The sequence below is a fragment of the Bacillus sp. ISL-7 genome, from assembly GCF_018613065.1.
Genome location: NZ_JAGGQW010000035.1, coordinates 57,672 through 115,342 on the forward strand (window position 1 = coordinate 57,672; position 57,671 = coordinate 115,342).

A 57,671-nucleotide genomic window follows, 5' to 3' on the forward strand; every position below is an offset into this window, starting at 1 on the left:
GCTTGGTCGTCCTCAGGCAATGTAACCATCAGTGTCGTTTTGTAATGGGATGAACCACTCATGGCCTGGAAATCAAAATTCTCTTTTGTTAGAACCACAAACCGCGTGTGATTATAGTCAAAATCATGGATGTTCCTTTGGACAATCGCCAACCCATATTCTTTTGCTGCTAATTCATTCGCAATCGCGGCCGCTTTTAAGGCAGGCTGCTCCATTACCATTTGCGCCGCTGCTGCAGTGGAAGACACACTCTCAAACGGCACTCCTTTTAATTGATTATGTAAAAATTTATGGCACTGAGCAATCGCATGAGAGTGGCTGTATACCTTACTCACATCACGCCAATTGTCCATATTATCAGGATGAACCATCAAATGCTGCTTAATAGGTAACGTAATTTCACCAATAATCGGAATCTGAACAACATGTGTTAAATAATCAAGTGTAATATTGACTGAGCCTTCCAAAGCGTTCTCAATTGGAACGACTGCAAGATCCACTTCTTTATCTACGATGGCATCGACACTTGCAGGAATCGTCTGATAGGGCACAAGTTCAAATCCTTGAAAAACCTTTTTCACTGCTAACTCTGTGAATGTAGCCTTTGGTCCTAAATATCCAACCTTCACTATTTCCCCACTCCTTATTTTTTTAAAAAGAAAGCTGAGAGCCGGTAGTAGTTTTTCACCTACACACCTGTTCCCAGCACTTCTACCTTCTCTACAAATTCGAGTTTCCTTAGTTCTTTAAGTAACTCATCTATTTCCATCGTAATGTTTGAAGTGTTTAATGAGAGAGTCACATTCGCCCTGCTTTGCAACGGAATCGTTTGGTGAAGGGTAACAATATTGCAGCCTGAATTGGCCACAACACTGAGCAATTTTGATAGCGTGCCTGAACGATCTTCTAGGTGAAAGAAAAGCGAGATAATCTTTTCCTTTTTAATGGACGAGAAAGGAAAAACAGTATCTCTATATTTATAAAAGGCACTTCTGCTTAAATCCGCTTTATGAACTGCATCTGCAATTGATTCTGCTTTACCTCTCTCAAGCATTTCCTTGACATCAAGCGTTTTTTTCATCGCTTCTGGCAACACATCTTCACGTACTAAGTAAAATTTTTTATCAACGTTTTCCATTTTTATCACCCTACCTTGATCTCTTCAGGGCCTTTCCTTCTACTCAATAAACTCGAATTCAAACTCCATTAATTTCACAATATCCCCGTCTTTTGCTCCTCTTTCCCTTAACGCTTCATCAACACCAAGACCACGAAGTTGACGTGCAAAACGGCGGACGGATTCTTCTCTTGAGAAGTCTGTCATCTTAAAGAGCTTATCTGTTTTTTCACCAGAGACAACAAATGACCCATCAGGTTCTCTCGTAATTTTAAATGCTTCCGGCTCTGCTTCGTGCTTATAAAGAACACGATGGACACCCGTTATTTCCTCTTCTTCATGTTCAAGTGGAAATTCTGGTGTTTCCTCGATCTTATCAGCTACAGCAAACAATAGCTCACGCAGTCCTTTTCTTGTTACGGCTGAAATAGGGAAGATTGGATAATCCTCTTCTAGCTGCTCCTTAAACTTTTTCAAGTTTTCCTCAGCTTCAGGCATATCCATCTTATTTGCAACGATAACTTGTGGCCGTTCTGTCAAGCGCAGGTTGTACTCTTTTAATTCCTTGTTGATTGTAAGGTAGTCCTCATATGGGTCTCTGCCTTCCATCGCTGCCATATCAATGACATGGACAATAACCCTTGTCCGTTCTATATGACGTAAGAATTGATGGCCGAGGCCAACCCCTTCACTTGCCCCTTCAATCAAACCTGGAAGGTCTGCCATAACAAAGCTTCTGCCGTCTTCCGTTTCTACCATACCAAGATTCGGAACAATTGTGGTAAAATGGTACTCGGCGATTTTCGGTCTTGCCGATGATACAACCGATAATAATGTCGACTTACCAACACTTGGAAAACCAACTAATCCGACATCAGCAAGAAGCTTCAATTCAAGAATGACTTCACGTTCTTGGCCAGGTTCTCCATTTTCAGATAACTCTGGTGCTGGATTGGCCGGAGTTGCAAATCGAGAATTTCCACGTCCGCCACGGCCGCCTCTTGCAATAATTGCCTGCTGTCCATTCTCGACTAAATCAGCAATAACTTCCTTCGTTTTTTCATCAATGACCACTGTTCCAGGCGGTACCTTAACAATCATATCCTTTGCACCTGCACCGTGCTGGTTTTTGGACATGCCATGCTCGCCGCGCGGTGCTTTAAAGTGACGCTGATAACGGAAATCCATCAAGGTGCGCAAGCCTTCATTTACTTCAAAAACAACATTGGCACCTTTACCGCCATCTCCACCGGCTGGACCGCCTTTTGGTATATATTTTTCCTTACGAAACGCAACCATACCATTTCCGCCATCTCCGGCTTTCACATAAATCTTCGTTTGATCAACAAACATCTTATTCCTCCAGTCTGCATATCGAATTAACTTTTGTCACGAAAAATATCTCAGCTTTAGCCTATTTTTTTTGAATAGGGATAAAAACTTCTACTGTAAGTTCGCTTTCTGAGAATTCCTTGACCACTACATCCAGTAGAATTTTGGAGTCTGCAAGGAATGCTTCAATTAATTCACTTTTTATTATTATCCCGCTAAAATCAAAAAAGAAACGAACTCCCTCTGATTGGGGATCAATTGATATTGATAAATGATTTTCTTGGAATGCTTCAATTGCCTCATTTAAACACTCAAAAAAAAGGTAAGTCCACTTTGTGATCTGTTCTTCATTAATTTGAAAGGATTCCGAATCTTGAAGAACTTCATATTCAAGCTTAAAAGAGGAATTCTCCCAATTAGACTTAAACAGCAGTGAGGCAAATAAAGGCATTTTTAAATTTGTTAGTTTTGACTCATGCTGTGCTTCAATAATAATTTCGTCAATAACCGCTTTTGCCCGGTCGATTCGATTTAAATCCAAGTTCCCCTTAATTAACTGAAGCCTATTTAACCAATCATGTCGAGAGTGCCGGAGCACCTCAACAATATCCCATTCTTTCTCCATACGTACACTCCCACATTAAGTGTCACAACACTATTTTGCTGATAGTATATCAAAAAAATAACCCTGAGTAAGCAATTTTATGTGATGAAAGATCATTAGAGGCAAAAAGAAGCATCTACGAAGTAGTTTTCCTGAAGAATATATGGAAGGAAAAATTCGTTAGCAAAAAGAAAACTCTAACCAAACAGGTTAGAGTTTTCGCTAGTTACCTTAAGCTTCTTGAGCTACTGGATAAACGCTCACTTTTTTGCGATCACGACCGAAACGTTCAAATTTCACAACGCCGTCAACTTTTGCAAAAAGAGTATCGTCTCCTCCACGGCCAACGTTTTCACCTGGGTAAATCTTTGTACCGCGTTGACGGTATAGGATTGAACCACCAGATACAAATTGTCCGTCTGCACGCTTAGCACCAAGACGCTTAGCGTGTGAGTCACGACCGTTCCTTGTAGAACCTACACCTTTTTTAGATGCAAACAACTGAAGATCTAATTTTAATAACATTCATTCCACCTCCTACTTTTTGAAGGTAATCTTTATGTGCTTTCCGTATTCTTCTTCAATTGTACGTAATGAAACAGTCATACCTTCTAGAAGAAGTTGTACTTTCTCATAAATGTCTTCCGAAAGATGTTCCGGTACAACACAGCGGAGAAAGCCGCCCTCATGCTCAATCTCGGGCGTGACACCTGTTAGGGCGTGCACAGCGTTGATTGCTCCAATGGATACTGCAGATACGCCAGCACAGACGATATCCTTGCCTCGATTGGCGAAAAATGCATGACCACTTATTTCGAATGATTGAATAAATCCGGACTCTGTACGATTAATCGTAATTTGAATCATCTATGATTCAACACCTTACGCGTTGATTTTTTCGATGACTACTTTAGTGTAAGGTTGACGATGACCTTGCTTCTTGTGGTAGTTTTTCTTCGCTTTGTACTTGAAAACAGTAATTTTCTTTTGACGACCTTGCTTTTCAATTTTAGCTGTAACCGTAGCGCCTGCAACAACAGGGCTTCCTACTTTTACGTTTTCACCGCCAACGAAAAGAACTTTATCAAAAGTAACTGTTTCACCAGCTTCTGCATTAAGTTTTTCAATGTAGATAGCTTGGCCTTCTTCGACTTTCACTTGTTTACCACCAGTTTCAATAATTGCGTACATGAACTGCACCTCCTTATAAACTCAGACTCGCCATATACAGGCGCTTATGCTTTCACACAAATCTTACTACCTGTTCTGTGCGGTTGTAGCACGGGTGCTACAAACATAACATTAAAATCCTAACATAAAATAGGCAAAAGTGTCAATAGAAATTTAGGAACATGATTAGGAATCAAATGCTTTTTGTGAGATCTCACTCACATTGCCGAACTGCTTTAATATATAATAATGGCGGGCTGAAGGCTGAACTGAAAAATATAGTTTGATATGCATTAGCTCCTCTAATGCTTCTCGGTGGGCTTCATTCGGTCCTAACAATTCCTCTTTCACCGCTTGAGTTGTTTCGACCAAGACTGCCTCAAATTCCGAATAGCGGTGCTCTAACAGCTCCCGTTCAAGCCTAAAGCCAACCGTTTCAGGACTAAGGACTCTTCCCGTTCCATCACAAACAGAGCACTTCACCTCAAGTGCCTCAGAAAGAGTAACCTTTGTCTTCTTCCTAGTCAGTTGGAGAATGCCTAGCGGTGTAAAACCAATCATTTTTGTTCTTTTCTGATCCTTGGTTAATTCCGTTTCAATCAGCGAGAGAATCGATTGCTTGTCCTCAGCGCGTGTCATGTCAATGAAATCAATGAGAACAATTCCGCCAATATCGCGCAGACGCAGTTGCCTTACCACTTCTTTCGCAGCCAACTGGTTTGTTTTTAATATCGTGTCTTGATAATTTGTCTTTCCGGAAAATTTCCCGGTATTCACATCAATAATCGTTAACGCTTCAGTTTCGTCAAAGATAAGGTAAGCACCATTATCAAGCCAGACAATACGCTTAAGGGCTTTATCAATTTCATGTTCCACTTTATGTACAGAAAAAATATTCTCTTTTCCATTGTAGTAAATGGATTTGAGTTGATCATTTTTTTCCTCAGCTAGCTTTTTTAGCACTAAATCATCGACGATTACTTCCCCGCTAGTCATTCTAGCTACTTGGTCCATAATCATTTCGATAAAGGTATCTTTTTGAAAAATGATTCCTGGTTTTTTCATCGTGGCCACTTTTTGTAACAGTTCTTGATGGTTCTCGCGCAGGTTCATTAGTTCTGAAAGGATTTCATCTTCTGTACTCGTTATCGCTGAAGTACGGAAAATGATCCCCTCTTCCTCTGTTTTCAAACGACTGCCGCTCCGGCGAAGTTTTGCTTTTTGACCTTCGTCAGCGATTTTTTTAGACACCGCCACATAGCGCCCTTTTGGCATGTAGATGAGATTGGGCCCCTGTATTTCAATAATTCCCGTTACCCGAGCACCTTTCGTCCCCGTTGCATCCTTATCGACCTGAACCAGTATTTTTTCACCTTGGTGGGCGAACGAGGTGACAGACTTTTGTTTTTCGGCAGATAAGAGATAGGAAGGAAGTAGATCACGGTGTAAATACGCATTTTTCTCTTCGCCAATATCAATGAATACGGCATTCATCCCTGGCAATACTTTTGTCACAGTCCCAAAATAAATATTACCGACCAGTGATCGATGTTCTGGTCGGTCAAAAACGATATTTTCAACGCGGTTGTCTTTTAGATAAGCAAATCGCTTTTCGCGTGAATTGTAATTAATAATAAGTGTTTCCAATCAAGCGACCTCACTTTTTTCTTTTCATTATACCTTTTTAGTTAGGCTATGTGAAACATGCATGTTGATTTCTGCTCCAATCAACAATAGGGTTTAATAAGAAAAAAGAAGGTCGCTTATTTTATCGGTTAGACGTTTTTCGGTAAAATAGGCGTGCAATAGTTCATTTTCATCTAATATCCCTTTTTCTTTGCCGTCTGCTTCGACGATGATTGGATGTTTACAGCCACGTTGGAATTTCTCTAGGACGTGTATAAGTAGCTCCTGTTCATTGGCCTCAATCGGTTTCAAGGTCCGAAGACTGGATTTTTTCCCATAGTAACGCTCCAGCAAGAATCTCATAAAAATATAGCGCCTCTGCTTCCATTCGTGGTAAAGCGAGAAATAAAGGAAGGCAATGATGATCCAGACATTGATATGTGTCGGGGCTGCGATCACGATCACCAGTGAAAAGATGGATAGGCTGACCAACGAAAGGATGAGCGTTAGGCGATGGGCGATCGGGAAGGAACTTTTTAATGAGAGCAGTAAGAATACCAGTTTCCCGCCATCCAGCGGCCAAACCGGAAAAAAGTTAAAAACAAAAATCATGAGATTATAGCTTAAGAAGAGCTGAAAAAGGTCTTCAGGCATTAAGTTGACGGTAACCAACCCATAGGCTAGGGCTACCATCCACACATGCTGCAGCGGCCCTGCAAGGACGACTATCGTCTCTTCCCTTAGCGGCCGATTGCCATGCTCATCCATTTCAGCAACCCCGCCAAACGGCAGGAGGGTAATTTTCTTGATTCTCCATGAAAAAAAAGAAGCTGCAGCAGCATGCCCCATTTCATGAATAAAAATGATCCCAAGCAACAAGCAAACCTCGAGGAAATGAGCGGTCACAATTGAAAGTCCAATCACAATCCACAATAAGGGATGGATAGAGATAAGTTGGAATAAATTCATGGCTCTATTCAAAGCGTATCACCTGAATTGGGTCGATGAAATCATCGCCTTTTTTTATGGCAAAGTAATATTTTCCTTTGGTTTTATCTTCTCCTGCCGACACTGAGACCGTGCCAACTACTTTTCTTTTATCGATATATTCATATAAGTTAACCTTGATTTGGTCCAAATTCCCGTACCAGGTTTCGGTCGCATCGGAATGCTGAATAATGACAGTTTTCCCCAATCCTTCCTTCACCCCTGCGAAGGTAACGATGCCATCATTAATGGTTTGGACGGACGCCCCTTTTCCTGTTTCAATCATGATACCTTGGCCATTTTTTTCAAAGTTTTCAAGGATTTTTCCCATTGCTGGCACGGAAAATTCCTTTTCAGCCACCTCCTTTTTCCCAGTTTGATCTTTATCAGAAAATGGCAGTAGGGCCAATGGTTTCCCAAACTTGCTTTCATACCAGTTTGAAACGGTCGCAAATTTAAAATCCTTGTCCATTGTTTTCATGACCGCGTCTCTAGCTGGCTCAAAAGTAGCGGAATGGTTCCTAAATAGTATCGCTATCACTAAAAACAGGAGGACAGAGGACAATATTTTGAAAAAAAATACTTCCTTCTTAAACAATGGATGCCCATCATCGCCATTACTGCTTCCTGATGAAGTAAACTGATTGAATCCATATTTTTCATCGTCACTAGGCCAAGCAATTTGGCGGTCGGGACTTTTTTCAGATGTTGCCCCAGTATCATTTTTTCGCTTTGCGATTCGCCGCCTAATTTCTTCCGGTGTAGACCGCGCCATCCCCATCACCCCTTTTCCCACTAATTTGTACAAGTCTATGAGGGAAAAGGGAAGATTATGTCTGAAAAATAAAAACAGCCTGTCCACAAGTTAGTGGGCAGGCTGTTTGAAAAAAGTAGGCGCTTCCGCATTTCTAATTAACGAACGCCGAAGAATTTTTTAATTTTTTTGAAGACACCTTTATCTTCATCTTCGAGTGACTGGAGCGGGATGGATTCACCGAGAATCCGTCGGGCAATATTTCGATAAGCAATCGATGCTTTGTTATTCGGATTCAGGGCAATCGGTTCACCATGGTTAGAAGCTTTAATTACCTCGTCATCATCCGCTACAATTCCAATGAGCTCGATGGAAAGATGCTGGGTAACTTCATCAATCTCAAGCATATCACCAGTCTTCACCATATGATTTCGAATCCGGTTTATCACTAATTTGGGCGACTCCATATCGGGTTGTTTTTCGAGCAAGCCAATAATTCGGTCTGCATCGCGTACAGCAGATGCCTCTGGCGTTGTAACAACAATCGCTTTATCTGCTCCAGCAATGGCATTATGAAAACCCTGCTCAATTCCAGCAGGACAATCAATAATGATATAATCGTAGTCTTGCTTTAATTCTAAAATCAAATCTTTCATCTGTTCTGGCTTCACAGCGGATTTATCCACCGTTTGCGCAGCTGGCAGTAAGTATAATAACCCGTCAAATCGTTTGTCCTTCACAAGGGCTTGATGGATTTTGCATCTTTTTTCAACGACATCGACCAGATCATAAATGATTCTGTTTTCAAGTCCCATTACGACGTCCAAATTCCGAAGACCGATGTCTGTATCTACTAAACATACTTTTTTTCCTTGAAGGGCTAATGATGTGCCGATATTAGCAGAAGTTGTTGTTTTTCCTACTCCACCCTTACCGGATGTAATTACTATTGCTTCTCCCACTTTAATGTCCCCCTTCTAATCTTGTTAAATTAGGTCTTAATTGGATTAAAACTTGCAATCTATCAACAATGATTTGACGCTCATCATCTATATATGCACATTCCATTTCCCGTTTTTCATTGCTTTGGACACTGTCTGGTGCTCTATTTAAACAATCACTAATTCTAAGCTGGGATGGTTTCATATTTGACGCAGCAATGACTGCTTGCTCATTGCCATAGCAGCCGGCGTGGGCCATACCTTTTAATGTCCCCATGATAAAAATGTTACCGCCGGCCATCACCGTTCCACCTGGATTGACATCGCCAATTAATAGCAGGTCCCCAGGCACTTCGAGGACTTGTCCAGAACGAATGATTCTAGAAACCGTCATGACCTCTGTTTCGGCTATTAGACGCTCAGCTTCTTCCTTCGTGATTACGTTTGATACAATCTCATCAACCACAAAATTCTTCTTTTTGAGAATTAAGTTTTTTAGCTCTTCCCGTTGCGATTCCGTAATATAGCGGTTGCCGATTGCCACTTTGACAGAGGTTAACTGACGCTCATCCTGAGTCCTGGAGTTCGCTGAAAGCTTATGATCGAGTTCCCTTTTTAGTTCTTCATAGGAACAGGTATCATCAAGATGAAGGACGAGACCTTCCTTCGTTCCTTTTATTGTAACATTTTGCCGTTTTTTCATGGAGAAATTTTCACCTCATAATAAGAAAGCAATTTCGAAACAAGCAAAATTCGTTGTTTCAATGGGATTTGCAAGCCCTTATGCTTATTCCGAATCAAAAGTACATACTATCTTAATAAAAATTCGACACGATGCGTCCATTCTCCTCTTTTTATAAAAAAATCATTCATCCCTTAATGCTTCCGAATGTTTTTCAAATAGCCACTTTAATGGATAGGCGATAATTAGAGTAATAGCTGCATTTAATAAAAGGGTAGGGTAAAAACGCAAGTTAATAAAGCTAATAAAATCAAGGTCTGTTACATGGATTAAATAATTCATTTCATAAACACCCATCTCTAATAACGAGATACCGAGAAGGGCAGCAAGAAAAGCAGTGATAATATTTGATTGCAAAACCTGCAATAATTTATAAATAAGGTAGGAGATAAATGGATATAGAAAAAAATAAATACCGATAATTTCGACATAAACAATGTCAAATAAAAGCCCAAAAATGGCCGCATAAATAATTCCGTGTTTTTTTCCGACAAAAATCGTTAAAAACAAAATGGCTGTAAACAGAAAGTGAGGGACAAATATTCGCTCAAAACCAAAAATCTTTGCCGGTAAAAACTCGACAAAAAGGCTTTCTAGGATAAAAAGAAACAGAAATAAAAGAGGTAGAAGGAATTTTCTCAAAACTCCTTCACCTTCCCATCTGATAAATCACTTTTAACTGGCTGAGTCATTAATCTTTTTATGACAATCACATTTTCAATATCGTAAAAGTTCGCCCCTGGTTTCACTAAGGCCGTTTGATTTAAGCCATACTGATCGGGTTTAACATCAACCACTTTTCCAATCATCAGCCCTTTTGGAAAAACACCACCTAAACCGGAAGTAATCACGGTTTGGCCTTTTTCAATTTTTGAGCCAGATGGAATCGCCTTAATTAATAGTAATTTTTGTTTGTCATCAAAACCCTGTGCAAATCCATAAACATCTGTTTTGCCTTGAACGACAGCAGAAATTCGATTCTTAGGATCCATTGCACTTAAAAGTTGTACAGTAGCACTGAATTGTGTCACATTTTTTACTTTTCCAATGAGACCGGTTGCCGTAACGACAGCCATATTTTTTTCGATGCCGTTTAGTTTGCCTTTGTCGATAATAATCATTTCATGCCAACGATCAGGGTTTCTGCCAATGACGGTAGCTGGTAATGGTTTAAAGTCTCTCAGGGTCTTTTTTTCACCGAGAATGTCACGCAATTCTTCATTGTCATTTTTCAACTCTTGGACTTGTGCTTCAAGATTGACAAGATTTTCGATCCGCGATTTTAATTCTTTATTCTCATCGTATGTATTTTGCAAATCCTGGAGATTTTCAAAAAAGCCTGCAACAAAATGGGTAGGCTTTGAAACCAGGGATTGAACCCAGCCGGTTGTATCTTTGACAAATTGCTCCGGCCAGGATAGTTTACTTCTCTCCCTTAAAGAAAACCCAATCAATGCCACGAGAACAATGATGCTGACAAGCAAAATAATCAGACGTTTATTCAGAAAGAACTGTGGCATGATTATACACCTCTATTTTCCTAGATAAAAAGTATAGTTTTAAGCTTTGATAGTTATCTTGCTCCAGCCGCTAACGGGCGCTGCCGCTATTCTTAGCGTGAATCTCTCGTTTTGTTTTTAAATAAATGAATATGATCGAGAGCTTTTCCTGTTCCAATCGCTACGCAATCGAGTGGATTCTCGGCAATCAGAACAGGCATTTTCGTTTCTTCACTAATCACTTTGTCTAAATTGCGGAGCAGTGCCCCTCCACCTGTTAGGACAATCCCGCGATCCATAATATCGGCAGCGAGCTCCGGCGGTGTTTTTTCTAACGTATTCTTGACCGCTTCTACAATCGCAGAAACCGTATCGCGTAATGCTCCAGCAATTTCTTTTGCAGAGATTTCGATTGTCTTTGGCAGACCCGTTAATAAATCCCGGCCGCGAATCTCCATATTGTCGACACCTTCAGGATCCCCTGCTGAGCCAATTTCCATTTTAATCGCTTCAGAAGTCCGGTCCCCGATCATCAAGTTATAATTTTTTCGAATATAAGAAACAATTGACTCGTCCATTTCATCGCCAGCAACACGGATCGAGATGCTTGTAACAATTCCACCTAACGAAATAATCGCAACTTCGGTCGTTCCCCCGCCAATATCGACGACCATGCTGCCAGTTGGTTCCCAAACAGGCAAATTGGCGCCTATTGCCGCAGCAAATGGCTCTTCAATGGTATAGGCATCCTTTGCCCCTGCTTGTCTAGTGGCATCGATCACCGCTCTTTCCTCGACCGCTGTAATCCCAGAAGGCACACAAACCATCACGTATGGATTTCCCGTAAATACGTTCTTCCCTTTCTGTGCTTGACGAATATGGTACTTCATCATTGCCGCTGTGGTTTCAAAATCAGCGATGACTCCATCCTTCATCGGTCTTAAAGCGACGATATTCCCCGGTGTCCGTCCAATCATATTTTTCGCGTCGTTACCAACTGCGACAATATTCTTCGTATCTGTCTGCATCGCAACAACGGATGGCTCGCGTAAGACAATTCCTTTTCCTTTTACATATACAAGGGTATTTGCTGTCCCCAAGTCAATCCCAAGATCTCTAGCTCTTATTCCAAACATAATTTTGTAGCTCCCTTTCTGATACGTAATACAAAAACTCCAATAGGTTGGTAATTACTTTTATATCATGTCTTTTTTCTCAATATTTATCTAGTTAAGTCTTAAGCAGTCCTAAAAAACCATAAGCAATATTATAACTTAACGTCAAATAAAATCATAGTTATAAATACCCTTTTTCCTTGAGACTCACAAACTTGTTCTCCCCGATGATTAAATGATCGAGTAAATCGATGCCAATTATTTTTCCGCATTCGACCAGTCGCTTGGTTACCTCAATATCCTCGCGGCTTGGTGCCGGGTCACCGCTCGGGTGATTGTGTGCCGCAATAACGGAAGCAGCTGACCGCTTTAACGCCTCGCGGAACACCTCCCTTGGATGAACAATCGAGGCGTTTAAGCTGCCAATAAAAATCGTTTGTTTATGGATTACTTGATTCTTAGTGTTTAAATACATACAAACAAAATGCTCTTGTGATAAAAAGCGCATATCATTCATCAAATACTTCGCACCGTCTTCCGGCGAGCGGATGACATATCGGTCCTTGTAATCCAGGTTGGTAATCCTTCTGCCAATTTCGACAGCAGCAAGAATTTGAATGGCCTTAGCCGAACCAATCCCTTTTATCTCAGTCATTTCTTCTAACGTAGCCGCTTTTAATAGTCGTAACCCTTCAAAATGGGTCAGCAGTCGATTCGACAGTTGCAGAACCGATTCGTCCTTTGTTCCGGTTCGAAGTAAGATGGCAATCAATTCATGATTGGATAAGCTTTGTGGTCCATGCTGAATAAATCGTTCTCTAGGCCTTTCATCTTGAGGGAAATCACGGATCATTAATGTATTGGTGGACACTTTTTTTCCTCCCTTTTTTAAGGGAGTTAATGAACTAAAAAAGTTTAATACGGCAACTGGTAGCCAGCCTTTTTCAATTCTCTTATTGTTCTTGAAACAGGCAGACCAACAACCGCAAAATAGTCTCCATTTATTTTTTTGACAAGCATACTTCCGAGCTGCTGAATGCCATATGCACCTGCTTTATCAAGCGGTTCACCACTTTTTACATACGCCCGTATTGAGTCGTCAGTTAACTCCCAAAACCAAACTTCTGTTCTTTCATAAAACGTTGTTGTACCTGTTGGAGACACAATCGAAACTCCAGTAAAGACATCATGCTGCTTTCCTGACAAGCTTTTTAACATCGTAAATGCTTCTGCTTCATCTGCAGGCTTTCCTAAAATTTGATTATCCGCCACAACTATTGTGTCCGAGCCAATCACAAAGGCGTTCTGGTTTTCTTTAAAAACCGCCTGGGCCTTTCGGTCGGCTAACTCCATCACTACTTCTTTAGGAGAGAGAGCTGGGTCAAAACTTTCATCAACTTCACTACTTGAAATCGCGAATGTTAAACGGAGAGTTTCTAGAAGTTCTTTTCGCCGTGGAGAAGAAGAGGCTAAAATGAGGTTCTGCATTCGATCACCTTACCTTTTGGCACGTATTAGGGAGATACAATTCAATCGTATCAGAAATTGTAGTAGCAAACAATTTTTATACGAAAAAAATTTTGATGGAATTTGTAAAATTATGCGGAATAATTCTTTTTATGACATATAAAAAGGCCTATCCAGATTCGATAGGCCTTATTTCCCGGAAAATATCGAGCTTTGTCAGATATTGATTACTTTGAAAAGTACAACGACATGAAGTTTAGCAAGTGCTGTTGGGCGTCACTAAGATTCCTTTCGGATTTTGATTCTTGAAATGCCTTTAGCTTCTCGTTCGCACTAACTAATTCTGCTTTTAGATCTTTTAACTTTTTGTTTTTAACACTACTCTTTAATTGTTCTTCAATCTCTATGAGGGCCTTGCTGGAATCCTCAGAAAGCGACTTGGTCAGTAGAGCACTCGAAGAAGTAAGAGATAGCGTTTGATACATGGTCGGTACAGCTTTTAAAAAGTTTTTTTCTTTTTCAGTAACACCGGTAAACTTCTTTTCATCTAATAACAGCGGCTTGGCAAACACATCTTCAATTCCATTTTCTTTATATTGAGCCCCAATTGCTTTAGCGGCTTCGATGGAATCCGCAACACCAAGGAATAAAAAGTACTTGCCATCCATTTCAACGGTTTGGGATGGTATGCCTTTCGAGTCTAAACTGGAAGATGTCTCCTTGGCACCAGCTTCCGATGAAAAAACTCCGCCCTGAATGACGTAAGCAGTTACTTGGGATATAGCAGCTGACGAGGTCTTGCCCACCGTAGTTTTGGTTTCGGTGGTGCTAGCAGGCTTTTCAGTGACTACTGTTGGTTCGGTTACAACAGTCTTGTCAGTTGGTGTAGTAATCACTAACTTTAGCATCACAACACCGATCGTGGTTCCGATAAGGATGGCGAAGACGGCAGAAATTAAAATGGTTCCTAACGGCCGGCCATTTTTCTTTTTTGAATTAGATGAACTGGATGAAAAAGTTGTTATTTTGGGAAGGGCAGATTTTTTGCCACCTTGACTTGGTACAATTTTAAACTCCTCTATGTCATTTTCGGAGGATTCAGGAATAATCCAATCAAAACTTTCGTCGACAGACTCTTGTGCTGCAGCTGTCTCCATTAAGTTATCCGATTCTGAGAGATTCGAATTTATTTTTATCACTTTAGGAATGGGGTCGATGCTGGCTTCGACTTCTTTTGGAGGAACATCCAGATGGGGCGGGTTTTCTCCATTTAATTTGATCTTGATTGTATTGCCTTTATTAGGCTTGTCCACTAAACCGTACTCCTCTCTCTACCACGGGTAATTTGTTCCATCCTATCATAAAGGCCAAAAAAAATAACAAGACTTTTGTCGTCTTGTTATCGTAGACTTTCGCCAAATTATTTACAGTTTGCGATGGTGTTAATTATGGCTGCGCCCCGGTCGTGGCAGAAAACTGACTTAGTGGATTGTCTTTACCAGCTGGTGCAGGTGCATCGATTTTTGGAAGCTCTGCGGCTAAGTCTGTTAAACTCGGCATGTAGAAGGCAGAAATTGTCAGACTATAGGATAATGGCTCATCTTCTTGGTCTAAACTGGTGATCTCTTGCCCGCCTGAATAACTTATCGATTCAACCACGACAATGCGGTTTAAAGATTCTAATGTATCAATAAACTTCTCTAAATCTTCATAGCTTGGTGATTCCACACTCAACGAAACGGTCAGCTTCTTCAAGCCAGCGATTTGGGCAGAAGCGGTTTGTTGTGCCGCTGTGTCCTGATTGGCTGTGGCTTGACTAGTATCAGCTTGATTCGTTGTAGTTTGTTGACCATTCGCATTTTCGGCAGTTGCTTGATCAGAGGTAGTACTTACATCAGCATCTTTAGAAAAACCCATCGAACTAATTTTACTTTTTGAAAGGTTTTCTGCTTTTTCGAGATCTAAGATAAGTTGTTCCTGTAACGGCTTGACAGGTAATTTCTTCTGTAATTCCCGCGTATCTACAGTTGCATTTTTCGTATCTTCAGACTTTTTTTGACTGACGATTTCCAATAGCTTTTGTTCGGATTCAAGTGACTGCTGCTTGTTCGCTAAATCTGCCTTTAAAGGTGAGAGTTGAAAGAACTGAGCATAAACAAGGAATAAGACCACTAAAAGAGTTACGATCCCAATTATTAGGCTTTGTATTTTGGAGAAACGGAGCTTCATGAACCAGTCACTCCTTCCTCATTCTTCGAGCTGCTTTTAATATTCTTTTTAACAACTTCTTTATCGAGTTTTATTTCAAATTGACCTGTATAGCGAGGAAGGATATTATCGCTTACCATTTTACTTTCGCTACTAGTTGAAGTAGTGGTTGAATTGTTGACAGTACCTGTAGTTGCTGTCGTGTTCGACGTATTAGCTTGACCACCAGTTCCAGTGGTTCCTGCAGCTGAATTCGTTTGACTATTCGTAGTTGAAGTTGAACTCTGGTTAGTTACCGTTTGGTCCGAATTAGCTGTGTTGGTTTGGTTCGTTGTTTGAGTCGTTGAATTGGTTGCATTTGTTTGGCTAGTCGACGTTGTTGCACTAGCATTATCAACTGCCGATTCTGTGGTTGAGGCTGCTGCTAATGAGCTTAAGCTTGCTTCCTCGATCCATTTTGATTCATTTAGATTATCTAAAAAGTACGCAGCTTCTCTAGCACTATCAAATTGAACGGTTAACGAGATTGTCCCAGCTTCTGTATAGGCAAAGCTCTGGATAAAGCCACGCTCAGGTAATAATGAAGTCAGATGGCGCATAACAGGAATGGTCTGAATCGGATAATCGTTGGCCCAGTCAATTGCACTCTTTAATTGGCTAACAGAGCTAGTAGCATCAGCTGTTTCTGTACTTTTATTTTCTTTTTCAGCAATCTTTTTTGTCATCGAGATTTGTCTATCTAAAGACGCAATATTACTCTTAGCGGTATTGGTTTGCCAAAGGTAATAGGCGCCAGTAAGTAACAATAAGGCAACTAAACACGATAAAGTTATAATAAAGCCGATTTTTTTCGGTTCCTTTTGGGGAAGCAGGTTAATTTCTACTAACATTATTGCACCCCTTTTAACGCGAGACCTAAAGGTAGTAATAGACTAGGAGGCAGACTATCTTTCTTTCCGGGTTCGAGAGAAATCATATCGACAGGGACGTCAAATCGCTCTTTCATTTCATCATAGATCGCTGTCAGCATTGGATGGTCACCGTTCAATAAAAACTTGGTGATATCACTTTTGTCATTGTTAAGTGTATAGCGGTAAAAGTCGCTTAACTTATTAATTTCTCTAAAAATATCCTCAAATTGAATCCCTAACTCTTCTGTATTACCTGTATACTTAAATGCCAATTTGCCAGCCCTGTCAACCTTTACATCCCATAGATCAACATTAAATGGGATAACAAATTGACGCATAACAAGGGGAACATTTTGTTCAAATATAGATAAATTGACACTCGTCAAATCAAATTGAACAGAGAAAAGGACTTCATTTGTACTAGTTTGATCAAGTTGATGATACAAGCGGTACAGTGCAAGCGGAGAAATATCTGCAGCAATCGGGTTAAGCTTTAGTTTAGAAAGTAAATTTGCATACTCCATTACCTGCTGCTCCGGTGCTACAAATAAAAGTAAATCCCTTGTTTTTCCATTACTTTCTAATGAATAAAAATCAAAGACAGGTTCTTCAAACGGTAAGTGGATACTCGAACCAAGTTCTAAATACAGGTAGCCCTGAATTTCATCTTCCTGAATTTCAGCAGGAATCGAAACTTTCCGGATGATTACGAGCGGGTCTGGTACTAAAAAGCGAACTTGACGTCTTTGAATCTTCCATTCTCCAATACACTCTTCTAAAATATTTGCCAAGGAATCGATATCAGTAATTTTCCCATCACTTATAATGCCGGGCGGGAGAAACCGTTCGTTCCATCTTTGAGCAGCAGGTGGATTCGCCTGCTTTAATTCAAGCAGACGAATCGAATGATCATTCAAAACGAGATTAATTATTCGGTTTTTAGATGTAAACAGGGAAAAAGCCATATAAAAAACCCCTTAGTTAAAATACTTGATTAAGGAAATGTAGATACAAATTAATTAAATCCGATCCCCAATAATACGCAGTTAATGTTCCGGCCGCAATAAATGGTCCAAATGGAATGGGCTGTCGTCTTTTGACAATTCTAAAAAGTAATGCCAATCCGCCAATAACAGCTCCGAACAATGTTGAAAGAAAGAAGGACAAAAGTACTAGTTTAAACCCCAGAACCAGGCCAAGTACGGCATACAGTTTTACATCCCCGCCACCCATTCCTCCTTTACTAATAATAGCAATGACCATCAGGAGGATGAAACCAGTTACTGCACCAAGAATACTGTCCCACCATGGGCTTAGCGGCCAAATAATCCGTTCCAATAAAAAAATCCCTGCAAACCAGATCAGAATTTTATCAGGGATAAGCATATAGTGAATATCTGAAACAACGATAATCATAAACATGGAGATTAGCGTAAGTGCAACTACTAATTCTCCAGACCATCCGATAACTAATGGTGCTGTCATAAAGAGTATTCCAGTCAGCAATTCAAAAAATGGATAGATAGGAGAAATCCGCGACTTGCAGCCGCGGCATTTTCCACTTTGTAGCATATATGAAATTACTGGTATAAGTTCGTATGGTTTTAATTGATGACCGCAAGCTGAGCATGATGAACGAGGGGTTACTATTGATTTATTCAAAGGTATTCTTAGGCCAACTACATTAAAAAAAGAGCCAAATATACATCCATAAAATAATATTACTATATATTTCATTTAGCAAGAATTTCCCCTTAAAAATCTAATTAGTCAATTTAGACTTATCTTGTACCTCGTTACGAACAATATCTTTTGAAGTAATTGTTTCTTTTTTGGCAGTTACATCATCTGAATCTATTGCTCTAAATATTCCTCTACCATCATCAGTATCAGTAACTAATTTAACTCCGATTACTTTCCCATCACTAATCTCAACATAAGAAACATCTGATGCTTCTGTAATGTCCCCCTCAATTGTTTTGATATAATTATTTTTATCTGGACTCTCTACAGATTCTAGATAATTATCTGTTTCCAACTGTTCTAATGTAATGAAGTTAGGTGCACTAGTTGTTCCATCTTCTGCATAGGTAGTTTGCAGACTAGGGTTGGAGGCGATTGCCATTTTTGCAGCACTAATCATTTGTTGAGCATTAGCGACGTGTGCATCTCTTTTAGAGTTGTCAATTAATCCTAAAATTGATGGTACAGCAATAGCTGCAATAATCCCTAAAATAACAATAACTGCAAGTAATTCGATTAATGTAAATCCTTTTTGATCTTTAAGCTTATTTTTTAACATTTGACGCATTAATTTCATCTCCCTATATGGTTCTATGAACCTAGTAATATTGTCTCTTGTAGTATACATTAATTGACAAAGGAAAGAAAAGAATTTTTTGGTATTTTGTCCAATATCCTCAATATTTTTGTTTTCTTGTCATACTATTGATTCATCTGTTGAAATTGGTCGAACATGCTAAACATTGGAACCATAATAGATGTGACTATAGTCCCAACTAAACCTGCCAAAAAGACTATCATTATAGGCTCTATTAACGATTTTAACCTATCTGTTCCATTTTCTACTTCTTTTTCATAGAATTCAGCGATTTTTGATAGCATCGCGTCAAGTGCTCCCGTTTCCTCACCAATCGCAATCATTTGAGTAACTAAAGGCGGAAATGCCCAGTGTCTTTGCATAGGATTAGTCATCGAACGGCCTTTCTCTAGTGAATCCCGTGACTCTCGAATGACCTTTGCTAGAACTTCATTTTCGACTACTTTTTCTACAATCGACATTGCTTGTAGAATTGGTACAGAACTCGAGAACAAAGAGCTAAGTGTTCTCACCATCCGAGCAAGCGCTGCTTTTTGTAGTAAATTACCGAATATCGGCATCTTCAACAAAAAGTAATCAAAATAATATTTCGTTTGGTTATTTTTTTTAAGATAAGTAAGTAAAAAGAAAATGGCAAAAATCATCAGTACAACAATCCACCAAAACGACTGCATAAAGTCACTTGCTGAAAGCACAAATTTTGTAATTGCAGGCAGTTCCCCGCCCATATCGTCAAACATCGAAACAAATGTTGGTACAACGGCAACAAGTAAGAAAATAACTACAATGATAGCGATAATTCCAACTGCTATCGGATAGGAAAGAGCGGAAACGATCTTTTGCCGTGTGTAGTGTTGTTTTTCAAAATGCTCAGCCAAACGATCAAGTGTCTCATCTAAATTCCCACTGATTTCCCCAGCTTTAACCAGATTGATAAACATTTGATTAAAAATTTTCTTGTGTTTAGCCACAGCTTCTGAAAGAGGATTACCTTCCCGCATCTCCTGTTCCGCATCTAGTAAAGCTTTCTTTAAGGCTTTGCTCTCGGTCTGCAAAGCTAAGATGGCTGTTGCATCGACAACAGTTACGCCAGCCTTAATTAAAGTCGAAAATTGTCTTAAGTAAATAACAAAATCCTGAAGTTTCACTGGAGTTCCAATTGTTAGATCCTTTGTCATTAGAGTCTCTGGCACTTGGGTCATTTCAATTACCCTAATTCCCTCTTCTTTCAGCTTTTCCATCGCTTCTCGCTTGGAAGCTGCGTTCACGGTGCCCTGCCGTTTTCCTTTTCGATCACGTCCAGCGTATTTAAATCTAGCCATTCATCAACATCTTTTCATGTAAGTACTGTGATGCCGCTTCTTTTTGAATTAGGTTACGCTCAAGAAGGTCCTTAATACTCATTTCAAGTGTATGCATCCCTTGGGCTCGGGAGGTTTGCATCGTACTTTGAATTTGGTGTACCTTTTCATTTCTAATCAGGTTGGCAATTGCAGCATTGTTGACCAATATTTCAGTGGCAGCTTTTCTACCCTTTTTATCAATAGTAGGGAATAACCGTTGCGAAATTACCCCTACTAAGACAGACGCTAATTGAATTCGGATTTGAGACTGTTGTTCTGACGGGAACACATCGATAATCCGATTTATTGTTGCTGGTGCACTAGACGTATGAAGTGTTCCTAGGACAAGGTGCCCCGTTTCTGCTGCTGTAATTGCGATCGACATGGTTTCTAAGTCCCGCATTTCCCCTACAAGAATGACATCAGGGTCTTGACGAAGGGCAGCCTTTAAACCACTTGCGTAGTTATTTGTGTCAAAGCCGACTTCACGCTGATCAATAATTGAATTTCCATGTCGATGAAGATATTCAATAGGATCTTCTAAGGTAATAATATGTTTCCTCATCGTTCTGTTCATGTAATCAATCATCGAAGCTAAGGTGGTTGATTTCCCGCTTCCAGTTGGTCCTGTAACAAGTATAAGGCCTTGGGGTTTTTCGACCAATTTTGAAACAATATCTGGCAAGTTTAATTCCTCAATGGATGGAACCTTTGAAGCAACTACCCTTAGCGCAATTGACACGCTTTTCCGCTGATGGTAGGCGTTGACACGGAAACGAGAACTGCCTGGTACACCATAGGAGAAATCAAGTTCACCTTTTTCAATAAATAAATCCCACATATGCTCTGGAATAATTGCTTTTGCCATACCTTCTGTATCAACAGGGAATAATTTCTCGGTTCCATACCTTCTTAAGTCACCATTGATCCGCATGACAGGAGGAACACCGACGGTTAAATGAACATCAGATGCTTTATATTCAATTGAAGCTCGTAATATTGCGTCAATTTTTTCTTTCATTTTAATGCTCTCCTACTCCAGAATTGCTACTTTTAATACTTCCTCGGTTGTAGTTAAACCTTGTTTTACTTTTAGTAAGCCATCATCAAGTAAAAAGATGGTTTTATTTTTATTAGCCAATTCCTTCATCTTTTGAAACGATTCGCCGTTCATCATTGCTCGGCTCATCTCGTCATTTATGACCAACACTTCATGAAGAGCAAGCCTGCCCTTATAGCCTGTCATACTGCAGAATGAACACCCTTTTCCTCGTGTGATTTTGTCAATCTTCATCCCACGCTTGGCAAAAATCTCAATCTCACGCTTTGATGGTTCTTGAGTCTCCGCACAATCTCGACATACTTTTCGGACAAGGCGCTGAGCAACAATACCGCTTAAAGATGAAGCTAGTAAAAATGGTTCTACCCCCATATCAATCAGCCGGGTAACTGTCCCGATTGAATCATTTGTATGAAGGGTACTTAAAACTAAGTGACCCGTTAACGAAGCACGTATCGCGACCTCCGCTGTTTCTTTATCACGGATTTCTCCAACCATGATAATGTTCGGGTCTTGACGAAGAATCGATCTAAGTCCGGCTGCAAAGGTCATGCCAACATTCGGGTTTACCTGAATTTGATTGATCCCTTCCAATTGATATTCAACTGGATCCTCAACCGTAATTATGTTAACTGCTTCACTGTTAAGCCTATTTAGCGCTGCATATAAGGTCGAAGATTTTCCTGACCCTGTTGGACCCGTAATGAGGACAATACCTGTTGGCTTTTCAATCATCTCAGAGAATCTCTTCATATTTAAGGAATTGAAACCAAGTTTGCTTAAATCATTTAAAGTCGATCCCATGTCTAAGAGACGCATAACGATCTTCTCACCGTAAACAGTTGGTAGCGTTGAAACACGGAGATCAACTGGATGAAAGTCGAGATTCAGCTTTATTCGTCCATCCTGAGGTACCCTATGCTCAGTGATATCAAGATTAGACATGATTTTAATTCTAGCGGTTAATACGCTTTGCATGTTACGTGGAAGGATTCGTTCATTCCGTAAGACACCATCCACTCGGTAACGGACAACAACCTTTGTCTCTTGTGGATCGATATGAATATCACTAGCTCTCTGAATGACAGCATTGATCAAAATTTGATTAACCAAACGAACAATCGGTGAATTTTGATCGGTTACATCCTCATTTCTGTCCCGATCATTAAGTGGAAGTTCGTCTAGTAATTCATCGAGTCCATCATCAACATCATAATATTTATTAATGGTACGGAGAATATCATCCTTCGTAGCAATGGCGGGCTCAATATGAAAACCTGTCGACAAACGTAAATCGTCAATCACGATAAAATCCATTGGATTTGCCATCGCTACAAAAAGTTTATTTCCATCCCTTTTTAACGGAATGATTAGATTCCTTTTTGCTGTTTCTTTTGTGATAAGTGAAAAAAGATTGGTATCAAATGGATAGTGAAACAGGCCGACATGTGGAATTCCAAGTTGATACTCAAGGACTTCAACTAATTGCTGTTCTGTTAAATATCCTCTTTGTAAAAGAGCATCTCCAAGTTTTTGAGCAGCATCTTTTTCGTCTAAAGTGGTCTGGAGTTGCTCAGGAGTAATCAGTCCTTCTTCAATTAACAAATCACCAAGTTTTTTTCGTGCTTGCCTCATTTTACATCCCTGCTTTTATTTTGGTTGTTCATTTGGTTTTCCCCAGAGGTCATTATCTGTAGATTCCTGCTGGGTACTATCTGAAGTTGTCGTCGTTTGATTTGCATCAGGACTGGTTGTATCGACAATCTGGTTACTGTTATCAACCTGATTACCAGATGTATCAGTAGTTTGGGTAGTTGTTTGTACGCTTCCAGCAAGACCATGAATTTCAATCCGATAGGTTGGGGGATAATAATCCTCAGATACTAACTCGGTCTTTAGGGATTGACCTCCTTGATAGACTTCCCGATAAACCTTAATAATTTGACCCTGTTCACCTTTTGTTTGTACCTTTGTTTTTCCAGGTAGAAGCAAAGGACTATATTGAATGATTGTTTTAGGTACTAACTTTTGTTCGTCTTTTGTGGTTATTTGATATTTATAAATTAACTTTTCTCCGGTCAAAGTAACCTTCAATTGTTTGTTTACTAGAGTAAGTTTAAGAATATACTTCGCCTTATTTGGATTTGCTATCACTAAATCGGCCTTTTTAGTTAAATTAACTTTAGCTTCGAATCCCAAACTCGAATAATTTGGTAAGGAGCTGCCAATGTTTCTTTCCACAATTTTAAAATTTGAAGGTAAGATCGCTTGGTAAATTCCAGATGCCATCACATTTAGTGAATCTGGATCTTCAATTTTTTGTTTTCCAGCAAAATCTAAAAGTGAAAAAGTCGATCCTTCTAAAATTTCAATTTTAGGGTTTTTATTAATTACAGTTTGCAAAGCAAACGGAACTTCATTCATGGTGATTACAGCTGTATTTAAGACAGCATCCTTATTGATATGACCTGCAAGTAAGAAGTCATGATGAAGGTCTAAGATCTGAGAACCGGATTCGAATAGTCCAGCTGTTGAATTTAAGTTAGTCATAAGCTTTTCTAAGTCAAAATCACTTGTTTTTAATTGAGGAAATAAAATCTCTAGTTGTTCTTCCACTTGTAATTTATCTATTGTAATAAAAGCAGAATTTTTTTCTCCATCCTTGATTGAATGGACTGTTTTCTCGGAATCAAGATGGAATTGGTTTAAATCAAAGGGAACTGTTTTTTCCCCATACTGCAGTTCAATGGATGTATCTTTAAGCCAAGAGACGTACTTTTCCTCTAACAGACTTTTTGCTTCATCTTCAGTCTTACCTGAAACATCTAATGCACCGATCGTAGTACCATCAGAGAATTTCCCGTCTGCATTTATTATTTTCTCAAATGCTTTAGCGCCATAATGGGAGAAACTAAATATAAATGCCGTACAAAAAAGTAAAACAACAAACAATTTGATCATTTGCTGATTCTTGCCCAAAATATCTGCCTCCCAACGCACACATTATACTTCAACATGAAATCTATTATATATAATAATTATTATTAGTTACTTTTGTAAACTAACCTTTTCCTTCGGTACAATTTCATCTAGGATATCATCTCGTTCTGAAGCTACTTCTTTTTGCGCGAGAAGAAAATCGAAAAGAGAGTCATCTATAGGCTCTTCTACCTCATCAAGTTGGACAGGGAATTTCTTTTCTACCTTGATAGGCGAAAGTTCATGAATTTCTTCAAGCAATTCCTCTTGCACCATTTTTTCTTCAATCTCTAGTAAACTCTCAATATCTAATACATAGTCGTTTTCCTTGTTTTTATCTTTATTTTGCTCGTATTCTTCTACTTCTGTATTTCTTTCTAAGAAAAATGAAAGATCCTCACCGATTGTTTCCGATTCATTAGCTGTTTTTTCTTCAATACCAGACATTACTGAAGAAGGAATTAATTCGCTCACTGCATTTTTTTCTATATTAATATTTGATGAAATAGGTAACGCTAACTCTTCGTCAATATTCACCAAATTAACATCTTTTAGACTTTCTATTTCGTAAACGGGTTTGTAACTCTCAAATTCCTCATCAAAAGCTTCACCAACGACAGAATTTTCATTGAAAATTAATGTCCCGATACGTTTATTCATAAAGTAAGCTGCAAAAAATATGAGAGCAAAAAGCATTAATGCTATCTCCCACAACGGTAAAATCGAAATAGCTGCAAGTCCACCAAGAGACAAGATAAAACTAGTTAAGACTAAAAGGAACTTCCCCTTAAAGGAGTAACCTAAAGGTAAAAAGGATATTATTAACATCAAAACAATCATAGAACTAATGGCCCATAAAATCATTTGCATTTATGCACTCCTCTTTATATAGTCTATTTATACTATTAAACTACATTTTTCATCAAGAAAGTAAGTTTTTTAATGATTTCCATAAAAATCAGACAAAATTCGCCTACTAAATATTGTATAATACTTTTAAGTCATTTAATAGAAGATGAAAAATATTTATGGGTAGAAATTACTAAATATTTTTAATTCTTTTTGTACAAATTTGCTATCATTAAGGAACTGATCGAAATGAAATTTATTCAAAATGATAAAGGCGTTACACTTATAGAGGTTCTTGTATCCATTGTTCTTCTCTCAATAATCTTTTTATCTTTTATGAGTTTTTTCCCACAAATGGGCCTAATGAATAATCAAAATCAAGATAAAGCGAAAGCCATTAATATTGCTAAAGAAGTTCTTGTTAATTGGCAAGAATCGAGTGATGTAAAATGGTTTCTGGTTAAAACCGACCAAGTTATAGGCTTTACATCAACCGATCCGAAAGTAGCGCATACAAGGTTCTCCTATGATCCAACCTATTACTATTTTGAAACAACTAAAGATAATTATGACGTTAATATTAAAATTAATAGGTTTCCTGAAACAAGTTCAAGATTATCAAGTATCAATTCGATTGTTGTTCAACTGTTAGATAAAAAGAATAGACATGTCGTTAGTGAAACATTCGGATATGTTAAAAGATAGGAAATGAGATATATGAAGAGAACAGAAAATGGTTTAACACTAATTGAAGTACTTGTTACTCTATCAATTCTTTCCTTTATAGGTATTATTGCTTGGAGTGTTTTTTTTCAAGGCTATAACTTTTCGCAAAAAGCAATCTCAAAAAACTCAATGATTCAAGAAACCAATCTCTTAATCACCAACTTAAATAAGATTCACCAAACGATGATTAAGTACGAATTTAAAAGTGAAAATTGTGAAATCAAAGTTACAAATCTAAATTCTACTCCTCAACAAACTCAAATATTTAATCATTCAAATATATGCTTTAAAATACTTGAAATTAATGCAGTGCTAGGTCAGGGACCAAAAACAGTAGAACCAAATAAAACCGCAAATGATGTGTCTTTAAAAATTAGTGCAAGTGATAAGAACAATCCACAAAACAGCATAACTCAAGATACTTTTCTTTATCGAATGAAGGGTGCTGATTATCAATGAAGAATTTAATGAAGAATGAACGAGGATATGCTCTTGTAACGGTATTATTAATCATAACCGTTTTTATGGTTGTTTTCCTCTCCTTCATGGGGCAAGCTTTTAGCAGTGTGAAACAAAATCAGGTTGTAGAGAAGAAATCTCGTTCTGTTGCCGCAGCTGAAGCGGGGATTTCGTATTACCAGGTTGAGGTTCAAAAAATTTTTGAATCTAAACAGCAATTGGTAAGTGATTACATCAGGGATCGACCAGCGCTAATTCAGGACTTTAAAAAGGAAGCTGCTAAAAAAATGGCAGAAGTACTTCAAGGAACACCCATTGCCACTCCTACAAATGCACCATATCGTATGAGCAATTATGTTGTAACTGCAGACCCTGTTCAGAGCTCGAGTAAAGTAATTATTAGTTTCAATGTTGTAGGCAGCGATAACGGTAAAGAATCCACCCTTATTACAAAAATGACCATCGACTTTGCTTCTATCATTAATCTAGCAACACTGGATACCAATAACAATTACGCGTTGCCAACATTCGAGACGGTTAAACTCACATCAGGATGTACCACGTTAGCATGTAATGAGGTATATATAAATGGTAATGGAGATTTTTCAGGTAATAATAATATAAACGATAACCAAACAATTTTCACTACAGGTACACTAACTTTTGATGGAAATGGTAACGAAAATAATATAACGAATGTTAAAATCCATTCTGATGGTGCATTTACTAATAACAAAAACATGAATAGCGCTGCCAATGTTATTATCGAAACAAAAGGTGATGCTAAATTCATGCAAAATGTAAAAATAAGTGGAACATCAAAAATACTAGTAAATAAAACATTGGATGTTGACCAAAACTTGGAGCTAGCGAATAATTCTTTTGTGTATGTTGGAGGTACAGATGCTCCGACAACTGATATTAATTATAAGATCGCAACCATTGATAATAACTTAAATATTTTCTCTTCCTCAAAGATGTGTGTAAATGGAAATTTATCAGCTAAAAAGATTGATGTTGCATCGTCAAGTAATCCGCCAAGTAAGTTATATGTATTAGGAAAAGTGTGGGAAGACGGTACGTTAAAAACTAATTATACAGTTGATATAGACACATTTACTAGAGAGTGTGGATCACTAATACCGCCAGAATTCAAAATTAAATGGGGTGACAATGTTAATACAATAATAAATTCAGTTGAATATAATTAAACCCAAATATAAGGTGTGACCGTAGTTGAAATAAACAACTCGACCACACCTTTTTTTAACAAGAAGAATACTCCGCCACCCGATTCCTGCCAGCCCTTTTTGCTCCAACATAAAGCGCTCGATCCGCATGTCGAATCAACGCCAAGGCATCTTCCGCATCCTCTGGTGCTGTTGCAACCCCAATCGATGCAGTAATCATTACCTTTTGTTGGGTATTATCTATATTACCGTGATAAAAATAAACTTGTCATAAAGAAATTATCTTATTTTTCAAACAGTTAGTCAAAAATGGTTTTACCTCTGAAATAAAGTAAAGGGAACCCGTTATGACTAACATGCTGTTGTTATCAATATTTTGGATCTCCTCTATAAGAAAAGGACCCCAGTCATCGACTGCCAATTTGTTGGGTGATTGGCTAATTTTGAGTAATTCTTCCGCTTTTGCTGCACGTGGAAAATCAAAGCTGACAAAGGCAATTTGGGAAGCCATTTGGTCCAGCTTGGCAATCATTTGATCAAGCTTTTTATCCGATAGCGCGGCAAACACGATCTGAATACTGCGATCTTGATATCTAGTACTTAATTCATGGGTAAGAGCAGTTATTCCCTCTTCATTATGGGCCCCATCAATAATCACAAGTGGACTTTCAGAAACGATTTCAAATCTCCCTGGCCAGTACGCCTTTTTTAAGCCCGTACGAATAGATTTCTCTGTAATCAGGAATGAACCTTTTTGATTTAAAAATTGGGCGGCCATGACAGCAAGTGCGGCATTTTCTGTTTGATGCTGACCGATCATCCTGATTTCTAATTGGGCGATGCTTTGAAGTTGAGTGATGACATCAAACACTTCACCATTAGAAAGGGATTTATGAGCACTAATCGAAAATTCCTGATTTAAGCGGTAAAGAGGTGCTTTTTTCTTTTCTGCTTGGTCCTCAATTACCTTGATCGCCCCTGGATGCTTGACAGCTGTAAAAATGGCGGTGTTGTCTTTAATTATCCCTGCTTTTTCAAAAGCAATTTCCTCATAGGTGTTTCCGAGGATGTTTGTGTGATCAAGACCGATATTGGTAATGATCGAGGCTAATGGCTGGATGATATTTGTTGAATCAAATCGACCGCCTAGACCGACTTCAAAAATGACAACGTCAACCTTGTTCATAGTTGCGAAATAATGGAACGCCATCGCGGTGATGACTTCAAACTCAGTCGGCCCGCCAAGCTCTGTTTCTTCTAATTCGTCGGCCAATGGGCGGATGATATTTGCTAGTTGGAGAAGCTCCGCATCTGATATGGCTTTCCCATTCACACTAATCCGTTCATTAAACTGTTCAATATAGGGCGAGGTAAAGGTACCCACTGAATACCCTCCTGCTTCAAGAATCGAACGGAGAAAAGTAACGGTGGAGCCTTTGCCATTTGTACCGCCAATATGAACCGTCTTCATTTTCGTTTCTGGATTACCAAGCTTGTCCATCATCCATTCCATCCGTTTTAACCCTGGCTTGATTCCCAGCCTTAACCGCGCATGAATCCATTCTAGGGCTTCTTTATATGTAGCAAACATTCGTGACACCCCATCTATATTTTAATGTTTGATTAATATTTACTTCTAAAGTGCAATCTATTTTTTGATTCGCTGATAAAAGTGGAATTTTCGCTGATAAAATCCAATTTTCGCTGATATATTAGACGTTTCCGCTGATATATTCCTGAAAACCGCTGATAAATTGTAATCTCTGGCATATTTGTATCAAACATGTTGATTTTGTTTGTTTTTTCAATGTCTTAGTAATAAGGCGAGACGAATCCTCAGAGAATTCGCCTCGCCAAACTAATTATTACCCTCTTAATTCTTTAATTCGTGCTTCAACAATCGCTCTCTTTTCGCGATAATCATCTTCCTTGGCACGCTCTTCGGCTACAACACTTTCAGGTGCCTTTTTCATGAAGCCTTCATTGCTTAGTTTCTTCTGAACTCTGTCGACTTCTTTATTTAAGCGTTCAAATTCTTTTTCGAGACGTGCAATTTCTTCATCAATGTTAATCAAGCCTTCAAGCGGCAGGATGATTTCTAAACCAGTAATCACGGCAGTCATTGCTTTTTCAGGCGTTTCAAGGTCAACGCCCATTTGTAATTCTTCTGGATTACAGAAGCGTTCAATATAGCCTCGGTTATTCTCAATTGCTTTGAGAACCGTTTCATCCTTCGCTTTGACAAGCATTTTGATTTTCTTACTCATTGGTGTGTTTACTTCAGCACGGATATTCCGAACCGCGCGAATCATCTCGACGAGCAGTTTCATTTCTTGTGCTGCTTGGTCATCAGAATGAGCTGGATTTACTTCAGGCCAAGCTGCTGTCGTAATCGATTCTCCTTGGTGAGGAAGGTTCTGCCAAATTTCCTCGGTGATAAATGGCATGAATGGATGCAATAAACGCATCGTTTGATCTAATACATGTGCCAGAATCGAACGAGTTGTTTTCTTCGCTGCTTCATCTTCACCATATAGCGGCAATTTCGCCATTTCAATATACCAATCACAAAAGTCATCCCAGATAAAGTTGTAAAGCGCACGGCCCACTTCACCAAATTCATAACGGTCAGATAGTCTTGTCACATGTTCAATCGTTTCATTTAAACGTGTTAAAATCCACTTGTCTGCAACCGATTTTTCCCCGCTAAAATCAATCTCTTCGTAGGTCATTCCGTCCATATTCATTAACGCGAAACGGGAGGCATTCCAAATTTTATTGGCAAAGTTCCAAGTTGACTCTACTTTTTCAAAGCTGAAGCGTAAATCTTGACCTGGTGAACTTCCTGTTGACAGGAAGTAACGCAATGCATCGGCACCGTATTTTTCGATGACATCCATTGGATCGACACCGTTTCCAAGTGACTTACTCATTTTGCGTCCCTGTTCGTCACGAACGAGACCGTGGATGAGAACATCTTTAAATGGTCTTTCCCCCGTAAACTCGATGCTTTGGAAAATCATTCTGGATACCCAGAAGAAGATAATATCATATCCTGTTACTAAAACATCGGTTGGGAAGTAGCGCTTGTAATCGTTCGCTTCAGTATCAGGCCAGCCCATGGTTGAAAAAGGCCATAGCGCGGAGCTGAACCATGTATCAAGTACGTCTTTATCCTGCTCCCAGTTCTCAGCGTCTGCCGGTGCTTCTGTACCAACGTATACTTCACCTGTTTGCTTGTGGTACCAAGCTGGAATTCGGTGACCCCACCAAAGCTGTCTTGAAATACACCAGTCGCGGATATTTTCCATCCAACGTAGGTAGGTTTTTTCAAACCGATCCGGGACAAAGTTTACTTTTTCTTCTTTGTTTTGCAGGGCAATCGCTTCATCTGCGAGCGGCTGCATTTTAACAAACCACTGGGTGGAAAGATACGGTTCAACAACAGCACCGCTTCGTTCGGAGTGCCCTACGGAATGCGGATGCTCTTCAATTTTGAAAAGAACACCTTGTTCCTGCAAGTCCTTAACGATTTGCTTACGGCATTCAAAACGGTCGAGTCCTTTATACTTGCCAGCTCTATCATTCATCGAACCGTCTTCGTTCATTACGAGAACTCGCTCTAGATTATGACGATTACCCACTTCAAAATCGTTCGGGTCGTGGGCTGGCGTAATTTTTACCGCACCAGATCCGAATTCCATATCCACATAGTCATCACCAACGATTGGAATTTCACGGCCAACGATTGGGAGGATAACAGTTTTGCCAATCAGGTGCTTGTAGCGGTCGTCTTCTGGATGAACGGCAACCGCGGTATCACCCAGCATCGTCTCTGGACGGGTCGTAGCCACTTCAATTTGGCCAGAACCATCGGCAAGCGGATAACTCATATGATAAAAAGCACCTTGAACATCTTTATAAATGACTTCAATGTCGGATAGAGCTGTTTTAGTGGACGGATCCCAGTTAATAATATATTCACCGCGGTAAATGAGACCTTTTTTATAAAGGGTAACAAACACCTCTTTAACGGCATCAGATAAGCCTGCATCCAGCGTGAAACGCTCGCGGCTGTAATCTAAGCCTAAGCCCAGCTTCGACCACTGCTGGCGGATATGGGATGCATACTCTTCCTTCCACTTCCATGTTTCCTCAACGAACTTCTCTCTTCCTAAATCGTATCGGCTTTTACCTTCATTACGAAGTTTTTCTTCTACTTTTGCTTGGGTAGCAATCCCCGCATGGTCCATACCTGGCAACCAGAGAACGTCATACCCTTGCATCCGCTTCATCCGGGTAACGATGTCTTGAAGCGTTGTATCCCAGGCATGACCTAAATGAAGTTTCCCGGTAACGTTTGGCGGAGGGATAACAACTGTGTACGGCTCTTTGGCCTCATCGTTTTTTGCTTCGAAAAACTTACCGTTTAACCACCATTCATAACGGCCTTTTTCAATCGTTTGCGGGTCGTATTTGGTAGGCATTGTTAGTTCCTTTGTTTCCATTGTAAAATTCCTCCTTTGATTCCTTTTCCACATAAAAAACCCCATTCGTCATAAAAGGACGAATGGAGTTTGCTTCGCGGTACCACCTTTTTTCCAATCCAAAAAACGGATTGGCACTTATGTAGATAACGGATTTAGTCCGTCTTCAACTAATAGGATTTTAAAAATCCTTTCGCAGAAGAAGCTCGTGGGCGACCTTCCGACTTTCTGCTTAGGAAAACTTCCAGCTAGTGATTTCCCTCTCTTGAAGCAGGTTTGTATCGTACTCTTCCCTGTCTTTGCTTATATAATTAAATTATATAGTTATACTACCGAAAAAAAGGGTTTGACGTCAATAATGATAACCACTTTTTTTATTTTTTATACTATATGCCGTTTTTTTGGAGAGTTCTCCGCACTTGTGGAATATACATAAAGAAAAATATATGCCAGATTTGTAAAGGGGGGTTGTCGATGAAAAGAAATTTCAATAAATTTAAATACCAACCCTGGTTTAGAACCTGTCGAAGAGTTTGCGCACAGTTAATTATTCCGTTTGTGATCTTCCAATTTATTCGAACACTCATCATTCCAACGTTTTTTGATATCTTATTATTAACAGTTTTTGTTGCCATAGCCGTGTCACTATATTTTGAAATCGTTTAAGGAGCCCATTTTGCAGATGATTACTGCGGCTGGGCTCCTTCTTTTGCTGCTGCTGCGGCGGCTGCCTGCGCATCCATTTCGGTCATTCTCATGACAACATATTCGGAATTTTTCAAATGCCAGTAGCGATGCTGCAGCTGACGGACATATTTTAATTCATTCTTTGGCCGCGACTTTCGATAGTAGCTTTCTGCCACTTGAATGATTGGAATCGGAAGCGCTAAATAGCTGTAGAATAATAGCTTTTCATCTGCTTTAAATGGAAAGTATTTAAAGTAATGGTATACCCAGTCAATGGCTGTGTCGCTGCGCTTCGGGTTGGTATTTAAGGCACGTGATAAATAGGGAAGGAGATCGTGAATCGGTGAGCCATAGTGAGCATTCTCAAAATTAATAAAATAACCGTACCCTTTATCATCATACAAGAAATGCTCGGGTGACAATTTTCCGTGTGTAATAACCATACGGGCCTTTTCATCGTCTTTCGTTTTTTCATACCATTCTTCAAATTTCGTTTTCGAAAATCGGAGCGCCTGGCTGATTTCATTGTAATAAAGGCAATATAACAATTCAAACGGCGACATATAGGTCTTTTTTTCACATTCGTCGATGAAGCCATCGAGAAATGCCTGTTGTTTTTCATGCTGTTGAATCGTCTTTTCATAGTGCTCAGTCCGCTCTTCTTTGTTCAAGGTAATTTCTTTGGCGGAAAGGGTATGAAGACGAGCGAGCTCACGAAAAAGCTGATGATCTTTTTGCTGCCGGTCTTCCTTGTGTTCATTCGACATCCATGGCATTAAGTAATAAAGATTGTTCTCGTGTAAGACCGCATACCTGCCGTCCATCGTAGGGTAGATGGGAACGATGCGATTATACCCTTTTTGGTAGAGGAGATGAACATGGCGAATGAAGTCGGTCCCGGTCGCAGGGTCGATTTTTTTTAAGGCAAACGTCCCTTTATTTGAATAAATCTTCTGAACGCTGCCAAAATCCTCTACAAAATGAGGCTCAACAAGGTAATTTCTTAAGATGGTAGCAAATGCGTTTAGTTGATTCGGGTTACTCATGAGTACTCAACTCACTTTCAAATATAAAAGCGTAAGCGCCCGTTTAGCGGCGTATGGACTGGAGCACTTTGACTGTGTATGAAAAGAAGGTGAGCAGGTCAAAGTAACCCGCTCATCTTTTAATAATTATTTTTTTGTAAGGCTGCCGGGAATATATAATACTTGACCTTCAAATATATCTTGGCTGAGTTCAAGATTGTTGATGCGCATGAGGTTTTGTACAGAAACATCGTATCGATCTGCCACGCTGTTAACGGTATCACCCTTTTGGACGATACAAACTTTTACTTTCGCCTGGGCAGAACTTTCATCCTTCCTTGCAAAAAATTCAGTTAATGTCATGCTTTTCTTTTTTGGTGTTTTTTTCTTTTTAATATTCTTTGGTGGTGCTTCTTCATGTGCGGAAGAGCTTTCCTCTGCTGGATTCACTTCTTCCTCAAACTGGACAGTTGGAGGTGGCACTGGCTCTACTTCAACCACTTCTGGCTGGATGCCCTCAGCTGGCTGGCTAGCTTCACTTCTTGCTTCTTGGAAGTTCCATGTAGGTTTGCTGGCTTCACTTCTTGTTTCTTCGAATTCCCAGGCTGGTTTGCTGGCTTCACTCCTTGCCTCTACGAAATCCAAGGATGGTTTGCTGGCTTCACTTCTTGCCTCTACGAAATCCAAGGATGGTTGGTTAGCTTCTTCCTCAACGTCTTCCCGTGGTTGATAATTGAAGGTCGGAAACTTCGGTAAAATTTCTACACTTTCGTCTTCTTCTTGTGGTTTTCTTGCCTCAGCTTCAAACAAGAAGTTATCTTGGTAACTGCTATGAACTGATTCAAGTTCGTCTTCAATTTCCTCGTCATCTTCCTCAAAGAACTCAATTTCAGAGCGAGGGATAAGCTCAAGTTCAACTACTTCTTCCTGCGGTTGTTGTTGTTGTTGCTTCTGTTGTTGCTCAATTCCGTATAAGCCGCTAATGGTCAGTTCAGCTGCTAGCTTGAGGCAGCTGCGCTCAGGAATCGAATAATCAAAGGATTCGACGAGGACATCGATATCATAGATACTTTGGATTCGATTATTGGGGATCGTGATATCGACAGGGAATCGATGTGAAAACTCACAGTTTCCTCCCTCTCGTGCATCGACCCTCTCTACAAACTTTTGCGATGTTACATTTTCATCTTCGTTTTCATTGGTAGGTTCGTAACTTTTATATTCGCCTGTGAGTTCTAGCGAACCTCTTATGGTTACGTACTGATCGTTTTCTTGGATGGTAATGTCTGGGTCTAGAGAAATGGAAACAAGCTCTTCGACTTCCTGTCCTTTTCTAAACCACAATGACTCCTCCAAAGAAAATCGTAGGCACGATTGATTCTCCTGAGACAAAGCGACTCCTCCTTTCGTTTCCTTCACTCAAAATCACTATGTCACTTACACTCTATGAACCAAGGCTTTTATTTATGATAAAAAAGAGAGTTTCGTCTGGAAAAGAATCAAAGTATTTAGGAATGGGGGGTGGATTGGAGTTTTATTAGGGGTGGGAGCAGGTTTGGGGTTTGGGTTTCGGATGGTGGGGGGGGATGGATTGGGTGGATTCCGCCAAGTTGCGTTCGGATTCCGCTGAATTTCTGAATGATTCCGCCAAACTTGGACTTTATTCTGAAGCTAGTATAAAAAGTGGACACCGGTAGTGGCGTCATGTTTAAATCATATACAACTATAAAAAGGGCGGGTAAAACATGGCGAAAAATCAGAAAAAATATCCAATTGAATTTAATTACGCAAAGCAACCGCTTCCAAAAATGTCTTTTTTATTGACAGAAGTCCATATTCCGCCAAAACTCGGATGATTTCCGCTTAAACCCCATTTTTGAGCTACTCTCGAATGCTATAAAAGCCGGTCCCCGAACTGCCTCAACTAATTAAGTTTCTAACCACACGAAAAAACACCCACCAAAAAAGTGAGTGCCGGGAACCATCTTATTTAAGCTTCGAAAAAGCAATCTCTGCTGCACGGATTGTCTTTTCAATATCCTCATCGGAATGCTCCGTAGATAAGAACAAACCTTCAAATTGTGAAGGCGGCAAGAAGATCCCTTGAAGAGCCATCTCGCGATAATAGGCAGCGAAGAATTCCAAATTGGATGATCTTGCTATCTCATAATTAATGACAGCTTCATTGGTAAAGAAGAAGCCAATCATCGAACCTGCACGGTTAAATGTTATTGGAATATTATATTTTTCAGCAGCAGCCTTAAAGCCTTTTTCCAGTAAGTCACCCTTACGGATAAACTCTTCATAATGCGCTGGTGTTAATTGGCTTAACGTTTCATAGCCAGCTGTCATTGCCAATGGGTTACCAGACAGGGTACCTGCTTGATAAATCGGACCGCTTGGAGCAATTTGCTTCATGATTTCCGCTTTACCGCCATAAGCACCAACAGGAAGGCCGCCGCCGATTACTTTTCCAAGACATGTAATATCCGGAGTGATATTGAAATAGCCTTGTGCACAATTGTAGCCTACACGGAAGCCAGTCATTACTTCATCAAAAATAAGCAATGCGCCGTGATCGGAAGTAATTTCACGTAGACCTTCTAAGAATCCTGGCAGTGGTGGAACTAGTCCCATATTACCGGCCACGGGTTCAACGATAATACACGCGATATCGCCGCGAAATTGTTCGAAAGCAAACTTCACGCTCTCAAGGTCATTGTAAGGAACTGTGATCGTATTTTTCGCTACACCTTCTGGAACACCAGGGCTGTCAGGCAAACCAAGTGTTGCCACGCCTGAGCCCGCCTTAATCAAAAGGGAGTCCCCATGACCATGGTAACAGCCTTCAAATTTCAAAATCTTATTCCGGCCCGTATAGCCTCTGGCTAAACGAAGCGCACTCATCGTTGCTTCTGTTCCTGAAGATACCATCCGAATGACTTCGATCGATGGTACACGTTCAATGACAAGATTAGCAAGTTTATTTTCCATTAAAGTAGGTGCACCGAAACTTGTCCCAAGTTCAGCTACCTTTTTTAAGCCTTCTACCACACGGTCGTTCGTATGGCCGAGGATGAGCGGCCCCCATGAAAGAACATAGTCAATGTATTCATTGCCATCTATATCATAGATTTTAGAACCCTTTCCTCTTTCCATAAAAATCGGGTCCATATTCACGGATTTAAAAGCACGAACTGGGCTATTCACTCCGCCTGGCATGATGGTTTGGGCTTCTTTAAATGCTTCAATCGACTTCGTATAAAAACGCATTCTGTTCCCTCTTTTCAAATTATTGGTCTTCTTTTAACCAGCGAACTGCATCTTTGGCAGCATAAGTAATAATAAGGTCAGCACCTGCACGTTTCATACCCATTAACATTTCAAGAACCGTGTTTTTCTCATCAATCCAGCCGTTTTGGGCAGCGGCTTTAACCATTGCATATTCTCCGCTTACATTGTAAATAACAATCGGTAAATTAAAGGTATTCTTCATATCACGAACAATGTCAAGGTATGGCATACCCGGTTTCACGATTAAGAAATCGGCACCTTCCTCCACATCGGATTCTGCTTCTCTAAAGGCTTCCATCCGGTTAGCAGGGTCCATTTGATAGGTCTTGCGATCGCCAAATTGCGGCGCACCTTCCGCAGCTTCACGGAAAGGTCCGTAGAATGCCGATGCATATTTTACGGCATAAGACATGATCGGAATCTCTGTAAAGCCTGCTTCATCCAATCCCGCACGAATCGCCGCAACAAAGCCGTCCATCATGTTAGATGGAGCAATAATGTCTGCACCTGCTTTCGCTTGAGCAACCGCAGTTTTTACAAGCAATTCAAGTGACTGATCGTTTAGAACCTTCTCCCCTTCAACTACCCCGCAGTGCCCATGGCTTGTATACTCACAAAGACATGTATCCGCAACGACAATGATCTCTGGGAATTTTTCTTTGATAAAACGGGTCGCCACCTGGACAATCCCGTGGTCATGAAAGGCTTGCTCACCACATGCATCTTTCGTTTTTGGAATCCCAAATAGGAGAACGGATTTAATTCCATGAGCAACAATATCTTCCATTTCTGCTTCCAAATGATCCATCGATACTTGGTATACCCCAGGCATGGATGAGACTTCCTTGCGAATATTCTCACCTTCATAAATAAACAACGGATAAATAAAGTCCTCTGCTTTTAAGTGATTTTCTCTAACAAGTGAGCGCATGCTCGCACTTGAGCGTAAGCGGCGATGACGTTTAAATTGAAGTTCCATTTATTATTCCTCCATATCTAAATAGGCAATCGTACTGTTAATCATTTCTTTTACGGTGTACTCTTTTGGTGAGGCATGGACCATTAATCCATAAGCACGTAATTTTTTCTCGGTAACCGGACCGATACAGCCAATGATGCAATTTTTCAGCTGCTCATCCAATCGATACTCCTTCACGACATCCATTAGATGGTCCACCGTTGAAGGGCTCGTAAACGTGAGGATATCCAGTTGGTTATCTGCTAGCATTTTAGCCAGCCTCAGGCGGCTTTCGTCGGGCATATAGGTTTCGTAGATCACAACCTCATCGACCAAGGCACCGGCCCCCGTTAAGGATCTGGCGATATATTCTCGGGCAAGGTTTCCTTTTGGAACGAGCACCCGTGAATCCTTATCAATCAATGGGATAAATTCCTCTACAAACGTTTCCGCCACATAAGCTGACGGAACGAACGCTGGAGATAGCCCTCTTTCCATCAAAACCTCTGCTGTCTTTTTGCCAATAACAGCGATTTTCGGAAACGCTTCGCTAACGCCTTCCTCTTTTAAAAAAGAAAAGAAGGTTTCAACGGTTACGTTACTCGTAAAAATAATCCAGTCATATGTATCAAGAACCAGCAAAGCTTCGTGAAGGCGCTGATTTTTTTCTATCGGACGAAAGGCAATAAGAGGGATTTCGATTGGAATCCCTCCATACCCTTCTACAAGTTGTGAAAAGGATTTTGCTTGATTTTCTCCTCTTGGAATAAGAACGGTTTTATCAAGCAAAGGTAACGATTGGATCATTGACCTTCGAGCTCCCGCTTTACCTTATCAATTAGGTCTTTCCCACCTTTTTGAATTAATAAATCAGCTGCCTGAACACCAAGCTCTTCTGGATTTTTTCCTCTAACTTCTTCTTTAATGATTTCATGTCCTTCTGGTGAAGCCACTAAAACATTTAGGACAATTTCATCATTTTCAGCTACATAGGCGAAGCCGGCAATTGGCACCTGACACCCGCCTTCCATTTTTTGAAGGAAGGCACGTTCTGCACGAACCGCTCTTTCCGTTTTCTGGCAAGTGAATTTTTCAAAAAGTTCGAGAAGTTCTTTATCATCTTCACGGCATTCAATTGACAATGCCCCTTGACCGACAGCAGGAATACATAGGTCGGCATCAAGGAATTCGGTGACTACGTCAGAAGCCCAGCCAAGACGGTAAAGGCCAGCTGCGGCTAAAATAATCGCATCGTATTCTTCTGTTTCTAATTTTGCTAATCTTGTATCCACATTCCCTCGGATCCATTTAATCTCTAAATCTGGACGCGCTGCTAATAGCTGTGCACTGCGGCGAAGACTGCTTGTCCCGATAATTGCACCTGGTTTTAAATCTTTTAACTTCACATGACCTCTTGAAATTAGCGCATCACGGTGGTCCTCACGAAAAGGAATGCAGCCAATTGTAAGTCCTTCTGGTAAGACAGCTGGCATATCTTTCATACTATGAACGGCCATATCAATCTCTTTATCAAGCATTGCTTGCTCAATTTCTTTTACAAAAAGTCCTTTGCCGCCAACTTTCGAAAGGGTAACGTCAAGGATTTGGTCCCCTTTTGTGACGATTTCTTTTACTTCAAAATCAAAGCGAGGGTCCAACTTTTTTAGCTGATCCATCACCCAATTAGTTTGTGTTAATGCCAATTTGCTTCGCCTAGAACCTACAATTATTTTTCTCATGATTGCGACCTCCTGAGGTTATGCGCTACGCATACCATAAATGAAAAGATGATAATTGACCAAATAAGAAAAAGTTAATTAAAACAATTAAAAAGGCAGCTGTATTCCAAATTGCTAATTTTCTTCCCGATAGATTTTTCACAATTCGAAGATATAAAAGAATACTATAGACGGTTAATAACAGAAATGAGCCGATGATTTTCATATCGTACCATGGCATCCCGGGTACCTTAAGAAAGGCCCACTGCAATCCTAAGATGAGACTGAGCAGAAGCATCGGAACACCGATTACGGCCAATATGTAGGATGATTTTTCAAGCTTATCTAAGTCGGCCAGTCGTAAGAGTCTAGTTCCCCATTTTTTCCTTTTTAATAAATCATATTGAAGTAGATATAATGTCGAAAAAACGAATGATAATGAAAAGGCCCCGTATGAGAGGATCGCCATCGTAATATGAATCAAAAGCAGTTCAGAAACAAGTTGCTTCGCCATGATATGCGAACCATATTGCATCGGGGCAAATGTATGAATCGCCATGACCGTAAAGCCAAGTATATTCGTGAAAAAGACGATAAAATCGACTCGTAATAAATGATTTATACCAATTGACAATGTGACTAATATCCAAGCATAAAAATAGAGTCCCTCAAAGATAGTTAACACAGGGAATCTGCCTGTTTTATACATATAGATTCCGAGAAAGACGGTTTGCAAAACCCATACAAATGCAAGTAACCAGAAAGCAATACGGTTTGCCTTCCGGTTATGATGTAGAAAATCGAAAAAATATAACAACACACTAAAGGCATATAGAACAACGGTTAATTCATGAAGCCTTGTCATAAAGACATTAAACATAGAACATACCCCTTATGACTGAAAGGAAGCCTGCGGTGTTGTAACCGGTATTTGATTGGTTTCGGCTGCTTTCGAATGTTGTTCTTCCACAAGCTCTTCAATATTAAAGATCTTCATGAAAAGGTCCATTGCTTGATTTGCATCAGGTCGCGCAGCCAATTCTTTCGCTTGTAATATAGGGTCTTTTAAGAGCTGGTTGATGATACTTTTTGTATGTTTATTTAACACTTTTAGATCACGCTCTGATAAATTTGGCAGCTTTCTCTCCAAACTAACCATGGTTTCCGATTGGATTACATGTGCTTTTTCTCTAAGCGCCGAGATAACCGGGACCACTCCAAGCATACCTAGCCATTGCTTGAACTCAACGATTTCTTTTTCAATCATGAGCATGATTTTTTCAGCCGCCTTCTTACGTTCTTGCAGGTTGGCCTCAACAATCCCCTCTAGATCGTCGATATCGTATAAAAAGACATTTTCAAGTTCAGCTATTCTTGGATCCAAGTCGCGCGGTACAGCAATGTCCACCATAAATAGCGGCTTACCCTTGCGCTTTTTCTCGACCTTGACCATCATTTCTTTTGAAATAACAAAGTCTTTTGCACCTGTTGAACTGATCAGGATATCTGCTTCCACCAATGATTTCTCTAATTCAGCTAAGGATCTTGCTTTGCCGCTGAAACGATGAGCTAAGTCTTGTGCTTTTTCATAGGTCCGATTGATAACTGTAACTTTCATCACACCGTTACCATGCAGGTTTTGGGCAGCCAATTCACCCATTTTTCCTGCGCCAAAAATTAACACATGTTTATTAGCAAGTGAACCAAAAATCTTCTTCGCCAATTCCACTGCGGCATAGCTGACAGATACAGCATTCGCACCAATATCCGTTTCTGAATGCGCGCGTTTGGCAACGGTAACCGCTTGTTTAAATAAGTGGTTAAATACGGTCCCCGTAGTTCCAACTTCCTGCGCTAGTATAAAGCTCGTACGAACCTGGCCAAGGATTTGTGTTTCTCCTAAAACCATGGAATTAAGTCCACAAGTAACGTTAAATAAATGATCAACTGCGCCATCGTCTTCATACACAAATAAAAACGGAGAAAATTCTTTTTGTTCTATCCCGAACCATTCTGACAGAAATTCTTTAATATAATAGCGGCCTGTATGTAATTGATCCACAACCGCATAAATTTCCGTACGATTACATGTAGACAAGATGATATTTTCTAGGATGCTTTTTTTGGTATTTAATTTTTTTATGGCCTCCGCAAGATCAGCTTCATTAAATGACAACCGCTCACGAATTTCCACAGGGGCAGTTTTATAGTTAATACCGATCACTAATGTATGCATTTGAAAGGACACCCCCAATAGATATTGCAACTTAACTAGTATGATTATATCATGAGCAATTTCGACTTTTGCTCGAAAAATGTGAACAGAAAACGAAACTATATGGTAATATATTTAAGTAAAGTCGAGTAATGCTGATCCCGATAGGGACACATTAACAAAGATTCCTTTAGACTTTCTTAATACCCATAACTTTTTTTAAATACTTCCTTATGTACAGTACCAAAAAAATGGACGAGATTCAAGTGAACCTTACTGGAAGCGGTGTTTTAAATGAAGAATCAACGAATTTTTCCTGGGATCATTCTTATAGGCTTTGGAGCTTACTTCCTATTGCAGCAAACTGGGATCACTATTTTCCAACAATTTTTCACATGGCCGACCTTACTTATGATTGTTGGAATTGCCTTTTTAGGTCAAGGGTATTCTGCTAAAGAGTCTGAGGCAATACTTCCTGGGGTCATTATGGCTGGATTTGGACTTCACTTCCATCTTGTCGGTAAGGTATCCTTTTGGCCTAGTAACAATATTGGTATGTTAATTTTAATCATTTCAATCGGATTTTTTCTGCGATTTCAAAAGACGAATTCAGGATTGTTCCAAGCATTCCTCTTTCTTATTTTAGCAATCCTTCTTTTATTTTATGATAAAATTACTGCCTATTTTGATTTACTTCAAAATGGGATGAGTTTTGTGTGGAAATTTTGGCCCGCTCTTCTTATTGTGGTTGGTATTTATTTTCTCCTAAAGAAGAAAAAATAACGCCTGGCGCTTATGCCCAGGCGTTTATTTTTTACATAAAACTCTGTAGAACAGACCATGCTTCGTCTTTTCCTAAACCAGTTTCCGATGAGAAAAGAACCATTTGGTCATTTTTATCAAGATCTAAGGTTTCTCTTACTATTTTTAAATGCTTTTGCCATTTCCCTTTGGGGATTTTATCTGCCTTGGTAGCAATGATGACAGTGGGAATTTCGTGATGCTTTAAAAAATCATACATCATGACATCATCCTTTGATGGTGGATGTCTAAGATCAACAATTTGAACCGCCGCTTTTAATTGCTCCCGAGATGTAAAATACGTTTCAATCATTCTTCCCCAAGCGGCCCGCTCAGATTTTGAAACCTTTGCGTATCCATAACCAGGAACATCGACAAAATGCAGCATTTCGTTAATTAAATAGAAATTAAGCGTTTGTGTTTTTCCTGGCTTGGAGGATATTCTTGCCAAACCTTTTCGGTTTAGCATTTTATTGATAAAAGAAGATTTACCGACATTGGAACGACCTGCAAGCGCAAATTCAGGTAAGTCTGTTTCCGGGTATTGTTCTGGCTTTACTGCACTGATGACTATCTCTGAGCTGACTACCTTCATTTCACTTCACCTTCCAACAGGGCATGCTTCAAGACTTCGTCCACATGGGAAACAAGGACAAAATCCAGTTCATTCCTAACGCTTTCAGGAATATCATCAATATCTTTCTCATTATCCTTTGGAAGAATAATTTTTGTTAAGCCCGCTCGATGAGCACTAAGTGTTTTTTCTTTTAAGCCGCCAATTGGAAGAACTCTGCCTCTTAAAGTAATCTCTCCGGTCATTCCTACTTCTCGGCGAATGGCTCTGCCCGACAAGGCTGATACAAGCGCCGTTGCTATGGTAATACCGGCCGATGGTCCATCCTTAGGAACTGCACCTTCTGGAACGTGAATGTGGATATCATATTTTTCATGGAAATCCTCATCAATCCCTAGTTCCTTAGCTTTGGATCGGATATAACTAAATGCCGCTTGTGCTGATTCCTTCATTACGTCGCCAAGCTTTCCAGTTAACACAAGTTTCCCTTTCCCTGGTGCTAAAGAAACCTCAATCTGAAGAGTGTCTCCACCCACCGTTGTATAGGCTAACCCAGTTGCTACTCCAACTTGATCTTCTGACTCGGCCATCCCATAGTGGAATCTTGTTTTTCCTAAAAACTCTTCAATATTCTTTTCGGTAATGATGACACGCTTCTTTTGACCGGAAACAATGATTTTTGCCGTTTTCCGGCAAAGTGTTGCCATCTGACGCTCTAAACTTCGTACGCCTGCTTCACGTGTGTAGTAACGAACGACTTTTAGAATCGCATCATCGCGGACCTTAAGAATTCCTTTGGAAAGACCATTTTCTTTAATCTGTTTTGGAAGTAAATGATCTCGGCAAATATGGACTTTTTCAAGTTCCGTGTAGCCCGCAATCGTGATAATTTCCATTCGGTCCAAAAGCGGACCAGGAATTGTTGATAAGTTATTGGCTGTCGCTATAAACATGACCTTGGAAAGATCATAGGTTTCTTCTATATAATGGTCACTAAAGTTACTATTTTGTTCAGGATCAAGTACTTCAAGCATGGCGCTTGATGGATCCCCGCGGAAATCGCTTGACATTTTATCGATTTCATCAAGTAAAAAGACCGGGTTAATCGTACCCGCCTTTTTCATTCCTTGGATGATTCGTCCTGGCATTGCACCCACATAGGTTCTGCGATGTCCACGAATTTCAGATTCATCACGAACACCGCCAAGTGAAATGCGGACAAAATTTCGATTGAGTGATGTCGCAATCGAGCGGGCAAGGCTTGTTTTCCCAACCCCTGGAGGTCCTGCAAGACAAAGGATTGGTCCTTTTAACGAATTCGTCAGCTTCTGAACAGCTAAATATTCGAGGACGCGCTCCTTTACTTTTTCAAGTCCGTAATGGTCCTGATTTAATATCTTTTCAGCACGGAGAATATCAATGTCATCCTCTGTTTTTTTCGACCAAGGGATGGAAATGAGCCAGTCGATATAATTGCGAATTACGGCACTTTCAGCTGAGCTTGCTGGCACCTTTTCATAACGTTCAAGTTCTTTTTGTGCGGCTTGAAGAACATGTTCAGGCATATTTGCTTGCTCAATTTTTTTGGTAAGTTCAGCAATTTCGCCAGTTTTGCCTTCCTTATCGCCTAATTCCTTTTGGATCGCCTTCATTTGCTCACGCAAATAATACTCTTTTTGCGTCCTTTCCATGGAACGCTTAACACGCTGACCAATCTTTTTTTCTAAATTCAAGACTTCTTTTTCGTTATGAATGGTATCAATTACTTTGTTTACTCTTTCTTTAATATCTGTCATTTCAAGGATTTCTTGCTTTTCCTTCAATTTGATTGGTAAATGGGAAGAGATGATATCCGCCATTCTTCCAGGTTCTTCAATATCTGCAACTGAAGCATAGGTTTCTGCAGAGATCTTTTTCGATAATTTTATGTATTGCTCGAAATAATCAAGCATCGTTCTCATTAAGGCTTGGTCTTCGACATCTTTCGTATCCGGGTCTTCGTGGGTAATAATCGTAACAGCATAGTGGTCTTCTTCATCATGGAATGAAACGATTTCCCCGCGATTTAATCCTTCAACCAATACTCTTATCGTCCCGTTTGGCAGTTTAAGCATTTGTTTAACTTTCGTTAAGGTTCCAATCGTGTATAAATCCTCTTCAGAAGGGTCATCAATAGAAACTTCCTTTTGAGTGGTTAAGAATATTAAATGGTCATCTACCATTGCTTTTTCAAGTGCTTGTACTGATCTTTCACGTCCTACATCTAAATGAAGGACCATAGTCGGATAGACGAGCAATCCTCGAAGCGGCAGGAGGGGGACGATCAATTCGCTCTTTTTCGTCAAAATACTGCACCTCCACATGCAAATCATTTTTTTACTGCAAAATCAGAATGGTCTTTGTACAATTCTATCCTATTTATTTTTAAGTGTCTATTTTTAGAGATGGTGTATGAAACCTCATTTTCAGCATGAATTTATTTTCCCCAAACATAAAGAATTCTTTCTATGTTTCTGTTAGATTTCTCACATTAATTATTATGCAATAAAAAACTTCGGTTTGCCTATGAACCACAAACCGAAGTTTTTCGTTAGATACTCTCTTTTTTTGATAGTTCAATCGATGCAGGGATCGCATCCATTTTCTGATAATCATTTACTAGGGCAATCTCAAATACCTCGTGCAGATGGGTAACGGGAATAATATTGATTCCGTCAATTTCTTTAAGAATTGTTTGCATATTTTCTTCTGGGATGATCACCGTTTTTACTCCTGCTTTTTTCGCTGCCTTCACCTTTGGATAGACACCTCCAATCGGCTTTACATTTCCATGGATGCTTATTTCTCCTGTCATTGCCACGGTGTTATCGATTGGAATTTTATAAATAGCGGAATAAATTCCTGTCGCCATTGCGATTCCGGCCGATGGTCCGTCAATGGGAACACCACCTGGGAAATTCACATGGATATCATAGTCATTTGCTGGTACACCCATTGATCGCAAAACAGTGATAACGTTTTCAATCGAACCGCGCGCCATACTCTTCCGACGAATCGATTTCCCTTGTCCGCCAATACTTTCTTCATCTACGATTCCAGTAATATTGATCGATCCTTTATCTTTTGCTGGGATCACAGTCACTTCGATTTCTAGTAATGCACCTGAATTCGGACCATAGACTGCCAGTCCATTGATAAGTCCGACATGAGAAATATCATTAATCTTTCTTTCCATTCTTGGTGACATTTGACTAGCATGAATGACCCATTCAATATCTTCATCCTTGATAAAATTACGGTCTTCCGTAATCGCAAGTCCTGCTGCGATCTGAATCAAATTGACTGTTTCACGGCCATTTCTTGCATAGTTTGCGATGGTATTCACACCAAGTTCGCTTATTTGAAGGTTAACTTTTTTCGCGGCATTATTGGCAATTTCCACAATTTCTTCCTGATTTAAATCCCTGAAGAAAACCTCCATACAGCGCGATCGAATCGCAGGCGGGATTTCACTCGGCGTTCTTGTTGTCGCGCCGATTAAACGAAAATCAGCCGGAAGTCCATTTTTAAAAATATCATGGATATGCGTCGGGATTTGGTTATTTTCCTCGTGGTAATACGCACTTTCCAGGAAGACCTTGCGATCCTCTAATACTTTTAACAGCTTATTCATTTGAATCGGATGCAATTCGCCGATTTCATCGATAAACAAGACACCGCCATGGGCGTTGGTAACTGCCCCTTGTTTCGGCTGTGGAATTCCTGCTTGTCCCATCGCTCCGGCACCTTGATAGATTGGGTCATGAACGGAACCAATTAAGGGATCGGCAATACCTCTTTCATCAAATCGTGCCGTTGTTGCGTCTAGTTCAATAAACACGGATTCAGGTTTAAATGGTGATTTACGGTTTTTTTTCGCCTCTTCTAACACAAGCCGTGCAGCTGCTGTTTTTCCAATTCCTGGGGGTCCATAAATGATCACATGCTGCGGATTTGGTCCACATAGTGCTGCTTTTAATGATTTGATTCCATCTTCTTGGCCGACAATGTCTTGAAAGCTTGTAGGCCGAACTTTTTCAGCTAATGGTTCTGTAAGTGAAATGGATCTCATTTTGCGAAGCTGATCCATTTCCTTTCGGGATTCCCGATCAATGGATACTTTTTGTGTCCGCTGATTCCTCAGCAAATTCCAAAAATACAGCCCAATGATGATTCCGAAAAATAGCTGTATAAATAAGGCAATCCCCGTCCAACTCATACATTTCCCTCCTGCATTTCAACTTATTACTAAATATATATTAATAAGTATTTCCTGCAGTGGGGTGGAATAAACCACAAATTGTAAGAAACTGTTCGGAGGGACGATACAACTAGAAAAGACCCGGCCTAAGCCGAGTCTTCGTCAATTATTATGCAGATTTTTCTTCAGCAACAACAGTTCCATCTTCCAAAAGAAGTTTTGGAACACTATTGTTAATAACCGTTTCTTTAGTAATGACACACTTTGTAATGTCATCACGTGAAGGAAGGTCAAACATAACATCGAGCATAATTCCTTCGATAATCGAACGTAAACCACGGGCGCCGGTTTTGCGTTCAATTGCCTTTTTGGCAATTTCAGTCAATGCGCCTTCTTCAAATTGAAGTTCAACCTCATCGATTTCAAGCATTTTTTGATATTGTTTAACAAGTGCATTTTTTGGCTTTGTTAAAATTTCAATCAATGCTGCTTCGTCCAATTGCTCAAGACTTGCGATTACAGGAAGACGTCCGATAAATTCAGGAATTAATCCAAAGCGTAATAAGTCTTCAGGTAATACTTTGGAAAGAAGTTCTTTTTGTCCCACTTCCTGCTGCTTAATTTCTGAACCAAAACCAATAACTTTTTGGCCTAAACGACGCTTAATAATCGGTTCGATCCCGTCAAATGCTCCGCCGCAGATAAATAGAATATTTGTTGTATCGATTTGAATAAATTCTTGATGCGGGTGTTTTCTTCCCCCTTGTGGTGGAACACTTGCAACCGTACCTTCAAGAATTTTTAATAATGCTTGTTGAACACCTTCACCAGAAACATCCCTTGTAATCGAAGGATTTTCGGATTTTCGTGCGATTTTATCAATTTCATCAATATAAATAATTCCTTTTTCTGCCTTTTCAACATCATAATCAGCAGATTGAATTAATTTTAATAAAATGTTCTCAACATCTTCCCCAACATATCCAGCTTCGGTAAGGGAAGTTGCATCTGCAATCGCAAAAGGTACATTCAGAATACGTGCCAGTGTTTGGGCTAGTAAAGTTTTACCGCTTCCTGTTGGTCCAATCATACAAATATTACTCTTTGCAAGCTCAACATCATCTATTTTGCTATTAGAATTGATGCGCTTATAGTGATTGTAAACTGCAACAGAAAGAGACTTCTTTGCTTGATCTTGACCAATAACATATTCATCAAGAATTTCACAAATTTCTTTTGGCTTTGGTACATCTTTAAATTCTACTTCTTCTTCCGTTCCAAGTTCTTCCTCAACGATTTCGGTGCAAAGTTCAATACATTCGTCACATATGTAAACTCCTGGCCCGGCAACCAGTTTACGAACTTGGTCCTGCGTTTTACCACAGAAGGAACACTTTAATTGTCCTTTTTCATCATTAAATTTAAACAATCCTTTCACCCCTTAAAACGTGTTAAAACCCTATTGTAACTTGCGAATCACACAACCAAAATTCGAGTCTTTTTCTAATAATTGAATAGTATGTATGTTGCATTGTAACACATAAAGCCAATGGACTGGAAATAAAAAGCTTAGGGTAAATATGTTTTTCAGAACTCTCATTTTGTTAGGTGTGATTCATTTTAAAAACTTATGTACTCATTAATCTTAACCATAATGAGGAAAATAAATCTCAAACCTGTCTGGAAATTATTTATTGTTTATTCGCTATGTCTAACTTGTTTTCCTGCCCATTGTTAAAAATGTTCCCACTTCTTATTATAATATGTAATTGAAAAAATGTATAAAACAAGGCACGATTCAAATCGTGCCTTGCAATATTTTAAACATTACTTCTTGTTTTCAACAATAAAGTCAACCGCTTTTTTAAGTTTAAGGTCTGATTTGATACCTTCAAGTCCGCCTAATGCTTGTTTAATGCTATCAACGGTCATGTTGTACATTCCAGCCATGTTCTCAAGTTCTGCATCAACTTCTTCTTCAGTTACTTCAAGGTTTTCAGCCTTAGCAATCGCATCTAATGTTAAGTTCGTACGAACGCGAATTACAGCTTCTTCTTTCATTTGCTCACGTAAAGCATTTTCGTCTTGACCTGAGAATTGGAAGTAAAGTTCAAGGTTCATACCTTGCATTTGTAAGCGTTGTTCGAATTCTTGAAGCATACGATTTACTTCGCTGTTGACCATTACATCTGGAATTTCCACTTCTGCATTTGCAGCAGCTTTTTCAACAACTGTATCACGTAAATGATGCTCAGCTTCGTGCTTTTTGCTGTTTTCTAAACGAGTTTTGATTTTCTCTTTAAGTGCGTCTAATGTTTCAACTTCATCATCCACATCTTTAGCAAACTCGTCATCTAATGCAGGAAGTTCTTTACCTTTAATCTCATGAATCGTTACTTTGAATACTGCAGGTTTACCAGCAAGCTCAGCTGCATGATATTCTTCAGGGAATGTAACTTCCACGTCTTTGGATTCGCCAGTAGCTAAACCTACTAATTGCTCTTCAAAGCCAGGGATGAATGATCCTGAACCAATTTCAAGTGAATGGTTTTCAGCTTTTCCACCTTCGAACGCTTCGCCATCAACGAATCCTTCGAAATCTAGAACAACAGTATCACCATTTTCAATTGTGCCTTCTTCTTTAACTACAAGCTCAGCTTGACGCTCTTGAAGAGTTTTTAGTTCGTTAGCAACGTCTTCGTCAGTAACGTTTGTATCGAGTGCTTCTACTTCTAAGCCTTTGTATTCGCCTAATGTTACTTCAGGTTTTACTTGAACAGTAGCTTTGAAGATAAGTTCTTTGCCTTTTTCCATTTGCTCGATGTCGATATCTGGACGGTCGATTGGCTCGATGCCTGTTTCGTCAATTGCACTTCCGTATGCTTCTGGAAGAAGAATATCTAATGCATCTTGATAAAGTGATTCTACACCAAAACGCTTTTCAAACATTGGACGAGGCATTTTTCCTTTACGGAAGCCTGGAACATTTACTTGCTTAACAACTTTGTTAAAAGCCGCAGTTAGTCCTTCATTTACTTTTTCCGCACTTACTTCAACCGTAAGAACGCCGCGGTTACCTTCTAGTTTTTCCCATTTTGCTGACATACATTTTCCCTCCAACAATCTATTCTCATATCATTCGTAACGAATTTGAGTTTGGAAATAACTTGTCCATCAAGCTATTATCCTTCTTTTAAATGTGTTTTTTACACAATGCAACCACTACATTATAACATAGGTTTGTTTTCTTTCAACAGCGAAGCCTATATATTAGGATAAGAAATTTTCTCAATTCCCTCAATCATCGCGATAGCTTCTTCTATTTCCTCCACCGGAACTTCATATTCTCCGGACAAGTGATGTATCTTTATGTCCATACCTAGGTAATATTCGGCCAAGTGGTGAAAGGCTGCAGCCCAAGCAGCAGTGCTTTTCGGCTGCAATTCGAAAGGATAGCTTATAAAAAAATTTCGCTCTGCCATTCTGAAGCTGTTTTCAAAAAGAACGGGGTCTTCACTTTCTAGTCGAGCCTCTAATAAAGCCTTTACCTCTTTCAATCTTGGTTCTTCCCTAACTTCTGGAAGATGTGTTGGAATAACTTTTTTCTCCATCTCAAATTTCATGACAGATAATTCTCTATCAATTTCCTGTTCTTTTAAAAGAGATAACAGGATTGTTTTAAGGAATGGATGTCCTGCTTCTGCTGCCAAATATTCGGCAATCTCAGGGAGGTAGGGGCGAATGTTTTTCTCAGCCAAGCTCGAAACGAGGAGCATTTGTTCGTTTAGATTATCAATCGAAAAAAGGTTTAGTTCATGAACGTTTGTTTCCTCTAGGGTGATGTCATATGTAATTGATTCTGTTTCTGTTTCTGTGTCTGGTTGACGGTTTTCTGCCATTCTCCGGCTGAATTGCAGGATGGTTAAAAAGTGGTCATGTTTTTCAGGCGGAATCTCTTTTTCCTCTAATAAGACTTCAATTGTTGCTACAATTTCCTGGTATTCATGAAGCTGGATCAGGACCGTCAAATAGAGATCGACCATTTGCAAATAGTCCCCAATTCCTTTATGAAGCATTTCTTTGGCAAGTGCTTTTGCTTTTTGAAAAGAAGATGCTTCAAAATAGGCCAGAACCAAACCAATCAATATTTCGTCATTATCAGGATCATGTTCTCTGGCTTCTTCCAAAAGGTTTATCGCTTCGTTAAATTTTTTCTTTTCAAGGTTTTCCAGACCTTTATCAGTTAATCTTTTTTCAAGTCCGGGAAAAAAGATCACATTATCTATTCTTTTCACAGGTTCCCGTTTTTTCATAAAATCCGTCCTTATGATAGTCTTGGAACATAGTTTAGCATAAATAGAAGGCAAAAAAAAACTCACTTATAAAAGTGAGTTTTTTTCTACCATGTAGTATAGCGTCCCAGGAGAGATTCGAACTCCCGACCCACGCCTTAGAAGGGCGTTGCTCTATCCAGCTGAGCTACTGGGACATATAAGTTGTTTAAGACAAGATTTATTATATTACCGTAATAACAAAAAGTCAACAGACTTTCTATTATTTTTTTAAAAAAATAAAAGGGAGAGGAAATCTCCCTCTCATTTATCGAAGGGTAAATTCACGAGCAAGCTCTGGAATTTCCCGTCCATCCGCTTCAAACACTGACATTTTAACTTTCTCATCCTGCAAATCAAGAATAACATAGGTTTTTTCTAAGAGTTCCCTTGGCAAACGAATGCTGCCTGGATTTAAAAATAAGGTACCATCTATCACTTCCGCACCAAGGACATGCGAATGGCCAAAACAGACGATATCGGCGTTTACTTCCTGTGCTTTATATTTAATATTCATCAAAGAAGATTTTACTGAATAAAGATGCCCATGAGTAACGAAGAATTTCTTCCCCGCCGCCTCGGCTATCGTCTCCAACGGATATCCGCTGCCGAAATCACAATTACCCCTTACCGTTATATATCCAGATATCGCTTGATCATCAGGCATCAATTCCGAATCGCCACAATGAATCATTAAATCAACATCTTCAGAATGCCTTTCTCTTAGCACTTGGAGTTCTTTCGTCAACCCATGGCTATCACTAACCACTAAAATCTTGCTCATTACTTCTCCGCTCTTTCTAAAATAGAATCCAAGACCACATCAAGCTTTTTCAACGCATTCGCACGGTGGCTGATTTTATTTTTTTCTTCTGATGATAATTCGGCCATGGCTAGACCTTTCTCAGGCACATAAAAAACAGGATCATAGCCAAATCCATTGGTACCTCTTTGTTCTTCAAGAATACGACCTTCACAGGTGCCTGACACTGTTATGCTTTCTTGACCTGGAACGGAGACAGCTAAAGCACAGTAGAATCGTGCGGATCGCTTTTCATCTGGAAGTCCTTTTAATTCTGACAGGACTTTATCTGTATTGTTCTGGTCATTTTTTGGTTCCCCAGCATAGCGTGCTGAATAGATTCCTGGTCTTCCTTCAAGCGCGTCCACCATCAGGCCAGAATCGTCGCCAATCACCATTTTCCCAAGTGCTTGGGAGACAGCTTCCGCCTTCAAGATCGCATTTTCTTCAAAGGTCGTACCCGTTTCGTCTACGTCCGGGATTTCAGGAAAATCAAGCAAGGTTCGGACTTCGATCCCTCTTGATGCAAAGATATGCTCAAATTCCCGCGCCTTTCCAGGATTTTTCGTCGCAATAATAACTTCTTTCACTCATAACCGCCCCTTATTTTTGTCTTCGTGATTCTATTTTTCGGGTAATCTCTTCACCTAGAACCTCTTTTTGTCGTTCAAATAGGTCCATAAGCCCAGTTTGAGCAGCACTAAGCAGACCTTGAAGCTGCTCGTAGGAGAATGTTGATTCCTCGCCCGTTCCCTGCAGTTCAACAAATTCGCCATTTCCAGTCATGACTACATTCATATCGACCTGTGCCTTAGAATCCTCTGCATAATTTAAGTCAAGAACAGTTTGGTCATTTTGTAAAATCCCCACACTTGTTGCCGCTAAATAATCCGTAATCGGAAACCTTGCAAACGACTTTTTCTCTGCTAAAGAATTTAAAGCGAGGGTCATCGCCACAAATGCACCGGTGATCGAGGCTGTTCGTGTCCCGCCATCCGCTTGGATCACATCGCAATCGATCCAAACGGTTTTTTCACCCAACGCCCCTAAATCGACAACTGCTCTAAGGGCACGCCCGATTAACCGTTGAATTTCCATTGTCCGGCCAGAGACCTTCCCTTTTGACGATTCGCGAATGTTTCTTGTTTCTGTCGCCCTTGGCAGCATCGAATACTCGGCAGTAATCCAGCCTTTGCCTTCCCCTCTCATAAAATGAGGAACTCTCTCTTCAATACTTGCAGCACAAATTACTTTCGTATCACCAACAGAAATAAGGACAGAACCTTCAGGGTGCATTAAATAATTTGGTTCAATATGTATGGGCCTTAGTTGGAGCGGCTCTCTTCCATCAACACGCACAAATACTACCTCCTTCAACTTTGTAAAGCATTTTTAAATTGGTACATGAATTTTACTTATACCAAATAAAGAAGAGGCGGGCTTAAAGCCAACCTCTTTCTTGGTCACTATATAGTATAACAAATAATTTTTTTTAAAAACTACCTGTATTGACTTTTTCTGGTCGAGTTACTGGTTCAGTTAATTTTTTGCCATTGTCATTTTTGATGTCTGCCTTGCCATTTACTTGAACAGCCACTTTTTCAACACCCTCTTGTTCCGTTAAGGAAAGCACGAGTGCATCTAGTAAATGCTGTGAAATTTCCTTTTCTTCAAAGCTGCCAAAAATATTCTCATTAAAGTTCAAGGTTACTTGTCCGTCCTCGTACTTTGGCGCCTCTAGGAGTTTAACATCTGACATAAATTCAGATACGAGTGGTGATTTCCCACTAGGTCCTTTTATTAATTCATTGACGACTGCAACATAGGGATCTTTCTCAGTGTTGCTAACCCGGCGCGTCACAGGTACATAATAGTAGGAGCCTTCTTCACCGCCAATATAATAGACAGTTACTGGTTTGGTATTGGTGATATCAGTTACATCCGCTGTATCATAGTTGATACCGGTGGCTCTTGAAAGGTTTTCACTTATTGGTGTTCCATTAACAGGCATTTCCGTTAAATCATGACCGTTCATTTTTAGCTTAACGGTTTTAACATTATCAAACTGAGTCAGCGTCCAAGTGACCGATTGGAGGATCTTCATCTCATCTTCAGCTTGGTAATTCTTAAACTCTTTTGAAAAATTAACCGTGGCGACGCCATCTTTATCAATATTCACAGACAGATCCGTGTCCTCTGGAAGGACTGCTCGAAAATCATTTGGTAGTTGATCTGTAACAGGTCCATTCGCCACTAAATATTCAAGGGCTTGTTTAGCAACTGATGTTGTTTTCGGTAGGTCCAATGTTTGCGGTACAACATAGCCATCTTTATCAATCAGATAAAGCTCCGTTTTGACTGTGTCTTCTTGCTTAGCCGTTTCTTTAGCCGTCGGTTCCTTACTCGTTGTTTTTTCCGCAATAGTCGTACTCTTTGGTGGATCAATTTTCTTTTGTGTTTCCGACCCTAATAATCCACAACCTGACAGTAGAACTGTTGAAGTAAGCACAGTCGACATAAGGATCTTTGCTTTATTTTTAGACATAACTATTTCCCCCTAAGACAGTTTGTACTAACATGTATACGAGCCTAGAGAGAAATTAGACCGACTTACACAAGAAAAATAGAACAATATTTAAAAAAATAACATAAATAGTAACAATGGTAAAAATGGTGTCAGGCACCACTCGTGTACAAATGTCCACGAGCGGTGGACGTTATCATTTTTTCAGCAAAATAAAAACGAGCCTCTTATTTAAAGAAGGCTCGACTTATAGCTTGATCTTTTGCACATTGTTAATTGGATTCCCCAGCCATTGTGAGGCGATTTTTGAAAATATCCGCCTTGAACCGGTAGTGTAAAATTCATGCTCTGGTTCTTCTTCACACGAATCAAGTAACCCATTAAATTGGAGGATTGCACTTATTTCTCGAGCGGTCTCATCACCAGAACTAATTACGCTTACAGACTCACCCATGACATTTTTTATGACAGGTTCAAGCAATGGGTAATGGGTGCAGCCTAAAATAAGGGTATCCAGGTTCTGATTCTGCATCGGCTTTAAAGCCTCGTCGACAATTCTTTCCGCAATCGGTCCACCAAATTCATCACTCTCTACAAGAGGGACAAATTTTGGACAAGCATGTGCTTTGACAAAAAGCCGGCTATTTAATGATTTCAAGGCTCTTTCATAAGCACCACTTTTTACTGTACCCACTGTGCCGATAATTCCGACACGGTAGTTTTTTGTCTTTTTGATTGCCGCCCGTGCGCCTGGATTAATTACCCCTAAGACTGGGATGGACAATTCCTTACGAATCTCGTCTAGTGCCGCTGCTGTTGCCGTATTGCAGGCAATTACGAGCATCTTAATCTTCTTTTCTAATAAAAAAGAGGTCATTTCCCAAGTGAACCTCTTTACTTCCTTTGTTGTTCTCGGACCATATGGGCAACGTGCGGTATCCCCCAAATAGATGATTTTCTCATTTGGAAGCTGTCTGATTACCTCTTTGGCAACAGTTAATCCGCCAACGCCGGAATCAATAACACCAATTGCTTGTTTCAAACTTATCGCCTCTTTTAACGCATTTCCTGATGCAATTTCGTTAAGCTTTTTTGAAGAAGTTGAATTTCTTCAGATGAGAAATCGACCAACACTTCTTCTAAATAGACTTGACGCTTTTTAATCACTTCATCAATGATTCGCTTGCCCTCTTCAAGTAGATGAATTCTGACAACACGACGATCGTTTGGATTTTTTACCCGCTCTACGAGTAAATTTTTCTCCATTCGATCAACAAGATCTGTCGTCGTACTGCATGCCAAATACATCTTATTAGAGAGCTCCCCAATTGTCATATCACCATCTTCAAAGAGCCATTGCAATGCAATGAATTGCGGTGGAGTAATCGTATAATTACTTAGCATTTCTCTTCCTTTTTGCTTGATGATCCCAGAGATGTAGCGTAAATCCTTCTCAATATTGGCAACAATGTCACCATTTGCTTCTTGTGAATTTTCGTGTTTCATCTCATAACACTCCTATAAAAAGCTTCTCTTCTCCTCAAGACCATATCTATTTAAACATATTGTTTAAAAATTAAATATCTAAATACTTACCTTATTTTCTACTTTTTTCGCTAAAAATTCAAGTTGAAACTATTAGAAATATTAGTTTAAGACTCTTTGGAGTATAATAAAATAGAAATTAGAATAATCGACCAAAGGTGAGATAAGAATGGAAATTGTAATCAGCAAGACAGCACTAAAGTGGTTTAAAGACGAAGTAGAGTTAAAAACAGGAGATAAGGTGAAGTTTTATCCAAAGGTTTATGGAAACAGCCCTGTGCAAGAAGGTTTTTCGCTCGGTTTCACAGTAGATAACGAGCCAATCGATATGATAACTAAATTCGAATCAGAGGGCATGTGGTTTTATGTTGAAGAAAGGGACTTGTGGTTTTTTAATGGACATGATTTACAGGTAAATTACAATGAAAAAACAGATGAATTAGAATATAGTTATACCAAGTCACCGGAATAATAGAATACTCAACAAAAATAGGAAGGTTGTTCTCAGCCCTCCTATTTTAGTCTTTATTAAAACTCCTGCCTATTTTATTTACCATTTTTTCGAAAAACCTCTCCCCCTCTGTTTAGACCTTTCCATCTTATCTCCATTAATTGGCAGTATAACTTCGATTAGCGTTCCTTTTTCATCGCTCCAAAAATGAACGGTCCCATGGTGATTATCAACAATTTGTTTGGAATTCATAATTCCTAATCCAGTGCCGCTCTCTTTTGTAGTAAAAAATGGTTCCCCTACTCGTTTTAATACATGATGCGGCATTCCACTTCCTGTATCCTTAATTAGCATCTTTACTTGATTAAAACCGTGCTTTTTCAGCTCAATAGTGATCACCCCGCCATTCGACATCGCTTCAATCGCATTTTTTAAAAAATTTATAACCACTTGTTTTAGTTGATTTTTATCGCCGTTGATGATTAAATTTCCACAATCATTAACAAATTCAATCTGCACATTATTCATAATTGCCTGGGTATCAATCAGCGTTTTCACATCTTCAATCAATGCTTGTAAAAGCACTGGCTCAAACTTTA

General features: G+C 39.6%; 57 protein-coding genes, 1 tRNA gene, 1 pseudogene and 2 other annotated features (2 of these 61 cut by a window edge). Of the genes and pseudogenes, 6 read left to right on the forward strand and 53 right to left on the reverse strand.

Going from position 1 to position 57,671, the window contains the following annotated elements; genetic code table 11:
• The 28 genes from pheA to J7E66_RS13680 form a co-directional block, all read right to left on the reverse strand.
• Positions 1 to 629 carry the 5' portion of a prephenate dehydratase gene (pheA, locus tag J7E66_RS13545; protein WP_168245214.1) on the reverse strand. Its footprint begins 229 nt before the window's first position, so the window shows 629 of its 858 coding nt (coding positions 1–629); it begins with the start codon at positions 627 to 629; its stop codon lies off the left edge, out of view.
• Between the two features lie 59 nt (positions 630 to 688).
• Complete coding sequence (locus J7E66_RS13550) at positions 689 to 1,138, reverse strand: ACT domain-containing protein (RefSeq protein ID WP_215000812.1); 450 nt, start codon at positions 1,136 to 1,138, stop codon at positions 689 to 691.
• Between the two features lie 39 nt (positions 1,139 to 1,177).
• Positions 1,178 to 2,470 carry a GTPase ObgE gene (obgE, locus tag J7E66_RS13555; RefSeq protein ID WP_215000815.1) on the reverse strand — a complete coding sequence of 431 codons (1,293 nt, stop codon included), beginning with the start codon at positions 2,468 to 2,470 and terminating at the stop codon, positions 1,178 to 1,180.
• Positions 2,471 to 2,531: 61 nt separating this feature from the next.
• Positions 2,532 to 3,074, reverse strand: coding sequence for a Spo0B C-terminal domain-containing protein (locus tag J7E66_RS13560; protein ID WP_215000818.1), 543 nt, complete (start codon positions 3,072 to 3,074; stop codon positions 2,532 to 2,534).
• A 210-nt stretch (positions 3,075 to 3,284) separates the two neighbouring features.
• Positions 3,285 to 3,578: a 50S ribosomal protein L27 gene (gene rpmA, locus J7E66_RS13565; RefSeq protein WP_066257887.1), complete on the reverse strand. Its 294-nt coding sequence runs from the start codon at positions 3,576 to 3,578 to the stop codon at positions 3,285 to 3,287.
• A gap of 12 nt (positions 3,579 to 3,590) precedes the next feature.
• A complete protein-coding gene (locus tag J7E66_RS13570) occupies positions 3,591 to 3,920 on the reverse strand; it encodes a ribosomal-processing cysteine protease Prp (protein WP_168245218.1) in 330 nt (109 codons plus the stop codon).
• 15 nt (positions 3,921 to 3,935) lie between these two features.
• A complete protein-coding gene (gene rplU, locus J7E66_RS13575; protein ID WP_168245219.1) occupies positions 3,936 to 4,244 on the reverse strand; it encodes a 50S ribosomal protein L21 in 309 nt (102 codons plus the stop codon).
• Positions 4,245 to 4,257: 13 nt separating this feature from the next.
• Positions 4,258 to 4,339 (reverse strand) — a sequence feature (ribosomal protein L21 leader region).
• 70 nt (positions 4,340 to 4,409) lie between these two features.
• The gene (locus J7E66_RS13580) at positions 4,410 to 5,870 is read right to left on the reverse strand and encodes an Rne/Rng family ribonuclease (RefSeq protein ID WP_215000820.1); all 1,461 of its coding nucleotides are present in this window, start codon (positions 5,868 to 5,870) and stop codon (positions 4,410 to 4,412) included.
• Positions 5,871 to 5,963: 93 nt separating this feature from the next.
• Positions 5,964 to 6,830: a M50 family metallopeptidase gene (locus J7E66_RS13585; protein ID WP_215000823.1), complete on the reverse strand. Its 867-nt coding sequence runs from the start codon at positions 6,828 to 6,830 to the stop codon at positions 5,964 to 5,966.
• The gene (locus tag J7E66_RS13590) at positions 6,823 to 7,611 is read right to left on the reverse strand and encodes a M23 family metallopeptidase (protein ID WP_215000826.1); all 789 of its coding nucleotides are present in this window, start codon (positions 7,609 to 7,611) and stop codon (positions 6,823 to 6,825) included. The genes J7E66_RS13585 and J7E66_RS13590 overlap by 8 nt, the downstream gene beginning before the upstream one ends.
• A 137-nt stretch (positions 7,612 to 7,748) precedes the next feature.
• Positions 7,749 to 8,552 (reverse strand): septum site-determining protein MinD, encoded by an 804-nt coding sequence (gene minD, locus J7E66_RS13595; RefSeq protein WP_215000829.1) that lies wholly within the window; start codon positions 8,550 to 8,552, stop codon positions 7,749 to 7,751.
• A gap of 1 nt (position 8,553) precedes the next feature.
• A complete protein-coding gene (gene minC, locus J7E66_RS13600) occupies positions 8,554 to 9,234 on the reverse strand; it encodes a septum site-determining protein MinC (protein ID WP_215000832.1) in 681 nt (226 codons plus the stop codon).
• A gap of 162 nt (positions 9,235 to 9,396) precedes the next feature.
• Positions 9,397 to 9,915: a rod shape-determining protein MreD gene (gene mreD, locus J7E66_RS13605; RefSeq protein WP_215000836.1), complete on the reverse strand. Its 519-nt coding sequence runs from the start codon at positions 9,913 to 9,915 to the stop codon at positions 9,397 to 9,399.
• Positions 9,912 to 10,793 (reverse strand): rod shape-determining protein MreC, encoded by an 882-nt coding sequence (mreC, locus tag J7E66_RS13610; protein ID WP_215000839.1) that lies wholly within the window; start codon positions 10,791 to 10,793, stop codon positions 9,912 to 9,914. The genes mreD and mreC overlap by 4 nt, the downstream gene beginning before the upstream one ends.
• A gap of 92 nt (positions 10,794 to 10,885) precedes the next feature.
• Positions 10,886 to 11,908 carry a rod shape-determining protein gene (locus J7E66_RS13615; protein WP_214731769.1) on the reverse strand — a complete coding sequence of 341 codons (1,023 nt, stop codon included), beginning with the start codon at positions 11,906 to 11,908 and terminating at the stop codon, positions 10,886 to 10,888.
• 160 nt (positions 11,909 to 12,068) lie between these two features.
• The gene (gene radC, locus J7E66_RS13620; RefSeq protein ID WP_088089148.1) at positions 12,069 to 12,758 is read right to left on the reverse strand and encodes a RadC family protein; all 690 of its coding nucleotides are present in this window, start codon (positions 12,756 to 12,758) and stop codon (positions 12,069 to 12,071) included.
• Positions 12,759 to 12,802: 44 nt separating this feature from the next.
• Positions 12,803 to 13,375: a Maf family protein gene (locus J7E66_RS13625; protein WP_088089149.1), complete on the reverse strand. Its 573-nt coding sequence runs from the start codon at positions 13,373 to 13,375 to the stop codon at positions 12,803 to 12,805.
• A 206-nt stretch (positions 13,376 to 13,581) separates the two neighbouring features.
• The gene (locus tag J7E66_RS32600; protein ID WP_215000842.1) at positions 13,582 to 14,667 is read right to left on the reverse strand and encodes an SPOR domain-containing protein; all 1,086 of its coding nucleotides are present in this window, start codon (positions 14,665 to 14,667) and stop codon (positions 13,582 to 13,584) included.
• A gap of 133 nt (positions 14,668 to 14,800) precedes the next feature.
• Positions 14,801 to 15,583 (reverse strand): pilus assembly protein PilO, encoded by a 783-nt coding sequence (locus J7E66_RS13635; RefSeq protein ID WP_215000845.1) that lies wholly within the window; start codon positions 15,581 to 15,583, stop codon positions 14,801 to 14,803.
• Positions 15,580 to 16,452: a PilN domain-containing protein gene (locus J7E66_RS13640; RefSeq protein WP_215000848.1), complete on the reverse strand. Its 873-nt coding sequence runs from the start codon at positions 16,450 to 16,452 to the stop codon at positions 15,580 to 15,582. The genes J7E66_RS13635 and J7E66_RS13640 overlap by 4 nt, the downstream gene beginning before the upstream one ends.
• Positions 16,452 to 17,438, reverse strand: coding sequence for a type IV pilus biogenesis protein PilM (pilM, locus tag J7E66_RS13645; protein ID WP_215000851.1), 987 nt, complete (start codon positions 17,436 to 17,438; stop codon positions 16,452 to 16,454). Before pilM ends, J7E66_RS13640 begins: the two co-directional genes overlap by 1 nt.
• Positions 17,439 to 17,454: 16 nt before the next feature.
• Positions 17,455 to 18,210: a prepilin peptidase gene (locus J7E66_RS13650; RefSeq protein WP_215000854.1), complete on the reverse strand. Its 756-nt coding sequence runs from the start codon at positions 18,208 to 18,210 to the stop codon at positions 17,455 to 17,457.
• Between the two features lie 25 nt (positions 18,211 to 18,235).
• Positions 18,236 to 18,784 (reverse strand): prepilin-type N-terminal cleavage/methylation domain-containing protein, encoded by a 549-nt coding sequence (locus tag J7E66_RS13655; RefSeq protein WP_374103848.1) that lies wholly within the window; start codon positions 18,782 to 18,784, stop codon positions 18,236 to 18,238.
• Positions 18,785 to 18,918: 134 nt separating this feature from the next.
• On the reverse strand, positions 18,919 to 20,136 hold the full coding sequence (locus tag J7E66_RS13660; RefSeq protein ID WP_215000857.1) for a type II secretion system F family protein: 1,218 nt from the start codon (positions 20,134 to 20,136) through the stop codon (positions 18,919 to 18,921).
• Positions 20,129 to 21,178: a type IV pilus twitching motility protein PilT gene (locus J7E66_RS13665; RefSeq protein ID WP_215000860.1), complete on the reverse strand. Its 1,050-nt coding sequence runs from the start codon at positions 21,176 to 21,178 to the stop codon at positions 20,129 to 20,131. Before J7E66_RS13665 ends, J7E66_RS13660 begins: the two co-directional genes overlap by 8 nt.
• A 12-nt stretch (positions 21,179 to 21,190) precedes the next feature.
• Positions 21,191 to 22,852, reverse strand: a complete 1,662-nt coding sequence (locus J7E66_RS13670) for a GspE/PulE family protein (protein WP_215000862.1) — start codon at positions 22,850 to 22,852, stop codon at positions 21,191 to 21,193.
• Between the two features lie 15 nt (positions 22,853 to 22,867).
• A complete protein-coding gene (locus J7E66_RS13675; RefSeq protein WP_215000866.1) occupies positions 22,868 to 24,196 on the reverse strand; it encodes a G5 domain-containing protein in 1,329 nt (442 codons plus the stop codon).
• A gap of 69 nt (positions 24,197 to 24,265) precedes the next feature.
• Entirely contained in the window at positions 24,266 to 25,066 is an 801-nt protein-coding gene (locus J7E66_RS13680; RefSeq protein WP_215000868.1) for a hypothetical protein, read from the reverse strand.
• Positions 25,067 to 25,294: 228 nt separating this feature from the next.
• Between J7E66_RS13680 and J7E66_RS13685 the strand changes: the two genes are divergently transcribed.
• From J7E66_RS13685 to J7E66_RS13695, 3 genes are read left to right on the forward strand one after another with little or no spacing between them, the layout of a single operon-like run.
• Positions 25,295 to 25,750 (forward strand): type IV pilus modification PilV family protein, encoded by a 456-nt coding sequence (locus J7E66_RS13685; protein WP_215000871.1) that lies wholly within the window; start codon positions 25,295 to 25,297, stop codon positions 25,748 to 25,750.
• Positions 25,751 to 25,762: 12 nt separating this feature from the next.
• The gene (locus tag J7E66_RS13690) at positions 25,763 to 26,230 is read left to right on the forward strand and encodes a PulJ/GspJ family protein (RefSeq protein WP_215000874.1); all 468 of its coding nucleotides are present in this window, start codon (positions 25,763 to 25,765) and stop codon (positions 26,228 to 26,230) included.
• Positions 26,227 to 27,441, forward strand: coding sequence for a hypothetical protein (locus J7E66_RS13695; protein ID WP_215000876.1), 1,215 nt, complete (start codon positions 26,227 to 26,229; stop codon positions 27,439 to 27,441). The genes J7E66_RS13690 and J7E66_RS13695 overlap by 4 nt, the downstream gene beginning before the upstream one ends.
• A gap of 55 nt (positions 27,442 to 27,496) precedes the next feature.
• Here the strand turns inward: J7E66_RS13695 and J7E66_RS13700 are convergent.
• The 3 genes and pseudogenes from J7E66_RS13700 to J7E66_RS13710 form a co-directional block, all read right to left on the reverse strand.
• Positions 27,497 to 27,655 (reverse strand): annotated as a pseudogene (locus J7E66_RS13700) (diguanylate cyclase domain-containing protein); the annotation flags it as partial.
• Between the two features lie 33 nt (positions 27,656 to 27,688).
• Positions 27,689 to 29,011, reverse strand: a complete 1,323-nt coding sequence (locus J7E66_RS13705) for a bifunctional folylpolyglutamate synthase/dihydrofolate synthase (protein ID WP_215000878.1) — start codon at positions 29,009 to 29,011, stop codon at positions 27,689 to 27,691.
• A 274-nt stretch (positions 29,012 to 29,285) separates the two neighbouring features.
• Positions 29,286 to 31,928, reverse strand: coding sequence for a valine--tRNA ligase (locus tag J7E66_RS13710; RefSeq protein WP_215000880.1), 2,643 nt, complete (start codon positions 31,926 to 31,928; stop codon positions 29,286 to 29,288).
• Positions 31,929 to 31,979: 51 nt separating this feature from the next.
• Positions 31,980 to 32,216 (reverse strand) — a binding site (T-box leader).
• Between the two features lie 165 nt (positions 32,217 to 32,381).
• Here J7E66_RS13710 and J7E66_RS13715 point away from each other — a divergent pair.
• Positions 32,382 to 32,573, forward strand: a complete 192-nt coding sequence (locus J7E66_RS13715; protein ID WP_168245236.1) for a hypothetical protein — start codon at positions 32,382 to 32,384, stop codon at positions 32,571 to 32,573.
• A 20-nt stretch (positions 32,574 to 32,593) separates the two neighbouring features.
• Here the strand turns inward: J7E66_RS13715 and ysxE are convergent, their stop codons facing one another.
• From ysxE to hemA, 8 genes are all read right to left on the reverse strand, one after another.
• Positions 32,594 to 33,640: a spore coat protein YsxE gene (ysxE, locus tag J7E66_RS13720; RefSeq protein WP_215000883.1), complete on the reverse strand. Its 1,047-nt coding sequence runs from the start codon at positions 33,638 to 33,640 to the stop codon at positions 32,594 to 32,596.
• Positions 33,641 to 33,766: 126 nt separating this feature from the next.
• On the reverse strand, positions 33,767 to 35,038 hold the full coding sequence (spoVID, locus tag J7E66_RS13725; protein ID WP_308162507.1) for a stage VI sporulation protein D: 1,272 nt from the start codon (positions 35,036 to 35,038) through the stop codon (positions 33,767 to 33,769).
• A 567-nt stretch (positions 35,039 to 35,605) separates the two neighbouring features.
• Positions 35,606 to 36,892: a glutamate-1-semialdehyde 2,1-aminomutase gene (hemL, locus tag J7E66_RS13730; RefSeq protein WP_215000887.1), complete on the reverse strand. Its 1,287-nt coding sequence runs from the start codon at positions 36,890 to 36,892 to the stop codon at positions 35,606 to 35,608.
• Between the two features lie 19 nt (positions 36,893 to 36,911).
• Positions 36,912 to 37,892, reverse strand: coding sequence for a porphobilinogen synthase (gene hemB / locus J7E66_RS13735; RefSeq protein WP_215000890.1), 981 nt, complete (start codon positions 37,890 to 37,892; stop codon positions 36,912 to 36,914).
• Between the two features lie 3 nt (positions 37,893 to 37,895).
• The gene (locus tag J7E66_RS13740) at positions 37,896 to 38,678 is read right to left on the reverse strand and encodes a uroporphyrinogen-III synthase (RefSeq protein WP_215000892.1); all 783 of its coding nucleotides are present in this window, start codon (positions 38,676 to 38,678) and stop codon (positions 37,896 to 37,898) included.
• Positions 38,675 to 39,610: a hydroxymethylbilane synthase gene (hemC, locus tag J7E66_RS13745; RefSeq protein WP_215000893.1), complete on the reverse strand. Its 936-nt coding sequence runs from the start codon at positions 39,608 to 39,610 to the stop codon at positions 38,675 to 38,677. Before hemC ends, J7E66_RS13740 begins: the two co-directional genes overlap by 4 nt.
• A 25-nt stretch (positions 39,611 to 39,635) precedes the next feature.
• Positions 39,636 to 40,469 carry a cytochrome C assembly family protein gene (locus J7E66_RS13750; RefSeq protein ID WP_214731798.1) on the reverse strand — a complete coding sequence of 278 codons (834 nt, stop codon included), beginning with the start codon at positions 40,467 to 40,469 and terminating at the stop codon, positions 39,636 to 39,638.
• A gap of 12 nt (positions 40,470 to 40,481) precedes the next feature.
• Positions 40,482 to 41,825 (reverse strand): glutamyl-tRNA reductase, encoded by a 1,344-nt coding sequence (hemA, locus tag J7E66_RS13755; RefSeq protein ID WP_215000896.1) that lies wholly within the window; start codon positions 41,823 to 41,825, stop codon positions 40,482 to 40,484.
• Between the two features lie 273 nt (positions 41,826 to 42,098).
• Between hemA and J7E66_RS13760 the strand changes: the two genes are divergently transcribed.
• Positions 42,099 to 42,587, forward strand: coding sequence for a LiaI-LiaF-like domain-containing protein (locus J7E66_RS13760; protein WP_214731802.1), 489 nt, complete (start codon positions 42,099 to 42,101; stop codon positions 42,585 to 42,587).
• A gap of 31 nt (positions 42,588 to 42,618) precedes the next feature.
• Here the strand turns inward: J7E66_RS13760 and yihA are convergent, their stop codons facing one another.
• The 13 genes from yihA to J7E66_RS13825 all read right to left on the reverse strand — a co-directional run bounded on the left by yihA (position 42,619) and on the right by J7E66_RS13825 (position 56,582).
• Positions 42,619 to 43,200 (reverse strand): ribosome biogenesis GTP-binding protein YihA/YsxC, encoded by a 582-nt coding sequence (yihA, locus tag J7E66_RS13765; protein ID WP_215000899.1) that lies wholly within the window; start codon positions 43,198 to 43,200, stop codon positions 42,619 to 42,621.
• Positions 43,197 to 45,524, reverse strand: a complete 2,328-nt coding sequence (lon, locus tag J7E66_RS13770) for an endopeptidase La (RefSeq protein ID WP_215000902.1) — start codon at positions 45,522 to 45,524, stop codon at positions 43,197 to 43,199. The genes yihA and lon overlap by 4 nt, the downstream gene beginning before the upstream one ends.
• A 245-nt stretch (positions 45,525 to 45,769) precedes the next feature.
• A complete protein-coding gene (lonB, locus tag J7E66_RS13775; RefSeq protein ID WP_215000905.1) occupies positions 45,770 to 47,437 on the reverse strand; it encodes an ATP-dependent protease LonB in 1,668 nt (555 codons plus the stop codon).
• A 151-nt stretch (positions 47,438 to 47,588) separates the two neighbouring features.
• Positions 47,589 to 48,848, reverse strand: a complete 1,260-nt coding sequence (gene clpX / locus J7E66_RS13780; RefSeq protein WP_215000908.1) for an ATP-dependent protease ATP-binding subunit ClpX — start codon at positions 48,846 to 48,848, stop codon at positions 47,589 to 47,591.
• A 398-nt stretch (positions 48,849 to 49,246) separates the two neighbouring features.
• Positions 49,247 to 50,524, reverse strand: coding sequence for a trigger factor (tig, locus tag J7E66_RS13785; protein ID WP_215000910.1), 1,278 nt, complete (start codon positions 50,522 to 50,524; stop codon positions 49,247 to 49,249).
• Positions 50,525 to 50,682: 158 nt separating this feature from the next.
• A complete protein-coding gene (locus tag J7E66_RS13790; protein ID WP_215000913.1) occupies positions 50,683 to 51,732 on the reverse strand; it encodes a tetratricopeptide repeat protein in 1,050 nt (349 codons plus the stop codon).
• Positions 51,733 to 51,834: 102 nt separating this feature from the next.
• Positions 51,835 to 51,908: transfer RNA gene (locus tag J7E66_RS13795), tRNA-Arg, on the reverse strand.
• Positions 51,909 to 52,018: 110 nt separating this feature from the next.
• Entirely contained in the window at positions 52,019 to 52,534 is a 516-nt protein-coding gene (locus tag J7E66_RS13800) for a metallophosphoesterase family protein (RefSeq protein WP_215000915.1), read from the reverse strand.
• Positions 52,534 to 53,142: an XTP/dITP diphosphatase gene (locus J7E66_RS13805; RefSeq protein ID WP_215000918.1), complete on the reverse strand. Its 609-nt coding sequence runs from the start codon at positions 53,140 to 53,142 to the stop codon at positions 52,534 to 52,536. The genes J7E66_RS13800 and J7E66_RS13805 overlap by 1 nt, the downstream gene beginning before the upstream one ends.
• A gap of 13 nt (positions 53,143 to 53,155) precedes the next feature.
• The gene (rph, locus tag J7E66_RS13810) at positions 53,156 to 53,911 is read right to left on the reverse strand and encodes a ribonuclease PH (RefSeq protein WP_215000920.1); all 756 of its coding nucleotides are present in this window, start codon (positions 53,909 to 53,911) and stop codon (positions 53,156 to 53,158) included.
• A gap of 133 nt (positions 53,912 to 54,044) precedes the next feature.
• Complete coding sequence (locus J7E66_RS13815; RefSeq protein ID WP_215000922.1) at positions 54,045 to 55,097, reverse strand: GerMN domain-containing protein; 1,053 nt, start codon at positions 55,095 to 55,097, stop codon at positions 54,045 to 54,047.
• Positions 55,098 to 55,323: 226 nt separating this feature from the next.
• Positions 55,324 to 56,118: a glutamate racemase gene (gene racE, locus J7E66_RS13820; RefSeq protein ID WP_251032917.1), complete on the reverse strand. Its 795-nt coding sequence runs from the start codon at positions 56,116 to 56,118 to the stop codon at positions 55,324 to 55,326.
• A gap of 14 nt (positions 56,119 to 56,132) precedes the next feature.
• Positions 56,133 to 56,582, reverse strand: a complete 450-nt coding sequence (locus J7E66_RS13825) for a MarR family winged helix-turn-helix transcriptional regulator (protein ID WP_215000924.1) — start codon at positions 56,580 to 56,582, stop codon at positions 56,133 to 56,135.
• A gap of 208 nt (positions 56,583 to 56,790) precedes the next feature.
• On the opposite strand from J7E66_RS13825, the gene J7E66_RS13830 reads away from it, so the two are divergent.
• A complete protein-coding gene (locus J7E66_RS13830; RefSeq protein WP_088089177.1) occupies positions 56,791 to 57,093 on the forward strand; it encodes a HesB/YadR/YfhF family protein in 303 nt (100 codons plus the stop codon).
• Between the two features lie 78 nt (positions 57,094 to 57,171).
• Here the strand turns inward: J7E66_RS13830 and J7E66_RS13835 are convergent, their stop codons facing one another.
• On the reverse strand, positions 57,172 to 57,671 hold the end of the coding sequence (locus J7E66_RS13835) for an ATP-binding protein (protein WP_215000927.1). Its footprint extends 646 nt past the window's final position; the window shows 500 of its 1,146 coding nt (coding positions 647–1,146); its start codon lies off the right edge, out of view; its stop codon occupies positions 57,172 to 57,174.

What these genes read in the sequence shown, in the direction of transcription:
- J7E66_RS13560 (WP_215000818.1), bottom strand. Translation starts at nt 3,074, where the DNA reads ATGGAGAAAGAATGGGATATTGTTGAGGTGCTCCGGCACTCTCGACAT.
- J7E66_RS13625 (WP_088089149.1), bottom strand. Translation starts at nt 13,375, where the DNA reads ATGCAGAACCTCATTTTAGCCTCTTCTTCTCCACGGCGAAAAGAACTT.
- J7E66_RS13695 (WP_215000876.1), top strand. Translation starts at nt 26,227, where the DNA reads ATGAAGAATTTAATGAAGAATGAACGAGGATATGCTCTTGTAACGGTA.
- J7E66_RS13660 (WP_215000857.1), bottom strand. Translation starts at nt 20,136, where the DNA reads ATGGCTAGATTTAAATACGCTGGACGTGATCGAAAAGGAAAACGGCAG.
- J7E66_RS13750 (WP_214731798.1), bottom strand. Translation starts at nt 40,469, where the DNA reads ATGTTTAATGTCTTTATGACAAGGCTTCATGAATTAACCGTTGTTCTA.
- ysxE (WP_215000883.1), bottom strand. Translation starts at nt 33,640, where the DNA reads ATGAGTAACCCGAATCAACTAAACGCATTTGCTACCATCTTAAGAAAT.
- J7E66_RS13655 (WP_374103848.1), bottom strand. Translation starts at nt 18,784, where the DNA reads ATGCGTCAAATGTTAAAAAATAAGCTTAAAGATCAAAAAGGATTTACA.
- yihA (WP_215000899.1), bottom strand. Translation starts at nt 43,200, where the DNA reads ATGAAGGTAGTCAGCTCAGAGATAGTCATCAGTGCAGTAAAGCCAGAA.
- J7E66_RS13690 (WP_215000874.1), top strand. Translation starts at nt 25,763, where the DNA reads ATGAAGAGAACAGAAAATGGTTTAACACTAATTGAAGTACTTGTTACT.
- J7E66_RS13550 (WP_215000812.1), bottom strand. Translation starts at nt 1,138, where the DNA reads ATGGAAAACGTTGATAAAAAATTTTACTTAGTACGTGAAGATGTGTTG.
- J7E66_RS13815 (WP_215000922.1), bottom strand. Translation starts at nt 55,097, where the DNA reads ATGTCTAAAAATAAAGCAAAGATCCTTATGTCGACTGTGCTTACTTCA.
- lonB (WP_215000905.1), bottom strand. Translation starts at nt 47,437, where the DNA reads ATGAGTTGGACGGGGATTGCCTTATTTATACAGCTATTTTTCGGAATC.
- J7E66_RS13715 (WP_168245236.1), top strand. Translation starts at nt 32,382, where the DNA reads ATGAAAAGAAATTTCAATAAATTTAAATACCAACCCTGGTTTAGAACC.
- J7E66_RS13825 (WP_215000924.1), bottom strand. Translation starts at nt 56,582, where the DNA reads ATGAAACACGAAAATTCACAAGAAGCAAATGGTGACATTGTTGCCAAT.
- J7E66_RS13670 (WP_215000862.1), bottom strand. Translation starts at nt 22,852, where the DNA reads ATGAGGCAAGCACGAAAAAAACTTGGTGATTTGTTAATTGAAGAAGGA.
- pilM (WP_215000851.1), bottom strand. Translation starts at nt 17,438, where the DNA reads ATGGCTTTTTCCCTGTTTACATCTAAAAACCGAATAATTAATCTCGTT.
- J7E66_RS13710 (WP_215000880.1), bottom strand. Translation starts at nt 31,928, where the DNA reads ATGGAAACAAAGGAACTAACAATGCCTACCAAATACGACCCGCAAACG.
- hemL (WP_215000887.1), bottom strand. Translation starts at nt 36,892, where the DNA reads ATGCGTTTTTATACGAAGTCGATTGAAGCATTTAAAGAAGCCCAAACC.
- obgE (WP_215000815.1), bottom strand. Translation starts at nt 2,470, where the DNA reads ATGTTTGTTGATCAAACGAAGATTTATGTGAAAGCCGGAGATGGCGGA.
- J7E66_RS13760 (WP_214731802.1), top strand. Translation starts at nt 42,099, where the DNA reads ATGAAGAATCAACGAATTTTTCCTGGGATCATTCTTATAGGCTTTGGA.
- J7E66_RS13615 (WP_214731769.1), bottom strand. Translation starts at nt 11,908, where the DNA reads ATGTTTGGAATAAGAGCTAGAGATCTTGGGATTGACTTGGGGACAGCA.
- J7E66_RS13635 (WP_215000845.1), bottom strand. Translation starts at nt 15,583, where the DNA reads ATGAAGCTCCGTTTCTCCAAAATACAAAGCCTAATAATTGGGATCGTA.
- J7E66_RS13740 (WP_215000892.1), bottom strand. Translation starts at nt 38,678, where the DNA reads ATGATCCAATCGTTACCTTTGCTTGATAAAACCGTTCTTATTCCAAGA.
- hemC (WP_215000893.1), bottom strand. Translation starts at nt 39,610, where the DNA reads ATGAGAAAAATAATTGTAGGTTCTAGGCGAAGCAAATTGGCATTAACA.
- J7E66_RS13800 (WP_215000915.1), bottom strand. Translation starts at nt 52,534, where the DNA reads ATGAGCAAGATTTTAGTGGTTAGTGATAGCCATGGGTTGACGAAAGAA.
- mreC (WP_215000839.1), bottom strand. Translation starts at nt 10,793, where the DNA reads ATGCCACAGTTCTTTCTGAATAAACGTCTGATTATTTTGCTTGTCAGC.
- J7E66_RS13570 (WP_168245218.1), bottom strand. Translation starts at nt 3,920, where the DNA reads ATGATTCAAATTACGATTAATCGTACAGAGTCCGGATTTATTCAATCA.
- tig (WP_215000910.1), bottom strand. Translation starts at nt 50,524, where the DNA reads ATGTCAGCAAAATGGGAAAAACTAGAAGGTAACCGCGGCGTTCTTACG.
- J7E66_RS13830 (WP_088089177.1), top strand. Translation starts at nt 56,791, where the DNA reads ATGGAAATTGTAATCAGCAAGACAGCACTAAAGTGGTTTAAAGACGAA.
- J7E66_RS13680 (WP_215000868.1), bottom strand. Translation starts at nt 25,066, where the DNA reads ATGCAAATGATTTTATGGGCCATTAGTTCTATGATTGTTTTGATGTTA.
- J7E66_RS13705 (WP_215000878.1), bottom strand. Translation starts at nt 29,011, where the DNA reads ATGTTTGCTACATATAAAGAAGCCCTAGAATGGATTCATGCGCGGTTA.
- hemA (WP_215000896.1), bottom strand. Translation starts at nt 41,825, where the DNA reads ATGCATACATTAGTGATCGGTATTAACTATAAAACTGCCCCTGTGGAA.
- J7E66_RS13665 (WP_215000860.1), bottom strand. Translation starts at nt 21,178, where the DNA reads ATGAAAGAAAAAATTGACGCAATATTACGAGCTTCAATTGAATATAAA.
- J7E66_RS13650 (WP_215000854.1), bottom strand. Translation starts at nt 18,210, where the DNA reads ATGAAATATATAGTAATATTATTTTATGGATGTATATTTGGCTCTTTT.
- J7E66_RS13685 (WP_215000871.1), top strand. Translation starts at nt 25,295, where the DNA reads ATGAAATTTATTCAAAATGATAAAGGCGTTACACTTATAGAGGTTCTT.
- minC (WP_215000832.1), bottom strand. Translation starts at nt 9,234, where the DNA reads ATGAAAAAACGGCAAAATGTTACAATAAAAGGAACGAAGGAAGGTCTC.
- hemB (WP_215000890.1), bottom strand. Translation starts at nt 37,892, where the DNA reads ATGGAACTTCAATTTAAACGTCATCGCCGCTTACGCTCAAGTGCGAGC.
- J7E66_RS13790 (WP_215000913.1), bottom strand. Translation starts at nt 51,732, where the DNA reads ATGAAAAAACGGGAACCTGTGAAAAGAATAGATAATGTGATCTTTTTT.
- J7E66_RS13640 (WP_215000848.1), bottom strand. Translation starts at nt 16,452, where the DNA reads ATGTTAGTAGAAATTAACCTGCTTCCCCAAAAGGAACCGAAAAAAATC.
- rplU (WP_168245219.1), bottom strand. Translation starts at nt 4,244, where the DNA reads ATGTACGCAATTATTGAAACTGGTGGTAAACAAGTGAAAGTCGAAGAA.
- rpmA (WP_066257887.1), bottom strand. Translation starts at nt 3,578, where the DNA reads ATGTTATTAAAATTAGATCTTCAGTTGTTTGCATCTAAAAAAGGTGTA.
- J7E66_RS13590 (WP_215000826.1), bottom strand. Translation starts at nt 7,611, where the DNA reads ATGGCGCGGTCTACACCGGAAGAAATTAGGCGGCGAATCGCAAAGCGA.